Origin of the sequence: Clostridium sp. MSJ-8, assembly GCF_018918325.1 — a bacterium.
GTDB lineage: Bacteria > Bacillota > Clostridia > Clostridiales > Clostridiaceae > Clostridium.
On sequence record NZ_JAHLQH010000019.1, the window covers coordinates 56,215 to 106,780 of the forward strand.

Here is a 50,566-nt window from a genome sequence, read left to right on the forward strand (position 1 = left end):
GAGCTAAATAGTTTTTAGATTTTATCTAAAATCAATATAACAAGGAGGGTTAGCTATGAAAGTAAGACCATCAGTTAAGCCTATTTGCGAAAAGTGCAAGATAATAAGAAGAAAAGGAAGAGTAATGGTAATCTGTGAAAATCCTAAGCACAAGCAAAAACAAGGCTAAAAAATCAAAAAAAATGTAGAAATCTTGAAATTTTATTTGACTTTTTTGCAAAAGTCAAATAAAATTATATAGTCAATGTTTTAATAATTAGGTTTTAGGTGCGGCTGAATGTTATAATAACATGCCTAGAATTTTATTATAAATAATATTACTTTTAAGGCATTTTAATTACCAGGAGGTGTAAATTTTAATGGCAAGAATAGCAGGTGTTGACCTACCAAGAGAAAAAAGAGTTGAAATAGGTCTAACATATATATATGGAATAGGGCTTCCAACTTCACAAAAAATATTAGCTGAATGCGGAATAAACCCTGATACTAGAGTTAAAGACTTAACTGAAGAAGAAGTTAACGATATAAGAACTTACATCAAGAATATTAACGTTGAAGGTGACTTAAGAAGAGAAGTTGCTTTAAACATTAAGAGACTTCAAGAAATTGGATGTTATAGAGGTATTAGACATAGAAGAGGTCTTCCAGTTAGAGGACAAAAAACTAAGACTAATGCTAGAACTAGAAAAGGTCCTAAGAAGACTATAGCTAATAAGAAGAAGTAATAAGGAGGTAAAGTAATGGCAGCTCAAAAAGTTAAGAAGACTAGAAGAAAAAAAGAAAGAAAAAATGTTGAGCATGGTGCAGCACACATCAAATCAACTTTTAATAACTCAATAGTTACTTTAACAGATGCAGCAGGTAATGCTTTATCATGGTCTAGTGCTGGAGCTTTAGGATTCAGAGGATCAAGAAAGAGCACTCCTTATGCTGCACAAATGGCAGCAGAAACTGCAGCTAAAGCAGCTATGGAACATGGATTAAAGAGCATTGAAGTATATGTTAAAGGTCCAGGTTCAGGAAGAGAAGCAGCTATAAGATCATTACAAGCTGCTGGTTTAGAAGTAACTTTAATAAAAGATGTTACTCCAATACCACACAATGGATGTAGACCACCAAAAAGAAGAAGAGTTTAGTACAGTCGTTTAGGAGGTGTAAATTTAATGGCAAGATATACTGGAGCTACATGTAAGTTATGTAGAAGAGAAGGTATGAAATTATTCCTTAAAGGGGATAGATGTTATACAGATAAATGTGCTTTTGCTAGAAGAAGCTATGCACCGGGACAACATGGCGCTAACAAGAAAAAGGTGTCAGGTTACGGATTACAACTTAGAGAAAAGCAAAAAGCTAAGAGAATATATGGCGTATTAGAAAGCCAATTTAGAAAATATTATGAAAAAGCTGAACATATGAAGGGCATCACAGGTGAAAACTTACTTAAGTTATTGGAATTAAGACTTGATAACGTAGTATACAAATTAGGATTTGGTTCATCTAGAAATGAAGCTAGACAATTAGTTACTCATGGTCATTTCTTAGTAAATGGTAAGAAAGTAGATATTCCATCATTTAAAGTTTCTGTTGGTGATGTTATTTCTGTATGTGAAAAGAGCAGAGGTACTGAAAAGTTCAAGACTTTCGCTGAAAATCCAAAGGCTATGCCAAAATGGATAGAAGCAAATATCGAAAATTTCGAAGGTAAAGTTGTAGCTGAACCTGAAAGAGATGATATAGAAGTACCAATTAATGAAACTCTTATCGTCGAATTATACAGCAAATAATAGGTATGCCCTCAGAAGCAAGTTGCCATTTTTTAAAAACAAGGAGGGTTTGTGTGTATGTTAGAAATCGAAAAGCCAGTAATTGAATGCGTTGAATCTAATGAAAATGGTACTTATGGTAAGTATGTTGTTGAACCATTAGAAAGAGGATATGGTATTACTTTAGGTAATGCACTTAGAAGAATATTATTATCATCTTTACCTGGTGCAGCAGTAACTTCTGTTAAGATAGATGGAGTACTTCATGAGTTCTCAACTGTTCAAGGCGTTAAAGAAGATGTTACAGAATTGATTCTTAACATTAAAGCTTTAGCATTAAAGATGGAAGGCGAAGGTCCAAAGACTATCTATATAGATGCTAAAGGTCCTGGAGAAGTTACAGGAGGAGATATAAAGACTGATGGTGATGTGGAAGTTGTAAACAAAGACTTGCATATTGCAACATTAGATGAAGATGGAAGACTTTATATTGAGTTAACTGTTAATAGAGGAAGAGGTTATGTAACTCAAAATAGAAACAAAAGTGACGAATTACCAATATCAGCAATAGCTGTTGATTCGATTTACACACCAGTAAAGAGAGTTAATTTTGTTGTAGAAAATACAAGAGTAGGTCAAATAACAGACTATGACAAACTGACTTTAGAAATATGGACAGATGGAACTATTGAGATAGATGAAGCGATAAGTTTATCAGCAAAGATTCTTATAGAACATTTTAAATTATTTATGTCATTAACTGATAATACTAATGATGTAGAGATTATGATAGAAAAAGAAGAAGATAAAAAAGAGAAAGTCTTAGAAATGACAGTTGAAGAATTAGATTTATCTGTTAGATCATACAACTGTTTAAAGAGAGCTGGAATCAATACTGTTCAAGAACTTGCAACAAGATCTATGGATGATATGATGAAAGTTAGAAATCTAGGAAAGAAATCTTTAGAAGAAGTTGAAAGAAAACTTAAAGAGTTAGGCTTAGGTCTAAAGCTAAACGATGAGTAAGGAGGTAAATCCATGGCAGGTTATCGTAAGTTAGGTCTTCCTACTGACCAAAGAAAGGCTATGCTAAGAAATCTTGTAACAAGTTTCTTAAAGTATGGTAAAATTGAAACAACTGAAACTAGAGCTAAGGAAACAAGAAAGATTGCAGAAAAGATGATTACTCTTGCTAAAAGAGGAGACTTACATGCAAGAAGACAAGTTTTATCTTACGTTCAAGAAGAAGCAGTAGTTAAAAACCTATTTGATAATATAGCTTCACAATACACTGAGAGAAACGGTGGTTATACAAGAATGTATAAAAAAGGCCCTAGAAGAGGGGATGGAGCTGAAGTAGTTATACTTGAATTAGTATAATTGATTGGGGATTAAGTAATACTTAGTCCCTATTTTTTTAATATTTAATATTATGTATATTTTTTATTAATAGCTAGAAAAAGTAATTTTATATATTATAGAGAAGAATAGTAGTTGAGTTATAGTAGTATTCTTTTGTATAATATATAGAAATGAATTGAAAATTAGGAGGATTTATATCTTGGAAACTATTGTGAATTTTAATAAAGTTTCATATGAATATAAAGACAATATGGATAGCTCTAATACTGGAGTAAAAGTATTAAAAGATATTAATTTAAATATAGAAGAAGGCGAATTTTTAGTTGTTTTAGGACATAATGGTTCAGGAAAATCAACTTTAGCTAAACATATTAATGCATTAGCATTACCTACCAGTGGAACTGTGTATGTTAATGGATATAATACATCAGATGATGAACATATATGGGATATACGTAGTAGTGCGGGAATGGTATTTCAGAATCCAGATAATCAATTAGTTGCTACTATAGTTGAAGAAGATGTGGCTTTTGGACCTGAGAATTTAGGAGTACCACCTGAAGAAATTAGAAAGAGAGTGGATGATAGTCTTAAAAAGGTTGGAATGTATGAGTATAGGAGACATGCACCACATTTATTGTCTGGTGGACAAAAGCAGAGAGTTGCTATTGCAGGAATATTAGCAATGGAACCTAAATGCATAGTTTTTGATGAACCTACTGCTATGTTAGATCCACAAGGTAGAAAAAGTGTAATGGAGATAATACACGACATTAATAAAAAACATGGTATTACGGTTGTTTTAATAACTCACTATATGGATGAAGCTGTTCAGGGAGATAGAGTAGTTGTTATTGATGATGGTGAGGTAATTATGAATGGAACTCCTAAGGAAGTTTTTTCTGACGTAAATAAGATGAATAAAGTTGGCTTAGATGTTCCACAAGTAACTCAAATTGCTTATGAATTACAAAAAGAAGGAATAGATATTAGTACAAAAATATTAAATGTAGATGAGATGGTGGATGCATTATGTCAATTAAAGTAGAAAATTTAACTCATATATATATGCCAGGAGGTCCATTTGAAAAAGTGGCATTAGATAACATTAATATAGAAATAAATGATGGTGAATTTGTTGCAATAATAGGCCATACTGGATCAGGTAAGTCAACATTAATTCAGCACTTAAATGGATTACTTAAACCTACTTCTGGAAGTATATACATTGATGAAATGGATATTACAGACAAGGATGTGAACTTGATAGATATAAGAAAGAAAGTAGGGCTTGTGTTTCAATATTCTGAATATCAATTATTTGAAGAAACTATAGAAAAAGATATAGCATATGGACCCAAAAACTTAGGATTTTCAGAAGAAGAAGTGTTAGAACAAGTTAAGAAATCTATGAAGATGGTAGGGCTAGATTACAATACGTATAAGGACGTTTCTCCTTTTGATTTAAGTGGTGGACAAAAAAGGCGTGTTGCTATAGCTGGCGTTATCGCTATGAATCCGAAAGTGTTAATTTTAGATGAACCGACAGCAGGGTTAGATCCTAAAGGACGAGAGGAAATATTAGCTCAAATAAGAGAATTTAATAGTAAATATGGCATGACAGTTATATTAGTAAGCCATAGTATGGAAGATGTAGTAAGGGTAGCTCAAAAGGTAATTGTAATGAATAAAGGTAAAGTTGAGTTATCAGGAGAAATTAAAGATGTTTTTAAAGAAGTTGATAAACTAGAATCTATTGGCTTGGGTGTTCCTCAGGTTACTTATTTAATGAAGAGGCTTAGAGAAGCAGGATATAATATATCTGATGATATATATACAGTTGAACAGGCAAAAAAAGAAATTTTAAGAGTATTTTATGATAAATAGAAAGGAGTTATTATGATAAGTGATATAACAATAGGACAATATTTGCCAGGGTCTTCATTTACTCATAAATTAGATCCAAGAACTAAAATTATTATTTCAATCTTATATGTAATTTCTCTCTTTTGCATAAACAAGTTTTATGGATACATATTTCCAATTATATTTTTATTTGTAGTTATAAAAAATGCTAAAATACCTTTTAAGTTTGTTGTTAGAGGCTTGAAACCAATAATCTTTTTGATAATTATAACAGCACTTTTCAACGTTTTTATGACTAGAGGCACATCAGATACTCTTTTGCTTAAATTTGGAATAGTAAAGATATATTCTGAGGGTGTACGCTTAGCAGTGTTTATGGCTCTAAGATTAATTCTTTTGATTATAGGTACATCGCTTTTAACATATACAACATCTCCAATACAATTAACAGATGGGATAGAAAAACTTTTAAGATTTATTGGTAAGGAATTAGCACATGAATTAGCTATGATGATGACTATTGCACTTAGATTTATTCCAACTTTGATTGAAGAAACAGATAAGATTATGAAAGCACAGAAAGCTAGAGGGGCAGATTTTGAACAAGGAAATATAATTCAGAAGGCCAAGAGTCTTATACCTCTATTGATACCTTTGTTTGTTAGTGCATTTAGAAGAGCTGATGAATTAGCTTTAGCAATGGAATCTAGATGCTATAGAGGTGGAATAGGTAGAACACGAATGAATGAAATAAGATTTAAACAAAAGGATTTTGTTGCATTTATTATAGCAGGTGTATATTTAGCAATAGCTATTTCAGTTAGATTTGTAGATGTGGGATTGATGTAGGTATGAGAAATATAAAATTAACAATTGAATATGATGGCACTAATTATAATGGTTGGCAGAAGCAAAAGAATGGTGTTACTATTCAAGAAGAATTAGAAAAGGCTATAAAAAAAATAACAAATGAAGATGTTGAAGTTATAGGAAGCTCTAGGACGGATTCTGGAGTTCATGCAAGAGGTATGGTATGTAACTTTAAAACTAGTAGTAGAATACCAGCAGAAAGGTTTAGAGAGGCAATAAATACAAAATTACCTGATGATATAGCAGTGCTATTGTCAGAAGAGGTAGATGAATTATTTCATGCTAGATATAATAGTAAAGGAAAAAGATATTCTTACACTATTATTAATAGATTTGAGAAAGTAGCTATAGATAGAAATTTTTCTTATCATGTTAAAGATGAGCTAAATATTGAAAAAATGAAAAAAACATGTGAGTATTTTATTGGTACTCATGATTTCTCAGCATTCAAGTCTACAGGAAGCTCTGTTAAAACATCAATAAGAACAATATATGATATGCATATAGATGTTAGTGGACAAGAAATAAAATTAATTGTTCATGGAAATGGTTTTTTGTATAATATGGTAAGGATTATTGTGGGAACACTTATAGAAGTAGGAAGAGGAAAAATTAGTTGTAAAGAGGTGGAATCAGCTATAGAAAGTGGAGATAGAAAGGTTACAGGACCTTGTGCTCCACCTAATGGACTAGTATTAGAAGAAGTATATTACTAGACAAAAGTTCAAAAAAATAGTTGACACACCCGTAAGCGTGTATTATAATAATTTTGTTTGTTAGAATAGTTTATGTGTATAAGATCCATTAGCCCCGGGTCTTGACATAAAAGCGGATACAAAAATGTAAAGCAAAATAAAGTAAGTTCAGGGAGGGAAATAGATGAAATCATATATTGCGAAAGCACAAGAAGTTGAAAGAAAATGGTACATCGTAGACGCTGCTGGTAAGCCACTAGGAAGAGTTGCTAGCCAAGTTGCATCAATATTAAGAGGTAAGAATAAACCAACATTTACACCAAATGTTGACTGCGGAGATTACGTAATAGTTATTAATGCAGAACAAGTTGTTTTAACTGGTAAGAAGTTAGATCAAAAATTATTAAGAAAGCACAGTCTTTATCCAGGCGGATTAAAAGAAACTCCATACAGAGAAGTATTAGCTAAGAAGCCTGAATTCGCTTTTGAAGAAGCAGTAAGAAGAATGCTTCCAAAGGGTGTTTTAGGAAGACAAATGTTAAAGAAATTAAAAGTATATAGAGGAGCTGAACATGATCATGCAGCTCAAAAACCAGAAGTACTTGAATTAAAGTACTAATACAATCTCGGGAGGAGGAATTTAAAAATGGCAAAAGTTCAATACATGGGAACTGGTAGAAGAAAAAAATCAATAGCAAGAGTAAGACTTGTACCTGGAAATGGTAATGTAATAGTTAATAACAGAGAAATAGAAAACTATTTTGGTTTAGAAACTTTAAGAGTTATAGTTAACCAACCTTTAGTTTTAACTGGAACTAAAGACAAGTTTGACGTATTAGTAAATGTTCACGGTGGTGGATTTACAGGTCAAGCTGGTGCAATAAGACATGGTGTAACTAGAGCTTTAGTTAAAGCTGATGAAGCATTAAAACCAGAATTAAAGAAAGCTGGATTCTTAACAAGAGATCCAAGAATGAAAGAAAGAAAGAAATACGGTCTTAAGAAAGCGAGAAGAGCTCCACAATTCTCAAAGAGATAGTTTTTCGAGTTTATTCAAGAAAGTATATATCCCACAATCAAGCATGGTTGTGGGATTTCTTTTTGTATGAAATTATATTAAATTCTATGTTTTTTTAGCGATAACATACAAGTAAAATACAAAATTAATCTTGGTTATTACTAAGCACATCTGCTACTTCGCTTATAGTAATATATGCGTTAGAATCAAGTCTTTTAACAATATTTTTCATTCTACCTACTTGAAATCTATTTACAACAAAATATATAACTGTTTTTTCTGAATCAGAGAAGTATCCTTTTGCGTCAATTAGAGTTAAACCACAGCCAAAAGTATCGGAAAGAGCCTTGCATATTTTGTCAGGATAAGCGGTTATTATCATTGCTGATTTAGAACGGTCGATACCATCAACAATAAAATCGATAGTTTGTATAGCTGCATAATAAGTAACAATTGAATACAATGGCAATATCCAACTCTTTAGGACTATTCCACAGAATATGTATAGTATTACATTGTAAATCATAACGAAAGTACCAACGCTTAGGCCTAAGGGTTTAGCGAGAATAACTGATAAGACTTCTATTCCATCCATAGCTCCACCATATCTTATAGATAGTCCACTACCTAATCCAGATATTAACCCGCCAAATACAGCACATAATAGAAGATCTGAACCTGCAAGAGGAGAAACCATACTAACATCTATTGGAAGAATATCAGTGATAAGCCAAGCACCTAATGAATAGATAAGTACAGTATATGAAGCGTATATAGTAAATGTAATTCCTTGTTTACGAAGTCCAAATAGGAATAGTGGTGCATTTAATACAATAAGTAGTAAGGGTAGAGAAATGTAAGAAGGCGTAATTTGTGCAATTAACATAGATGTACCTGATATTCCACTATCATATAATTTTACAGGTGTTAGAAACATAGTTATACCAAATGCATTAATCAAACCTGCTATAGTTAGCCAAATAATGTTTTTAAGTTCTAATTTTTTAAGTTCTGATTTAATAGTCATATTTTTAATCTCCTTTCTATATAAATTCCACTATTGTAAAAAATAATCTTTGACAAAAGTATAACATAATACGAATGTCAAAATAAGGGGATATATGTAATGAGAAGATTAAAAGAAAGTTACATAAATAAAATTAGTTTATAAAATAGCAATAATTCTTAAGGGAATTTTAATAAATTCATAAGTGTTTAAAAAGATTATGGTGGTATTATATATATTGAGTAAAAGGATAATAAATAAGTGTGCATAAATTAGGGGTGATGTTTTATGAAAATATCTATTGTTGTTCCTTGTTATAATGAACAAGAAGTGTTAATGCTACATTATGAAGAAATGAAAAAAGTTATGAAGATTATGAAGGATGTTTCATTTGAAATAATATATATAGATGATGGTTCATCAGATAATACTTTAAATATATTAAAGGATCTACATAGAATAGATACTAGATGTAAGTATATTTCTTTTTCTAGGAATTATGGAAAGGAAAGTGCAATGTATGCAGGTCTTGAACATAGTCAAGGAGACTATGTAGCTATAATGGATGCTGATTTACAGGATCCACCAACTTTATTACCTAAGATGTATAAAATATTAGAAGAAGAAGATTATGATTGTGTTGCAACAAGGAGAGCTGATAGAAAAGGAGAAGCAAGAATTCGTTCTTATTTATCAGAAAAATTTTATAAGATTATAAATAAAGTATCTGAAACAGAAATAGTTGATGGTGCTAGGGACTTTAGGTTAATGAATAGAAAAATGGTTAATGCAGTATTGCAAATGAGTGAATATAATAGATTTTCTAAAGGAATATTTAGTTGGGTTGGATTTAAAACTAAGTGGATAGAATTTAATAATGTGGAAAGGGCTGCAGGAGAAACAAAGTGGTCGATGAAGAAGCTTTTATTATATTCTATAGATGGAATCACAGGATTTTCAATAGTACCATTATCAATAGCTTCAATTGTTGGGGGATTATTTTGCGTAATATCATTTATATTAGTTTTGTTAGTAGTATTTAGGACATTATTATTTGGAGATCCTGTTAGTGGTTGGCCTTCCCTTGTATGTATTATATTTTTTGTAACAGGAATACAATTATTTTGCACAGGAATATCAGGTCAATATTTAGCAAAAACTTACTTAGAGGTTAAACATAGACCTATATATATTGAAAGAGAATCTAGTGATGAAGAGGATATGTTGAAGAAATCATTATATAAATATAGAGCAAAATAACAACATTTTAGTAAGGAGTAGTTTATGAAAAATTCAATATGTAAGTACAAATTTGAAATATTAATTACTATAGTTGTTATGGTTACTATAGGAATAGTTATATTAAGGTATGGTGGTTTTGTTTCTTGTGGTGATTATTTAAGTCAACATACTGTTTTCCCAGAATATTTTAGAAATTTATTTTATAAAACAGGAAAGTTAATTCCACATTTTGCTTCAAACATTGGTGCTGGACAAAATATATATTATTTTTCTTATTATGGATTACTTAATCCTCTTATTTTACCTTCTTATTTAATGCCTTTCTTGTCTATGAATAAATACATGGTTATTATGAGTATACTATGTATTTATTTATCTACAATTAGCATTTATAAGTGGCTTAAGAGAAGCTTTAATAGTAGGATTAGTTTATTTGTTTCAATTATGTATTTATTTGCAACCCCTATCATATATCAATCTCATAATCAAATTATGTTTGTTGATTATATGCTTTTCTTGATTTTGGCATTGTTGGGTGTTGATATATATTATTCTAGAAGAAGCTCATGTTTAATGATAGTATCTATATTTTTGATGATAATGACTAGTTTTTACTTTAGTATTGGAGGAATGTTAGTAGTTTGGTTATATTCATTTTACAAGCAAGTAGGTAGAGATAAAAACAAATTTAAGGATATTCTAAAAGAACAAGTATATTTATTGTTAAGAATGCTAGTAAGTGTGCTAATGAGCTTGGTTTTATTAGTACCAACTTTTTTTACTTTAATAGGAAGGCAATCTAATAGCAGTAATTTACTAAGTATTGTGGATTTAATTATTCCGAAAGTATCAAGTTCAAGATTTCTATATTCTCCATATGGATTAGGATTTACATCTATAATAATTATTGCAATATTTGTTGGACTTACGTACAAAAAAATATCTGAAAAAATATTATATTTTGGAACAGTAATTATATTTTTATTTCCTATATTTGGTTATGCGTTAAATGGAGGATTATATATAAGAGATAAAGCTTTTATTCCTTTTCTTCCGTTGATGTTGTTCTTTATTGCACAAATCATGCAAAAATTAGAATGCAAACAGATAAAATTCAATATAATTTTAGTTGCTGTAGTCTGTACATTTATATTTATTATATTTTCAGATTATAAGATGCAATATATAAAATTATTTGCAATTATTGATGTAATTGTTATGTTTATTTGTTTTTTAATATATTATAAGAAAAGAAGAATTTCCATCATTGCATATCCTATAATTATAATGATGATTTTTAGTAATATAATGATTGCTGAAAGTGATTATACTGAAGATAATAGAGAACATTATAATATAGTAAATAATAATAATATAGCTAAAGAATGTGATAGTTTAATGAAAAATAACGAATTAGGTTATAGATTTGAAAAAGATTATTTATATGATGGCAATGGAAATTCAGCAGATATAAATAGAATAGATTCAAAGAATATGTATACTACAAGCTTTTATTCTTCAGCATATAATAAATACTATTATGAATTTAGAAATAAAATATTTTGTGTAGAACAACCATATCGTAATTACTTAATGCAAGGAGTTAGTGAAAATCCTATTTTCTTAAAGCTAATGGGAGTTAAATATACTTTTAGTAATAAGAAGATTAGAGGTAGAGAAGTTAAAGAGGAAATTGATAATAATAAGATATATGATAATGGTAGTGTTTATCCATTAGGATATGTGAGTACAAGTTATATATCAGAAAAAGAATATGATAAATTGGAGTTCCCATATAATCAGTTAGCATTATTGAAATATTCTGTTGTAACAGACGAAGCTGTAAGAAGAAATGTTAAAAGTACAGATGTGACATCTAATATAAATAAAAGTTTAGAAAATATACAGATTAGTATTCCACAAATAGAAAATAAAAATTTATCTGTGAAAAAATTAGATGGAAATAATGGATATGAGATTAATGCAAGAGAAAAAGAAAGAATTTCTGTAAAATTAGATAAGAAAAATAGTAAAAAGCAGTTATTGTTTATAGAGTTTAATATTGAAAATTATAAAAAAAATAATGATGTTAAGGTAATAATTAATGGAACTAAAAATAAGTTGTCAGCAAGAAATAGTGTATATTATAATAGTAATACCAAATTTAGGTTTGTGTGTTATTTAAATAAAGGTGATAAAAAGATAAATGTATCATTTGGAAGTGGTAAATATAGAATATATGATATTAAAGCTTATACTTATGCTAGCAATGAGGTTGAAGTAGGTACATCATTATGTAAGGATTCTTTTATAATTACAGATTATTGGAGCGATGGAGAAAATCTTAAGGGAAAGATTAAAAATAATAATGAAAATGACATATTTATAACATCAATACCTTATGATAAAGGGTTTACTGTATTTGTTGATGGAAAGAAGACAGACATAAAAAAAGTAAATAAAGCATTTTTAGGATTTGATTTAGAAGAGGGAGATCATAATATAATTATTAACTATAATCCACCAGGGTTAAAGTGTGGACAGATAGGCAGTGGAATTGGAGTTATTTGTTTTTTATTTATCATATATACTGAGAGAAAAAGTAATAGAAAAATATAAAAGAGGTATTTAATAAATGCATAAGGTTTTAGCAAAAAATATTCTTTCAAGTAAGAATGGTATGAATATATATAGAGGATGTACACATGGGTGTATATATTGTGATGCAAGGAGTTTATGCTACAATATGCATCATTTATTTGAAGATATAGAAGTGAAGGAGAATGCAGTTATATTATTAGAGGAGGCACTGAGAAGAAAAAAGAAAAAGTGTATGATAGGAACAGGAGCAATGACAGATCCATATATACCGCTAGAACTAGAGCTTAAGAATACTAGAAGATGTATAGAGATTGTTGATAAATATGGATTTGGATTTACTGTTCAGACTAAGTCTAACAGAATACTTAGAGATATTGATTTATTAAAGCATATAAATGACAGATCAAAGTGCGTTGTTCAGATGACCTTGACAACTTATGATGAAGAATTATGTAAGGTTATAGAACCTAATGTGTGTACTACCAAGGAAAGGTTTAAAGTATTAAAACAATTAAAAGATAAAGGAATACCAACAATAGTATGGTTATCTCCTATTCTGCCATTTATTAATGATACAGAAGAAAATATAAATGGAATTCTAGATTATTGTATAGAGGCAGGCGTTAAAGGAATTATATGTTTTGGAATGGGTGTTACTTTAAGAGACGGAAACAGAGAGTACTTTTATAAGAAATTAGATGAAAAATTTCCTGGTATGAAACAAAGATATATAAAGAATTATGGAAATACATATATTCTAAATAGTGCTAATAATGATAAGTTAATGAGTCTTTTTAAGCATAGATGCATAGAAAATGGAATTATGCATGATATAGATGATATATTTAAGTATTTATGGACTTATGAAGAAAGATTTGAACAAGTTAAGTTTGATATATTCTAAAGATTGAAATACATAAATCTATTATTATGAACGTGATAAATAGATAAACTAAAAGTCCCCATAATGATTAGATAAGAAAAATAAAACATATCTTATGAAAAATTATGCCTTATAATTGAAATATAATAATTTTAAGTAAGGAAGAAAAGAATATGAATAATAATATTAAAGCAGTTGTTTTTGATATGGATGGCTTGATGTTTGATACAGAGAGAGTATATGTTGAAGCAATGGATTATATAGGAGAAAAAATAGGGCTTGGTAAGTTAGGATATATAGTTAAGAAGACATTAGGAATGAATAAAACTTCATCAAGGAAAGTATGGCTAGAAGAATTAGGAGAAAACTATGATGAAGAGATAATAAATAGAGAAATAATTATATATTATACGGAATACTATAAAAATAATACTGTCCCTGTTAAAGAGGGATTATATGAGTTGTTAGAATTCTTATCTGAAAATAGATATAAGGTGGCAGTTGCATCTTCATCAAATAGAGAAACTATAATGAAACATTTAAGGGAAACTAACATAGACAAGTATTTTAGTGTAATAGTTAGTGGAGAAGATTTTGAAGTGTCAAAACCTAATCCAGATATTTATATAAAAGCTTGTGAACTATTAGAAGAGGAGCCTATAAATTGTATTGCATTAGAAGATTCTAAGAATGGATTATTAGCAGCATATAGTGCTGGATGTAAGCCTGTAATGATCCCGGATTTGTATGAAGCTGAAGATGAAATAAAAAAAATTCTATACAAAAAATTTGATTCGCTAAAAGATGTAGTTAATTTATTAAAACATTGATAAAAAAAGGAAAATAAAATATAATATTTTTAGGTAGTTTATTAGGAAAATAGTAATAGATAAATTTTTTGTATATGTAAAAAGGAAATTGGTAGAGGGATATGAAAAAAATAATAAGTGTTCTTGCGTTAATTTTGGGTTTTGTTCTTATTTTTACCGGGATAAAAGGAGTAAATTTATATGCAAAAGCAAGTGCAGATGAAAAAGTATATAATATTGAACAGGCAAATTTCAACGTTGAGCTAGATGAAAATGGTGATGCATATGTTACAGAAACATGGACTATTAACTTTAAAAAAGGTGAATTTACTCGATTTTATGTTGATAGGCTTACAGATGTAAGTCCAGTTGAAAAATTTGATGCTATTGAATTTTTAGGTTTTTATATAAATGGAGAAGAATGTGAACAGACAAAAGATATAGAGGGAAGACCTAAGGGGAAATATAGCATACAAAACTTTGGAGATAAAGAGGAATATTCGTGGTATTTTAGAGCAAAAAATGAAACTGTTATATTAGAAACTCAATATAAATTAACAAATGTTGTTAAATACAATGATTTAGGATATGCATTATTTTTCTATAGATTTGTAGGAAAGAATTTTAGTAAAACAATAGATGATATGTATATAAATATTAGTGCACCTAACAATTGTGATATAGAAGTAAGAAATAATGTTAAATTAACTGAAGAATCTAGTGATGAAGGAATAAGCTTTAGTGGTTCTAATGTTAATGGTATGGTGAAGATAGGGGTAGCAACAGATAAAGCTGCATTTAGCAATAATATTAAATATCTTAGTCAAGAAGAGATAGATGCAGCAACTACTGATGAAGAAGATTCTTCTATGAGTACAGGAGAATTTTTGTTTTGGTTAGCAATAGCTATAGGTATTATATTTGTTGTAATTAAATCTGTTATAATTAATCCAATAGTTAATATTAGGATTTCAATTTTAGCTAAAAGAGAAAAGTATATTGAGGAAGTATTTGGTGAACTAAGTGACTCAGGTATTACACCAGTTGAAATTTCTAGATTAGCATCTGTTAATAAAATTAGTATGAATGAAGTTAAATTAATCTTTTTAGATTTAGTAAGAAGAGATATTTTATCTATAAGAGATAAAAAAATATATGTTAATACAACAGATAATTTAAAGGAATATGAAAAAATATTGGTTAGTACCATTCTCCAAAAAGCAACTAGAGAAGAGGGCTTAGATTGTTTTGAATTGTCAGGATTCTCAGAAATTATACAAGATAAGGAATTGATAAATTCTATAAGTCAGGCTGTTAGTAGTACTGATATAAGAAAATATAAAAAAGAGTTTAAATTTAAAGTGAAGGTGCTAAAAAAATATTTTAAAAATAATTCTCATGAATATACTCACAATATTATAGAGATATTAGATAAGTATTTAACAGATAATTATATAGATATAAAGAATCTTTACAATATGGCAGTGTGTCAAGGAAGAACTATTATGACAGAAGCAGAATACATGTCTGATATACAAAAAGATTCTGAATACGATTCTAAATATGATTCATTATATTATATGGATTATTATTCAAACTATTATTATAAAAATACAAGTTCTTCTGGATGTTCAAGCTGTTCTAGTTGTTCAAGTTGCTCTAGTTGTTCGAGCTGCGGTGGAGGCGGTGCTGATTAATGAAAGAAAAGCATGTATTACAATGGCATATAACACATAAATGTAATTTAAGATGTTTACATTGTTATCAAGAAGATTACAAGAAAGATCTTGCCATTGAAGAAATGAAAAAGATATTTTATCAATATATTGATTTTCTGCAGGAATGTAATTATAGAGGGCATATAAATATTACGGGTGGAGAACCATTTCTTCATCCGAATTTTTTTGAAATAATAGATCTTTTTGAAAAAAATAATATTACATTTGGAATTTTAACTAATGGGACTTTATTAAATGAAGATATTGTACAAAGACTATCAATTTATAAAAAATTATCTTTTGTTCAAATAAGTATAGATGGAACTAAAAAAATGCATGATTTAATAAGAGGCAAGGGGAATTTCGAAAAATCGTTAAAAGGAATAAAGTTACTACATAAATATAATATTAAATCCATGGTTGCATTTACTGTGCATAAGAAAAATTATAAAAAGCTAAAGTCGGTAATAAGATTTGTGAAGAGAGAAAAAGTAAAGGTTTTTTGGATAGATAGATTAATACCTACTGAAACATATGATGAAATCTTAACTTCAAATGAGTTCTTGAAGGTAGCTAGAATTATGAATAAGGAATCTGAAAAAGCTAAGAGAGAAAAAAATTGTGTTACAGATATAAGAGTTAATAGAGCTCTTATGTTCTTAGGAGGATCTAATACAATATATCATTGTTCAGCAGGAATTACACTTCTTACTATATTAGCAAATGGAGATTTGTTGCCTTGTAGAAGATTACCTATAGTTATTGGGAATACATTAGATAATAATATAATTGATTTATATAAAAATAGTGATACTATAAAATATTTGCAGCAAAATGAGATTCCTAATGATTGTAGAAAATGTTATAAGTCAAGTAAATGTAGAGGCGGATTAAAATGTCTTTCATATGCAGTTAATGGTAAGCTTGGGGAAAAGGATATTAATTGTGAATTATTTAAGTAAAATTTATCGTTAAATCTATGTTAAAAATGTAAAATGTATCTTAACAAAAGAATAAAAATAAAGTAAACTAAATAAGGAAAAAAATTTTTGAATCTGGAGGAGATAGAACTTGGAAGCAACGATATCAACGATCCTTTTATTAATGGGTGGTTTAGGTTTATTCATATATGGAATGAAATTAATGGGTGATGGATTAGAGAATGCAGCAGGAGAAAGCTTAAAGAAGATATTAGAAAAAGTAACAGGTAATCCTATAAAAGGTGTTATAGTAGGAGCAGCAGTAACAGCTATTATACAGAGTAGTAGTGCTACAACTGTTATGGTAGTTGGGTTTGTTAATGCTGGACTTATGAATTTAACGCAAGCTGCAGGAATTATTATGGGAGCTAATATAGGAACAACTATCACAGCTCAAATGGTATCATTTAAATTAACAGATATTGCTCCATTATTTATATTTATTGGTGCAGCCATAGTTATGTTTGCAAAGGGTAAAAGAAGAAAAGAAATTGGACATATAATTTTAGGATTCGGTATATTATTTACTGGTATGGATATGATGAGTTCATCATTAGCTCCATTAGGTGAATCAAAAGTATTTAGACAATTAATAATAGCTATAGGTGATAATTGGTTTATAGGAATAATAGTAGGAGCAGCAGTAACAGCAATATTGCAGAGTTCTTCAGCTACAACAGGAATATTGGTAGCATTAGCTACATCAGGTGCTATAGATATTCATGCAGCACTACCTATTATATTTGGTTGTAATATAGGTACTTGTGTAACAGCTATTATTGCTTCAATCGGAGCCAATAAGACTGCTCATAAAGCAGCGGCTTTACATCTAATATTTAATATAGTGGGAACTATATTGTTCTTACCATTTTTAGGTGTGATGGAAAAGGTTGTTCTTGCTATGGGTGGAAATGTTAAAAGACAAATAGCAAATGCACATACTGTATTTAATGTAGTTAATACAATAGTATTGTTACCATTCTCAGGTTATATAATTAAGCTTATTAACAAGATTATTCCAGGGGAAGATGAGATAGAAAAAGTAGGACCTAAATATATAGATGATAGATTGCTAGAAACTCCTGTAATAGCTGCAGGACAGGTAATGAAAGAAACTATAAGAATGGCAAATAAAGCAAAAAAGAATTTGGAATTATCAATGAATGCTTTTATAAATAATGATATATCTTTAGTTGAGAAAGTATATGAAAATGAAAAGATTATTAACACATTAGAAGAAGCAATAACTACTTATTTGGTACAGCTATCTAAAAAAGAAATTTCTGAGGAAGAAGCAGGTATTATAGCGGCTACTTTCCATGTTGTTAATGATATAGAGAGAATTGGAGATCATGATGAAAATGTAGCTGATTTAGCTGCTGAAAAGATAAATAAAAATGTAGCATATACTGATGAAGCTATAGAAGATTTATATGAAATATATAATTATACAACAACAGCATTAGAGATAGCTATAGAAAGTTATAGATATCATGATGTAGAAAAAGCAAGAAGTATAAGACCTATAGAAGCAAGGATAGATGCTTCAGAAAAGAATTTTAGAGAAAAGCATATAAAGAGATTATATGAAAATAGATGTAGTGCATATTCAGGTGCCATATTCTTAGATTTAATTAGTAATTTTGAAAGAATAGGAGATCATGCTACTAACATATCTGAAAGTGTTATAGAAACATATTCAGAACAATAAATTTTTAATAATGTTAATTTTAAACCTAGTAGATAGAATTAAGATACTATCTATTAGGTTTTTTACTTTATAGGAAGTTGTATGAAATTTAAATTTGTAGATAAATATTTTAAAAATAGTGGTTATGTATTATCAGAATAAGAAAGTAATTTATAAGGAATACTATATATATAATTTGTTTATTAAAGGATGGTGATTGATGTTTGAATATAAAAAAATTACTAATTATATCATTTGCTATAGCATTATTATTACCGTGTTCAGATATAGCTTATGCAAAAAAAGCTAAAGAGAAGACTAATAAAGGGATTATTCTTATAGATCCAGGGCATGGCGGAATAGATGGTGGTGCGAAGTCTGATAATGGAACAATAGAGAAAGACATTAATTTAATTATAAGTAAAAAACTAAAAAAAGAATTACAGCAAGAAGGTTATAAGGTATATCTAACAAGAGAAAAAGATAAAGAAATATCAACTAGAAAAGTTGAAGATTTAGATGCAAGATGTAAGATGAAAACAGAAACTAATTGTGATGTGTTTATTTCTATTCATCAGAATAAATTCCCTAAACCATCTTGTTATGGTGCACAAGTATGGTATGCAAGTAATGATAAGAGCAGCTCTCTTGCAACAAGTATACAAGAATCTTTAAAACAATCAATTAATGATGGAAATAGAAGATTAGCAAAAGAAGCTAAGGATCAATATAGGATACTTAGAGATAATTATGATGGAGCCTGTGTCATAGTAGAATGTGGCTTTTTATCCAATTACGAGGAAGAACAGAGGTTAAAAGATTCTGCACATCAAGATAAAATTGTAGAAGGAATAAAAAATGGTGTTAACCAATATTTTAAAACGAGATCTAAATAAAGATCTCGTTTATTTGAGTGTATAATATAAAATACCTTAAGTATATAAGTTTTCCTGGGAAATATAATGCTTAATATAAAGTATATTAGGGAAAAAGAATAAATTTAGGTATATTTTAGATAAAAGCAATAAAAAAACTTGTAAAACTTAATGAAACAACATAAACTTATTTATGGAGGTGCTATTTTAATGAGGGAAATAAACACAAAAATAATTGAAGATACTATAAGAGATTTATGTATAGAAGCTAATTACTATTTAGGAGACGATATAAAAGAGAGCTTAAAGGATTCTAGAGATAAAGAAAGTTATCCTATAGCTCAAAATGTTTTAGATAAAATAATTATTAATGCAGACATAGCAGCAACACAGGATGTTCCAATGTGTCAAGATACTGGAATGGCATGTGTGTTTTTAGATATAGGACAAGATGTACATTTTGTTGGAGGACTTTTAGAAGATGCAATCAATAATGGAGTTAGAAGAGGATATGTAGAAGGCTACTTGAGAAAGTCAGTAGTTAAGGATCCTATTGATAGAGTTAATACTAAAGATAATACTCCAGCACTTATTTATTACAATATAGTTGAAGGAGATAAAGTTAAGATTACTGTTGCACCTAAAGGATTTGGCTCAGAAAATATGAGTAGAGTAGGTATGCTTAAACCTGCTGATGGGCTTGAAGGAGTTAAGGAGTTTATATTGGAGACAGTAAGGTTAGCAGGACCTAATCCATGTCCACCAATGGTGATTGGAGTAGGAATTGGAGGAAGCTTTGATAAAGTAGCATATTTAGCTAAAAAAGCGTTAATACGACCTATTAATATAAGAAATGATAATAAGTTTTATGCAGATTTAGAGGAAGAGTTACTTCAGAAAATTAACGATATGGGAATAGGACCTCAAGGATTTGGTGGTAGAACAACAGCTTTAGGTTTAAATATAGAAACTTATCCTACACATATTGCAGGACTTCCAGTAGCAGTTAATGTAAATTGTCATGCAACAAGACATAAAGAAAAAACTATATAGGGGGCTTAAAGATATGGAGATAAAGATAGAAACACCATTAACTAAGGAAAAACTACAAGACTTGAAGGCAGGAGATTCGGTATTATTATCAGGAGTAATATATACAGGAAGAGATGCAGCACATAAAAGACTTATAGAATTGTTAGATAAAAATGAAAAGCTACCTATTGATATAGAAAATGAAACTATATATTATGTTGGACCTAGTCCAGCAAAAGAAGGACAAGTCATAGGCGCAGCTGGACCAACAACAAGCTATAGAATGGATCCATATGCACCAAGATTATTAGATCTTGGATTAAAAGGAATGATAGGAAAAGGTGCTAGAAATCAAGAAGTAATAGATGCTATGAAGAGAAATGGAGCTGTTTATTTTGGAGCGATAGGTGGAGCAGCAGCATTGATAAGTAAGAGTATAGTTAAATCAGATATAGTATGTTATGAAGATTTAGGTTCAGAAGCTATAAGAAGATTAGAAGTAAAAGATATGCCATTAGTTGTTATAATTGATAGCAAAGGTAACAACTTGTATGAAATAGGTAAAAATGATTATTTAGATAATTATAAGAAGTAAGTTATTTATTCTGATTAATAACTACAAACAAAATATAATTTCCGAAAGAGTAAAAAAATAAGTTAGCTCAATGTTGTAAATTTACAATAGTTCAAACAGTACAACATTTTAAATGCTAACTTATTTTTTGCTTTATAAGTTTGTAAAGCCTTTTCCTTTTACTTCAGAAACATCTAAAACACTTATAAATGTTTTGGGATCTATATTCAATATAGCTGTTCTTAGTTCTACGTATTGTCTGTTAGTAACTAGGCAATAAAGCATTCTTCTATCACAATTGGTGAATTCACCATGAGCTTTAAGTGTTGTAACACCTCTATGTAAATCTTTAATTATATAAGAGATAACTTGGTCTTCTTTCTCAGTTAAAATAAGCATTAGTTTTTTGCTAGTGAAACCTTTTATTACATAGTTTAAAACCATTCCTTGTATTAAGATACATATAAGTGTATAAAGTGCTTTAGGCAGGTCTAGGAAAAAAGCTCCTAATAGTACCACTATTGCATTAATACCTAAACTAATAGTTCCAATATTAAGATTAGGATATTTTTGTCTAATAATTATATTTACAATATCAATGCCACCAGTAGAACCATTTCTTAAAAAAACAATTCCAAAGCCAAGTCCTGTTAGCATTCCACCAAAGATACAATATAAAAGAACATCATTTATGTTTAGAATGTAAGAAATATTACTAGTAAGCACCAATGTAATAGATAAAGAAGTAGCACCAATAATAGAATATAGTGTAAATCGCTTTGATAACTTTTTGTAGCTTAATATAAACAGGGGAATATTGATTAAGAATGTAGTGTATCCTGTTTGAAAGCCAGTAAGATATTCAATGATAAGGGCAATACCAGCTACACCACCACTTAGAAGTTTTGCATTTGCAAGGAAAAAATTAATACCTATAGAGGCTATTAAACATCCTATAAAAATGATTACAATGTCTAAAATAAATTCTTTTTTGTTTAGTTTTAAATTTTCCATAATTGTACCTCGCGTTGTCTTAATAAGTTGTCAACAATATTATATATTATTAAACATTTAAGTAAAGGTGTTTTTGTTAAATGAATTAAAATGTTATACTATATTTAACTGAAAGGTGGAGATATATAGAATGTTTAGAATAAAATTGCCAGGGAATAATAAAACAAAAGTTATTTTATTAATAATTATGATTGCTTTAGCAATTGGAATAATAGTTAAAGTAGGAATTGATAATAATAAGAAGAGAGATGTAAATAATTCTAATGAAAATAAAATAAATGCAAGCATTAATGAAGATTTAAATCATGAACAAAAAGATAATAAAGAAGAAAAGTTAGAAGAGGAAGAAAAAATAAGTGAAAGGGAAGAAGCATTATATCAAGAAGCTTTTTCTATATTTCATTCAGGTGATTATGCATTAGCTATAAATAAAGCAGATGCACTAATAGCTGAATATCCTAATAGTTATAAAGGATACAATATTAGAGGTATAGCTAAAGCATATAATGGTAATTTTCAAGAAGGAATGGCAGATATAGATAAATCATTATCAATAAATAATAATTATGCATATGCGTTGTTCAATAAAGGACTTAATTATGAATTGTATGGTTATTATGAAGATGCATTATCATGGTATGAAAGAGAATTAGTAATAGAAGAATATTCTTGGGGATATTATGGTATGGCATCAATATATGGTAGATATGGTAATGTAGATAAAACAGTTGAATATTTATCTAAAGCACTAGATACTGCTGATAAAGAAGGCATAAAAGATAACATGATAGAAGAAGCTAAGATTGAAGCTGATTTTGATTCTGTAAGAAACAGTGAAAAGTTTAATAATTTATTATTAAACTAAGAGTTTTAGCATAATTAATTAAATTGTTATAATAATGTATTAAATTTATGATTTAATTAAAATAGAGATATTATAAAAATGATAATGGAGGATAATTATGTATAATATACTAGTTGTAGATGATGAAAAAGAAATCAGAGATGCTGTTGAAATATATTTAAGAGGAGAACAATTAAATGTAATAAAGGCGGAAGATGGGTTAGAAGCCTTAGATATATTAGAAGTTAATCAAATACATTTAATAATATTAGATGTTATGATGCCAAAATTAGATGGAATAAAAACATGTTTAAAGATAAGAGAAAGCAAAAATATACCTATAATTATGTTATCAGCAAAGGGTGAAGATTCTGATAAGATATTAGGTCTTAATGTTGGTGCAGATGATTATATGACTAAACCATTTAACAATTTAGAGTTAGTTGCTAGAGTTAAATCTCAGCTTAGAAGATATGAGAAACCCCTAGATATAGAGAATAATGAAGTGATACGAGTTAGAGATTTAGAGTTAAACACTGTATCAAAGAAAGTTACTGTAAGAGGAGAAGATATAAAGGTTACAGCAACAGAATATAAGATATTATATTTATTAGCATCTAACTTAGGAAGAATATTCTCTATTAAAGAAATATATGAAAAGGTATGGGAAGAACCATTTTATAAAAGTGAAAATACAGTAACCGTGCATATAAGAAGAATAAGAGAGAAAATAGAGATAAATACTAAGGAACCAGAATATATCAAGGTGGTGTGGGGGATTGGCTACAAGATTGAAAAGTAAAATAAAAAGTTATCTGAACAATATTTGGTTAATAGAACTAGTTATGATTTTATGTTCTCTTATGTATTTTAGTGTTGATTTTTATAGAAGCAAGATTGAAGCTAAAGAGTCTGTATTATCAAAAACTATTGAAAGAGTTACCATTCCAGAAAGATATTATGAAAAACAATTTGAAAAAGATATTTATAATATTGGTGAAAAAATATTCAATAACTATACAGTAGTTCAAATATTAACATATGGAGATTTTTATTATTGGAGTGATTCTAAGAATTATCTATATATAGATAATGTGAAAGAAAATGGAGTTAAATTTATAATAAGAAACACTGAAACAGGACAGATAATGACCAATGATGAAAACTTTAAAGAAATAGATGAAAAAGATAATTATATAATACCAACAAAGATAGAATTAGAGGAATATATTAACAGTAAATATAAAAAGGGGATATCTAAATTTTATAGTGATGAAACTGTTGAAGATCTTAATCCTTATTTAGTTAATAGAATAAGGACATTCAGACCTGCATTAGGTCAAGAACTTACTGAAAAATATGATGAATATTACTATACAACAACAGATAATTATTCTAAGTCTGAAATAAAATTATATTATTTATTAGCAATATATATAATAATAAATTTAGCTATAACATTAAAGGTTGTTATGGTATTTATACATAAAAGAGGAAAGGTAAAATTAAGAGGAAATTTTGTATATACAATTTATTATGTATTAAGATATGGATTCTTATATCATAATTCTAGAAGAGGGCTTATTATAACTATTAGTTCTTTGGTAGCATTTTTTGTTTTGTATTTATATTTTTTAGCTTTAGGAGGGTATAAGAACAACATAATTGTAAAAGTGTTTACTTTATATCCATTTAAAGCAGGAATAGTAATAACAACAATTCCTTTTATAGGTATGTTATATTCTATGAAAAAGACTATTGAAATATCTAGATTAGATGAGAAAATTAAAAAAATTAATAATGGAGAAACAGATTATTTTATAGCTCCAGAAGGAAGTCATGAAATTAAGGCACTTATTGAAGATATGCTAAAAATGAAAGAAAAATATAATGGAGTTATGGAAGAAATAATAAAAAATGAAAAGTTAAAAACAGAATTAATATCTAATGTATCTCATGATTTGAGGACACCTTTAACTTCTATAATAAATTACGTAAACATAATAAAAGATAGTGAGTTATCTGAAGAAGAGAGGAAAGAATATATAGAGATTTTAGATGTTAAGTCACACAAGCTTAAGGTATTAATAGATGATTTATTTGAAATGTCTAAAATTAATAGTGGAAAAATACAAATTGAGAGACAAAGAATAGAAGTAATGTCTTTAATTCACCAAGTTATAGGAGAGTATTCATATATGTATGAAGATAAAAATGTTGAATTTGTTGTAGATAGTACTTCTGAAGATATATTTATGGAATTAGATGGAAAGATGATGTCTAGAGTTGTAGAGAATATAGTTATTAACGCATTAAAATATTCATTAGAGCAAACAAGAATATATGTAGATGTTATAGAAAAAGAAGATAGAATTGAAATTTCGTTTAAAAATATTGCTAATTATAATATGAAATTTGATAATGCAGAAATATTTGAGAGGTTTGTAAGGGGAGATAAATCAAGAAATTCTGATATAGAAGGATCTGGGCTTGGGTTAGCTATTACAAAAAGTTTAGTTGAACTTCAAGGTGGAAAGTGTGAAGTAAAAACTGAAGGTGATATGTTTAAGATATATGTTGTTTTACCTAAACCTAATTGTATATTATAATTTTTCAAAATGTTAATAAATCATATCTATAATATATAAAATAATAAAAAATGATCTTTGAGATGACTGTTACGCCAAAAAAAGACAAAAAAATATGAAAAATGTTCAAAATGCACAAAAAGTATTAAAAATAAACGAAATAAGTAGAAATAAAAAGAAAATATGTTATACTAATTATAGTTAAATAATGCATGCTTTAATAAAAAAGGAGGAAAGATTATGAAAAAAGGTGTAGCAGCTTCAAAAGGATATGCAATAGGAAAGGTATTTCTACAAGAAGAAGTAGAGATAAATATAACAGATGAAAAAGTAAGTAACGTAGAGGCAGAAAAAGAAAAATTACAAAAAGCCTTAGACGATGCAAGAATACAATTAGAAAAAATAAAAGAAAAAGCAAAAGTAGAAATGGGAGAAGAGAAAGCAGCTGTTTTTGAAGCTCATATTACATTATTAGATGATCCGGAATTTACAGGAGCAATGACATTAGAGATAGATAACAACAGCATAAATGCTATGAAAGCTGTTGATAATGTAACAAATACTTTCGTTGCAATATTTGAATCAATGGAAGACGATTACATGAGAGAGAGAGCAGCAGATATTAAGGATGTTTCTTCAAGAATTATATCAAACCTAGCAGGAAAAGGTGGAGATGCATTTGCTATAACAGAAGGTAACACAGTAGTTGTAGCACATGATTTAACACCATCAGATACAGCACAATTAGATAGAAGCAAGGTTATAGGATTTATAACTGACATTGGAGGAAGAACATCTCATGCAGCTATTATGGCTAGAACATTAGAGATTCCTGCAGTATTAGGATTAGGGGATATTACAACATCAGTTAAGAATGGGGATTCGATAATAGTTGATGGTATAGAAGGAGATGTAATAATTAATCCTACAGAGGAACAAATAGCTGAATATACTGCCAAGTTAGAACAATTTAAAAAAGAACAAGAAGAATTAAAGAAATTAATAGATATAAAGACTGTAACTAAGTCTGGCAGAAGAGTGGAAGTATGTGGAAACATAGGTAAGCCAGAAGATGTTGAAGGAGTTATAGCAAATGGTGGAGATGGTGTAGGATTATTCAGAACAGAATTCTTATATATGGATAGAGATTCTGCTCCAACAGAAGAAGAACAATTTGAGAGCTATAAGCACGTATTAGAGAGAATGTCTAAACAAGTTGTAATAAGAACTCTTGATATTGGTGGAGATAAGACATTACCTTACTTACCATTACCACAAGAAATGAACCCATTCTTAGGATATAGAGCTATAAGATTATGCTTAGATAGAAAAGAATTATTTAAGGTTCAATTAAGAGCATTATTAAGAGCTTCTGTATATGGTAAGTTATGCGTTATGTTCCCTATGATATCAGGATTAGAAGAATTCTTACAAGCTAAAGAAGTAGTAGAAGAATGTAAACAAGAATTAAAAGCAGAAGGAAAAGAATATTCAGAAGATATTCAATGGGGTATAATGGTTGAAATACCTGCAGCAGCAGTTATGGCTGATGAATTAGCTAAACATGTTGATTTCTTCTCAATTGGAACTAATGATTTGATTCAATATACATTAGCAGCAGATAGAATGAGTGAAAAAGTATCTTATTTATATAATCCAATGCACCCAGCTGTATTAAGATTAATAAAAATGACTATTGATGGTGCACATTCTCAAGGTAAATGGGTAGGAATGTGTGGAGAAATGGCAGGAGATGAAAATGCAATTCCAACATTGGTTGAATATGGATTAGATGAATTCTCTATGAGCGCAACATCAATATTAAATGCAAAGAAAGTAATATTAGAACAAGAATAATTATAATAAAAGAAAATCCAATGTTATTTATGTTAACAAATAACATTGGATTTTTAGTATTTTTGATGTGATATTTGATGCTTGCATACAGAATAAGGATATGCAAGACAATATATATAAATTTAATTGTGGATGATTGTAGTAATGTATTATAATATTGTAAGGTGGAGGGGAATATGGTCATGAAGAAGCAAAATAAACAATATTATAAAGCAACAAAGTACTTTCAAGAAGGTAAAATTGATAAAGCTATAAAAGCTTGTGATCAAGAAATAAGTAATAATTTAAAAAATTCAGCAATGTTGAATCTAAAAGGATTATTATTGTATCTAAAAGGTGACTTAAAAGGTGCAATTACCACATGGAAGATAAATTCAGATTACAATGATGATACAACAGCCAAGAATTATCTTGCGGATAGTAAAGATGATAAAGAAAAAGTAAAATTATTCAATCAAGGACAAGCTTTTTTAGAACAATTAAAGATTGAAGAAGCTTTGAGATTGTTTAATAAATGTGCGAAAAGTGATTTTAACAAATTGAATGTAAGTATTTCAATTGCAAAGTGCTACATAAAAAAGGGAATGTATGATAATGCAGTTGTATATTTAACAAAGGCCTTTGAGATAGATAGAAATAATAAGACAGCTTTAGTTTTAGCTAAGCAATTAAAAGATGTTATGGGAATTAAGCTAGAAATAAATAATAGAAGAAGACCTACATTAAGGTACATAATATTAACTTTTATGATACTTATTTTATGTAGCGGAAGTATTGCTTTGTATAATAATATTAATAAAAAAGATAATAAAAGCAATAAAGTTGAAGACAAAAAGGAAGAAGTAAAAGAAACAAATGAAATATCTAAAAAGGATGTTATAGAAAGTGAACAATCTGGGGAAAATAAAGAAGAAGTTCTAGTAGACAGTAATGAGATAAGGGGCTATATAGAGAATAAGCAATATATGGAGCTATATAATGCCATATTTGAAGTAGATATAAACAAACTTACAGGAGAAGAGAAAGCAATATGTTTAGAAGGAAAGCAAGTGCTTTCAAGTAATGAAGCTCTGAATTATTTCTATGAACAAGGTAATGTTAAGTATAAATCTGAAGATTATAGTGGTTGTATAGATTACTATATGCCAATATATACATATGGTAAAGAAAATTATCTATATGAGCATGCTTTGTTTTTTTTAGGAGTATGCAATGAGAAGAATAGAAATATAGATTCTGCGAAAAGATATTATGAAGAATATTATAATAATTATCCAGAGGGTAGTTATGCAGAAGAGGTATTAAGTATTCTTATAAGTATATATAAGAGTAGGGATTTGGATAAATGTAAATATTATATACAAGAATTACAATCCAGATATCCAAATTCAAAATATAACAACTCATCTATTACTGATCTTTTAGAACAAATAGGATAAGGTCAGGACGTGATTGAGTGATTACAATTATAAAAGGCATTAAAGTTTATTCACCTGAGTACTTAGGTGTGAAAGACTTGGTAATAGCAGGTGGAAAATTCGAAGGAATCTATAGTAATATAGATATTTCTTCGAATTTTCTAGATATAGAAATTATTGATGGTAGAGGAAAGATAGTGTTTCCAGGGTTTATAGACGGTCATGTGCATATATTAGGTGGTGGGGGTGAAGAAGGCTATAATTCTAGAACTCCAGAAATTAAATTTAGTGATTTAGTTGAGGCTGGAATAACTACAGTAGTAGGGTGCTTAGGAACAGATAATATATGCAGAGGATTAGCAGAATTATTAGCGAAGGCTAAGCAATTAGAAATCTGTGGAATAACAACTTATTGTTATACTGGAAGTTATGATATTCCTACAAAAACATTAACATCAAGTATAAAATCAGACTTAATGCTTGTGGATAAATTTATAGGAGTTGGAGAAATTGCACTATCTGATCATAGAAGTTCACAGCCTACGTATACTAGCTTTACAGATGTGTTAGCAAGTGCGAGAGTTGGTGGATTATTATCTGGAAAAGCTGGAATTGTAAATGTACATATAGGAAATGGTAGAAATAGACTTAAATATTTATTTGATGTTATGAAAAAAACAGAAATACCTAGTAATCAGATATTACCTACTCATTTAAATAGAAATAACATATTGTTTAAACAAGGTTTAGAATATGTAAAAAAAGGTGGACTTATGGATTTGACAACAAGCTCGGACCCAGATCATTTAGAAATAGGTGAATTGCAAGCTAGTAGAGGATTAAAAATATATCTAGATAAAAAACTTCCTATAGAGAACTTAACTTTTACATCAGATGGAAATGGCAGTATGCCTATATTTGATGAAGATGGTGAGATAGTTGGAGTGGGTATATGTAAAGTACAATCTCTATATGAAGAAGTAAAAAAAGCGATAATTGAAGAGGATATAGATATAGAAACAGCAATAAAAGTTATAACATCCAATCCAGCAAGAATTTTAAAACTTAGAGATAAAGGAACAATAAGAGAAGGAAATAGTGCTGACTTTGTTATTGTGGATGAGAGAAGCTTAGATATAATCTCTGTATATGCAAATGGTTTAAAGTTGGTTCATGATGGAAAGTGTGTCCGAAAAGAATATTATTAGTATTAAGAAGGAGCATATCCCCTATATTTTAAGAAATAATAATATAGCGAATATGCTCCGTTATTTTGATTAAATTTTAAAAAATACATGTTGACCTATTGGGGTTATATCGTGTTTTTGAACATTTAACATCCAACTACAAGTAGTTATGGATGGATTATAGTAAAATACAGCTTTGTTGGTTGGGTCATTACCTCTAAGTGCTAAATATACTGCATCATAGCAATTCTGATCTGGGTAAGCTATGATTGTATTATTCTTCACACAAGAAAATGCATTAGGTTGAAGAATTACTTCAGATATAGTATTTGGGAAACTACTACTAAATACTCTGTTAAGAACGACAGATGCAACTGCAATTTTCCCTTCAAAAGGTTCGCCTCTACTTTCTGCATATACTAAATCTGCCATGAGATCAATATCGTGTTGAGAAACAGATAATGTATTATTATTAATACAAAAATATTCTAAGGTTTCATCTGTATCTAATATGTCTGATGACTGACTCGTGACACTTTCCTCGTCATGTGTACTTTCTATAATATTGTTCTCTGAATTGCTATCACCTGCTCTTGCTATTGTAGGATTAAAGCAGATACATGAAAGGGCTAAGCAAAGCATAATGTTACATAGAATTTTTTTCATAAAATACCTCCTTAATTAAACCCAGTCAAGACTAGTATTACCTAAGAAAAAATATATATACTATATATTTAAAAAAATTTATAATATACCCTGCATAATTATTGATGGTGAATAATTTATATAAGTACTTTATGAAAAGAAAATGACATAATAATGGAATATAATTTCTAGAAAAGAAGAAAAATAATTTATATGTATAAAACATGAACAGAAAATTAATAAATGAATATATGATATTTATATTCTGATATAAGAAATTAGTGTATAATTTTAGTATGAAGATTTATAAGAGGTGGTTAAGGTGCAAGAGCTATACGAATTAATAATTAATGCAATAAAAAATATATCTGTATGGTCTGTAGTTGATATAGCCGTAGTATCTTGTATTTTTTATAAAATATATATATTAATGAAAGAAACTAGGGCAGAGCAATTGCTTAAGGGAGTTGCTTTAGTTATATTATGTATTCCAATAAGTTATATACTTAAGTTAGATATGCTTTATTTTATTTTAAGTAAGGCATTAACAATAGGAGTTTTATCTGTTATTATCATATTTCAACCAGAAGTGCGAAGAGCGTTGGAGCATTTGGGAAGAAGTGCATTTGATGAGAAACATTTATTAATAACAGATCAAGAAGATAGGGATAACATTATAAACGAAATAGTGAATGCTGTTGAGGCATTAGCTAGTACTAAAACTGGAGCTCTTATTGTTATAGAACAGAGTACAGGATTAGGAGATATGTTTAATTCAGGAACAATTATAGATGCTAGAGTTTCATCTGCATTATTAGAAAATATATTCGTTGTAAATACACCTTTGCATGATGGAGCTACTATTATACGTAAGGGCAAGATATATGCTTCAGGGTGTGTGTTACCTTTGACTAGTAATAATAGTATAAGTAAGAAATTAGGAACAAGACATAGAGCAGCACTAGGGTTATCAGAAGTATCAGATGCATTAGTTATAATTGTGTCAGAAGAAACTGGAGTTATATCTCTTGCAGTAAATGGGAAGCTTACTAGAAACTTCGATAAAGAAAAACTAAAAAATATAATTATAAAAATAATGGATAATAGAGAAGCTAAGAAAACAAAGACATTAGGAGAGAAGGTGAAGCTATGGATGAAAGAAAAGATAATAAAATAATACCTAAGATAGTATGTGTCGTTTTAGCATTTGCCTTGTGGCTATATGTAACTAATGTTGAAAATCCTACCAGAACTAGCACTATAAATAATGTATCAGTAACTGTAAGAAATAAAGATGTTTTAGCAGATTCTGATTTGGTTTTAAGTCCTAATCAAACTTTTACAGTGAATGTGAAAGTTGAGGGTCCAGCTAATGATGTTTATTCATTAGATAAGAATGATTTTGATATTGAAGTTGATCTTAAAAATTATGCTTTAAAAGAAGGAACTAATACAATTCCTGTTACAGTTGTAAGTTATCCAAGTAGTGTAAAGATAAAAAATAAGGACGTATTGTCTTTAAATGTTCAAATAGAAAAATTAGAAACTAGAGAATTTAATATTACTAATAAAGTAAACAATGTATATTCAAAGGGATATAGTTTAGCATATATGAAGGTTGTACCTTCATCAGTTAAAGTATCAGGGGCAGAGAGTTTGATAAAGCAAATAAGTGAAGTTGCAATAGAAGGTGATATAAAGGATGTATCTAGAAGTTATTCAAAAGACTTTGAGATAGTTGCTTATGACGAGCTAGGTAATAAAATAGAAGGATTAACTTTTAGTGATAATATTGCTACATTAAAGGTATCAGTTAACAAGTCAAAAGAAGTACACATAAAAACATCATATAGTAATGCTCTGCAAGACGGGATTACGTTAACTCAAGAGACGTTGTCTAAAAACTCAGTATGTATTCGTGGAAACGAAAACTTAATATCTAATATAGACTATGTAGAATTAGAACCTATAAATTTGGCTAATATAACTTCATCTCAAGACATATCTTGTAAGATAATTCTTCCAGAAGGTGTGACTTGTGAAGATGATAGTATAGTAGTGTCATTGAGTATTTCAGATAATAGAACTGTTACAAAAACATTTGATGGAGTAGAGATAAATTATACTGATAAAATATCAGAATTTGATTATGAAACTCCTAGTACAGGAGTAAGCATAACAGTATCTGGAAAGCAAGAAGATATAGATAGTATTACAGCATCAGATATAAAAGTTACAGCTTCATGTAGTGATTTACAATCAGTAGGAGATAATCAAAGTGTAACATGGAATGCAACTATAGATAAGTCTTCTGTATCAATAGTTAATAGTTCTGGGAAAGTAACCATAAATGTAAAAAATAAATAATTACCGAGGAAGGAATAGCATGGCAATAAGAATAAACAATATATCTACAAGCATTGATGAAGGATTAGAAGTAATAAAAGTAAAAGCATCTAAAAAATTAAAAATAAATCAAGATAAAATAAAAGATATTAAGATATTAAGAGAGAGTATAGATGCAAGGAGAAAGGACAATATAAGATTCAATTATACAGTAGAAATACATTGTAATGATGAAAAGAAAATAATATCTAAGATTAGAGATAAAGATGTTATATTGGAAAAAGAATCACAAGAAGGACCATTAAAACAAGGAGATAAGAAATTAGAACATAGACCTATAGTTATAGGGTTTGGTCCAGCAGGAATATATTCTGCATTAGTATTAGCACAAAATGGATATAGACCAATTGTATTTGAGCGTGGAGAAGATGTAGATACTAGAACAAAGACAGTAGAAGAATTTTGGAATGGCAATACATCTTTGAATTTAGAATCTAATGTACAGTTTGGAGAAGGAGGTGCTGGTGCATTTTCAGATGGTAAACTTACCACTAGAATAAAGGATACTAGAGGATCAAAGGTGTTAGAAGAATTGGTGAAGCATGGGGCGCCAGAAGAAATAATGTATGAGGGTAAACCGCATGTTGGTACAGATCTTCTAAAAGGTATAGTAAAAGGCATAAGAGAAGAAATTAAGAAATTAGGTGGAGAAGTTCATTTTAATTCCAAACTAACAAAGATAAAAATAAAAAATGGTAAAGTTAATAGTATTGTTGTAAATGATTCAGAGATACCATGTGAGGCGTTAGTACTTGCAATAGGACATAGTTCTAGAGATACATATGAAATGTTATATGAGCAAGGTATATTTATGGAACAGAAAGCATTTGCAATTGGTGTTAGAATAGAACATCCTCAAGAGCTTATAAATGTTAGTCAATATGGTAAATATGCACACCACCCTAGATTAAAGGCAGCAGATTATAGACTTACTCATCAGAGTCACAAGACAGGAAGAGGAGTATATTCATTCTGTATGTGTCCTGGAGGAGTAGTAGTAGCTGCTGCATCTGAAGAAGAAAGATTAGTTTCTAATGGTATGAGCTATCATGCAAGAGATTTAGATAATGCAAATTCTGCTTTGGTAGTAACTGTAGGACCTAAAGATTTTAATGGTGATAATCCGTTAAGTGGTATGGAATATCAGAGGCACTATGAAGGATTAGCATATAAATTAGGTGGAGAAAATTATCATGCACCTGTTCAATTATTGGGAGATTTTATGCAAGATAAAGTTTCTACTAAATTAGGTTCAGTAAATCCAACATATAGACCAGGATATGAGTTTAGAGATTTAAGAGAAACTCTTCCAAGTTATGTTGTGGATACACTGAAGGATGGTATAGTATCCTTTGATAGGAAAATAAAAGGTTATGGAATGGATGATGCTATACTTACAGGAATAGAAACAAGGACTTCTGCACCAGTTAGGATAGCTAGAAATGAAAAATTACAGAGTATTAGTGCGGAAGGATTATATCCAACTGGAGAAGGTGCAGGATTTGCAGGAGGAATAGTATCAGCAGCTGTAGATGGAATTAAGGTTGCAGAGAAGATAATAACTGAATATAGAAATATATAAATCTAAATATTCTGAAAATTTGCGTTTTCAGAATATTTTTTGTTACAATAAAAAGAGGTGTATTGGAATAATAAGATTACATTTGTTATTATTTTAACATTTATATATATTTGACAGTTACAATTTTAAAAGAGGTGTACTAATATGAGTAAAAGTTTTGAAGAATTATTATTAAAGGTAAAAGAGTGCAGAAGAAAGAAAGTTGCTGTAGCAGTAGCTCAAGATGAACCAGTATTAGAAGCTGTTAGAGAAGCAAAAGAAAGAGGAATAGCAGATGCTATATTAGTAGGGGATGAAGCTAAAATAAAAGAAGTAGCAGCTTCAATAGGAATGGATATAAGCAAGTATGAAATAGTAAATGAACCAGATGTTAAGAAAGCAGCATTAAAGGCTGTTGAGTTAGTTCATGATAGAAAAGCAGATATGTTAATGAAAGGATTAGTTGATACTGCTACTTTCTTAAGAAGTGTATTAAATAAAGAAGTAGGTTTAAGAACTGGAAAGGTTATGTCACACGTTGCAGTATTTAGTATAGATAAAATAGATAGATTACTATTCTTAACAGATGTTGCATTTAATACTTATCCAGAAGTAAAAGATAAAGTACAAATAATAAATAACGCAGCAACAGTTGCAAGAGCTTGTGGAATAGAATGTCCAAAGGTTGCTCCAGTGTGTGCTGTAGAAGTTGTAAATTTAAATATGCCAGCAACTATAGATGCTGCAATATTATCTAAGATGTCAGATAGAGGACAAATAAAAGGTTGCGTTGTAGATGGACCATTCTCATTAGATATAGCTATATCAGAAGAAGCAGCTATGCATAAAGGTATAAAGAATAGTGAAGTTGCAGGTAAAGCTGATATTATATTATTACCTAATATAGAAACAGGAAATGTAATGTACAAAACATTAACTAAAGCTGCACATACTCAAAATGGTTGTGTATTAGTTGGTACATCAGCACCAGTTATCTTAACTTCTAGAGCAGATAGCTTTGAAACAAAAGTAAATTCTTTAGCATTAGCAGCAGTTGTTGCAGAAGGCGTTAAATAATATAATTTTAGGGAGGAAATACAATGTCACATAAAGTATTAATTATCAATCCAGGTTCAACTTCAACAAAAATTGGAGTTTATGAAGATGAAAATGAATTATTTGAAGAAACACTAAGACATTCAACAGAAGAAATAGCTAAATATGCTACTATATATGAACAAAAAGATTTTAGAAAAGAAGTTATTCTTTCTGTATTAAAAGAAAAGAATTTTGATATGAAGTCATTATCTGCTGTAGTAGGTAGAGGTGGTATAGTAAAGCCAATGGTAAGTGGTACTTATTCAGTTTCAGATGAATTAATAGAAGACTTAAAGACAGCTAAATATGGGCAACATGCTTCTAATTTAGGTGGAATATTAGCAAGAGAAATAGGAGATAGCTTAGGTGTACCTTCATTTATAGTTGATCCAGTTGTAGTTGATGAGTTAACAGATGTTGCTAGAATATCAGGAGTACCTGAAATTCCAAGAAAGAGTATTTTCCATGCATTAAATCAAAAAGCTGTAGCTAAAAGATATGCAAAAGAAGTTGGAAAAGCATATGAAGATTTAAATCTTATAGTTGTTCATATGGGTGGTGGAGTATCAGTAGGAGCACACCAAGATGGAAAAGTTATAGATGTTAACAATGCATTAGATGGAGAAGGTGCATTCTCACCAGAAAGAGCTGGAGGAGTTCCTACTGGAGATTTAGTTAAATTATGCTTTAGCGGAAAATATACAGAAAAAGAAGTATATAGCAAATTAGTTGGTAATGGTGGATTAAATGCATATGCCAATACAAATGATATGAGAGATATCTTAAAGATGATGGAAGAAGGAGATAGTAAAGCTCAATTATTATTTGATGCATTTATATATCAAGTATGTAAAGATGTTGGAGCTATGTCTACTGTATTAAAAGGAAAAGTTGATAGAATAATATTAACAGGTGGTATAGCATATTCACCAGTAGTTGTAAAAGCTATTACAGAAAGAGTTTCTTGGATATCAGAAATGACAGTATATGGTGGAGAAGATGAATTATTAGCTTTAACTCAAGGTACATTAAGAGTTCTAAATGGAGAAGAAGAAGCTAAAGTATATTAATAATATTATAGTAAGAAGTAAGCAATAGTATTTGTATTTAAGCAAGTACTATTGCTTTTTTTACGTATAGGAAAATATAAAATTTTCTTGAGAGTCAGTACTGATTATTGCTGGCTTTCTGATATGTAAATTGATAAAAAAGAAAAAATAGTGCCATGATAGGTTAACCCAAAAAAGTTTTGGAATTTGTTATAATGGCTAAACAAAGTCCAATGTTATTAGATAGAGAAAAGAATGAAATGCTATGGTAAAATAATAATATAAAGGGAGTGAGAAATATGAGGACATCTATAAAATTTGAAAATAAATTGACTATGATATCTCAAATGGAAAATGATTCGACATTTCAGATATTAGAATACAATAAGTTAGGTGGAATTAATAACTTTGAAACAGCAATTGCAATAAATGCATTAAATAAAACTAATACAAAATTAAGACAACCTAGAATTATGTTAGATAATTCTAATATAATAATAGAACCTGGAGCAATAAGCTACATGAAAGGAGATATTAATAGGATATCATCAGGAAATAGAGCTATTAATATAGGGAAAAAAATATTAAATGGTAAATTTAAGCAACAGGATATAGAAGAAGAAAAACCTATATTAGGTGGATATGGCGAGATATTTTTAGAACCTTCTTTTAGTAATTATGTATTAGTAGAATTAGAAGATGAAGAAATAATAGTAAATGATAATATATTTTTAGCTTGTGAGGATAGTATAATTGTGAAGGATAGAGTAGAAGGAGGAGTCTGTGAAACTATTTTAACAGGTAGTGGTATTGTATTATTAGAATTATCTGTTCCTGAGGAAGAAATATTTAAGTGTAAGTTATATAATGATATACTTAAAACAGATGGCGAACTTGTTGTACTTAGAGGTGGTAAGGTTCATCATGAAGTAGAAGCATTGCCATCAGTAACAGGAAATGGACTTATAAATATATATTCAGGTATAGGGGATGTATGGATATTGCCTACAAAAAATATATATAAAGATATAAAAAGTTATGATGGAATAGAAGAATATTATGATGAATGATATGGTCACTTTAATGATATAGAGTTGTGAATTGATAAAGTTTTAGTTATAATGTTATTTATTAGAGATATAAGGAGTTGAAGAAAGTGGCTGGTAAAGATTCAAAGCTAAAAAGTGAAGAAATGGATTTGTTTTTTAGAGCAGTTTTAACATTACAGAGTATCGATGAATGCTATGATTTTTTTGAAGATGTAGCAACTATTAATGAAGTTAAATCATTAGCACAGAGAATGTATGTTGCAAAACTCCTTAATGAAAAGAGAACTTATTCAGAAATAGCTGATATAACAGGAGCTAGTACAGCGACAATAAGTAGAGTTAATAAATGCTTGAATTATGGTAGTGAAGGATATACTACTGTTTTAGATAGATTAAAGAATATTACAGAAACGAGGTAATTTTAAATGACTAGAATATTTGGAACAGATGGGGTTAGAGGAATTGCAAATACTGAATTAACAGCTGAATTGGCGTATAACTTAGGAAGAGCAGGGGCATATGTACTTACAGAAGGATCACATAAGCCTAAGATTTTAGTTGGAAAAGATACAAGAATATCAGGAGATATGCTAGAATCAGCATTAGTTGCTGGAATTTTATCTGTAGGTGCAGAAGCAATTGTTTTAGGTGTAATTCCAACTCCAGCAGTTGCACATCTTACTAGAAAGTATAATGCAGACGCAGGGGTAATGATATCAGCATCTCATAATCCTGTAGAGGATAATGGAATAAAGTTCTTTGATAATAAGGGGTATAAACTTCCAGATGCTCTAGAAGATGAAATACAAAGAATTATAGAAGAGGGATTTAAGGATGTTCCAACACCTATTGGAGTAGAAGTTGGTAGACGTAGTGAAAAGAAAGATGCAAGTGAAGAATATATAAGATTTGCAAAGAGTACTATAGTGGGAGATTTAAAAGGATTAAAGGTAGCCTTAGATTGTGCTAATGGAGCTTCATATAAGACATCAGTAGCTGCTTTTACAGAATTAGGAGCAGAAGTTCATGTTATTAATGATAAGCCAGATGGTACTAATATAAACAAAGATTGTGGTTCTACTCATATAGAAAAGTTAAAAGAATATGTTGTTTCGGAAGGCTGTGATGTAGGATTTGCATTTGATGGAGATGCAGATAGATGTTTAGCGGTTGATGAAAAAGGAAACAATATAAGTGGAGATTTTATATTGGTTTTATGTGCAAAACATCTAAAAGAAATTAATAAATTAAAAGATGATACTATGGTAGTTACTGTTATGAGTAACTTGGGATTAGATATAGCATGTAAAAAACTTGGAATAAAAACTTTGAAAACAAAAGTTGGAGATAGATATGTGCTTGAACAAATGGTTAAAGAAAAATATGCTTTAGGTGGAGAACAATCAGGACATATAATTTTCTTAGAACACAATACTACAGGTGATGGTTTGGTTACTGCTTTACAAGTTGCATCTATTCTAAAGCAAGAACAAAAGGCATTAAGTGAATTATGTTCTGTTATGAAAGAACTACCTCAAGTATTGGTAAATGCAAGAGTACCAAGCGATAAAAAGAATTTATATCTTGAGGATGAAGAGATAATAAATGAGATTAACAGAATAGAGGAACTTATGGATGGCAGAGGTAGAGTGCTTATTAGACCTTCTGGAACAGAACCCTTAATAAGAGTTATGTTAGAGGGAGAAGATCAAGAAGAAATAGATAAACTAGCTCATAGTTTAGTTGATCTTATTTTAAGTAAGTGCTAGAACAATAATTAAATTAAGAATATATATATATAAAATTAAGTTAGTTAAATGTTGTAAGCTCCGAAAGCTTACATGATACAACATTTTAAATGCTAACTTAATTTTTTTATCAATAAGCTATTTACAGAAAACAAGTTTATTGATAAAATTATTTAATGAAAAATTAATATAATTTTAAAAAACACGATAAAAATAAAAATATCTAACAGTAAACGTTGACAAAATAAGTCGCAAATGATAAAATTAAGTCAACAAGCGGATAATTATTTGATTGTAATTACTAACACATATAAGAACGTTTTTGTATATGCATATTAAGAGTATGCATATAGTTATTTTTTAGGAGTTGGTTGGTATAATGTATGAGATAAAAAAAGTTATAAACAATAACATTGTATCTTCCATAGATTCCAATGGCAACGAAGTTATTTTGCGTGGATTAGGGATAGGATTTCAGAAGAAAACTAAAGACCTAATAGAAGAAGATAAGATAGAGAAGATTTATGCTAATCTTAATAAGAATATGCTAGGTATGTTTCAATCTTTACTACAAGAAATTCCACCAGAATACGAAGAAGTATGTAGTGATATTATTGATAATATTAAGAATAAGCTTGATGTCAAGGTTAACGATAATATATATATTTCACTCATAAATCACATTAGTTTTGCCATTAAGAGAAAACATGAGAAACTTGAGTATAAGAATGCTCTTCTGTGGGAGATAAAGAAGTTTTATCCTAGAGAATATGAGTTAGGAGTTGAAGCTGTTAGTATTATAAAAGATAGACTTAATGAAGAGTTTTCTTTAGACGAAGCAGGTTTTATTGCACTTCATATAGTTAATGCAGAATTAGGTAGTAAGATTGATGATACAGTTACTATAACAGAAATTTTGCATAAGATATTGCAGATTGTGAAATACTATTATGGAATAGAATTTGATGAAGATAGCTTACATTATGAAAGGTTTATAACTCATCTGAAGTTCTTCTGTAATAGAGTTATGAGTGATGCAGAATATGTAGTAGATGATGCAGAGTTGAATCAAGTAATTAGAGATAAGTACAAGAAAGATTATAAATGTGCTGAGAAGATAAGACAATTCATTAAGACTGAATATAATAAGGACATTACAGAAGAAGAGATGACTTATTTAACAATACATTTTAAAAGAATATCACAAGGCAGATAATAATATTTGGATTGTGACTGGTAGTGCAGGCAAGACCAAGGTTAGTATTGATTTCATATGTTTAATGTGGGGCTATACTGATTTTGGTCTTTTTTATATTTAAAAATTGAAATTTTAACTTTATCAAGGAATATTCCTTGTGAGAGATTAGAATTCGATACTCAAAATAATAATAAAAAGGAGATGTAAAATCATGAAAGATAAGATTTTTAGCGTTTTACAACGTGTTGGAAGATCATTTATGTTACCAATAGCTATTCTTCCGGTAGCTGGGCTTCTTCTAGGATTAGGCCAATCATTAACTAATGCTGATTTCCTTAAAACTTATGGCTTAAATGGTGTAATGGGTGAAGGAACTGTACCATATGCTATATTTACAGTAATGGGTGATGCAGGTAATATAATTTTTGGAAACCTACCACTTATATTTGCAATAGGTGTTGCGATAGGTATGGCCAAGAAAGAAAAGCATGTTGCAGCATTATCATCAGTTATTGCTTTCTTAATAATGCATGCAACAATAGGATCATTAATAACTATTAATGGTGGAGCTGAAGCTATGCTTGCTAACTCAACTACTTCAGTTTTAGGTATAACATCACTTCAACTAGGAGTTTTTGGTGGTATTATTGTTGGATTAGGAGTTGCTGCTCTTCATAATAAATTCTATAAGATTGAATTGCCACAAGTAATTTCATTCTTTGGTGGAGAGAGATTTGTTCCTATAATTAGTGGAGTTGTTTACTTATTAGTTGGTATGTTACTATTCTTTATATGGCCACCAATTCAAAATGTTATCTATAAGGCTGGAGAGTTAATAATGCAGTCTGGATATGCAGGAACATGGTTATATGGATTTATCGAGAGATTATTGATACCTTTTGGATTACATCATGTATTCTATTTACCTATATGGCAAACAGCACTTGGTGGTACTGCTGTTATAGGAGGACAAATAATAGAAGGAGCTCAAAATATATTCTTTGCAGAACTTGCTCAAGGTGGTAGTGCACACTTTAGTGTAGCTGCAACTAGATTTATGTCAGGTAAGTTCCCATTAATGATATTTGGTTTACCTGGAGCTGCACTTGCAATGTATAAATGTGCAAAACCTAGCAAGAAGAAGGTAGTAGGAGGATTATTATTATCTGCTGCATTAACTTCTATGGTAACTGGTATTACAGAACCTCTAGAATTTACATTCTTATTTGTTGCACCATTATTATATGGAATTCATTGTGTATTTGCAGGTCTTGCATATATGTTAATGCACATATTAAATGTTGGAGTTGGTATGACTTTCTCTGGAGGACTTATTGACTTAACTTTATTTGGTATATTACAAGGAAATGCTAAAACAAGTTGGATTAACATTATATTTGTAGGAATTATATACTTTATAGTTTATTACTTCTTATTTACATTCCTTATCAAGAAACTTAACTTAAAGACTCCTGGTCGTGAAGAAGATGATGAAGAGACTAAGTTATATACAAGAGCAGATGTTAATGCTAAGAATGCATCTAATGAAGGTGGAGCATCTTCACATGACGAGTTATCAGCTATGATTACTAAGGGACTTGGTGGAAAAGCTAATATAAGTGATGTTGATTGTTGTGCAACAAGACTTAGAGTTACAGTATATGATTCTTCTAAGGTAGATAAGGGCATATTACAAGCAAGTGGAGCATCTGGAGTAATAGTAAAAGGTGAAGGTGTTCAAGTAATATATGGACCTAAGGTTACAGTTATAAAGGCGAACTTAGAAGAGTATTTAGCTAGTGAAGCAAGTAATCACGTAGAAGAAGTTGTTGTGGAAGCAAAACAAGAAGTTAAAGAAGAAGTTAAATCTACAAAAGAAGCTTCAATTATAGCTTCGCCAATGGATGGAGAAGTTGTATCATTATCTGAAGTAGGAGATGGTGTTTTCTCTGAAGAAATGTGTGGAAAAGGATTTGCTATAAAACCAGCAAATGGTAAAGTAGTATCTCCTGTAGATGGTACTGTTACATTAGTATTTGATACTAAGCATGCAATAGGATTCACAACAGAAGATGGATTAGAATTATTACTTCATATGGGTATAGATACTGTTAAGCTTGATGGAAAATGTTTTGATGTACATGTAAAACAAGGAGACACTGTTAAAAAAGGTGACTTATTAGCAGATGTTGATTTTGATGGAATAATAGAAGCAGGATATAAGAGCATTACACCAGTAGTTGTTACTAATACTGATGATTATTCAGAATTCAATAACTTAAAACAAGGCGAAGTAAAACAAGGAGATAATGTCTTAGAAGTAAGATAATTATTTGTTAAAGAGAGATTATAAAGTTCTATTTTAAAAACTATAAAAATAGAATTTATAGTCTCTTTTTATTCTTATTAAACTATAAAGCAAATTTGATAAATTATTGACAATGCGTAAAAAAAATAGTAAAATCATTACTAAAAGTAGAGAAAAACTAAATAGTACCTTAGATTTCAAAAAAATGCTAAGATGGAGACGTTATTTAACAAATGGGAATTATAGAGAGTCGGTTATTGGTGGAAGATTGACATTTCTAGTTATATAATTATCACTCCTGAGCAGAATCCAGAAAACTATTATTATTTATAGTAGTGAGTAAGCGATGTCCGGTGTGCATCCGTTATATGCAAGAGTTTGTTAGAACTTAGTGATATTCTATTTAGGCGGAGTGATATCTCTCACCATATATGATGTTTATCATAGGGTGAGATTTTTTTTCATAGTTAATAAATATATTTAATTGTTAGGGGTGGAATATATGGAACAAAAGCATGTTTTATCAGTTCTAGTTAAGAATTCATCAGGAGTACTTAGTAGAGTCGCTGGGTTATTTTCTAGAAGAGGATACAACATCGACAGTCTTACAGTAGGTAGAACAGAGGATCAAACTATTTCAAGAATGACTATTACATTAAAAGGTGATAATGATGTTTTAGAACAAGTAAAAAAACAACTAGATAAGCTTGAAGATGTAATAAAGGTAATAGATATTAAGCCAGACAAATCAATGGTTCGTGAATTAGTCCTTATTAAAGTAAAGGCTGATGCTGAAAAGAGATCAGCAATTAATGAGATAGTTAAGATATTTAGATGCAAGATTATAGACGTAAGTATTGATACATTAACTATAGAATTAACAGGTGATAACAACAAGATATCAGCTCTTATCAACCTTATGAAAGAGTACGGTATAAAGGAATTAGTTAGAACAGGGGTTACAGCGCTTGAAAGAGGCGATAAGACCATAAATGAATATTAAAAAAGCAAACAAGAGATATTAGGAAAAAAGAACTTATTTTTTTAGGGAGATGATTTAAACATGGGAATGACAATGACTCAAAAGATTCTAGCAGCACATGCAGGATTAGAAAGCGTTAAGGCAGGACAATTAATAGAAGCTAATCTAGATTTAGTTTTAGGTAATGATATTACTACACCGGTTGCAGTAAATGAATTTAAAAAATTTGGTATAGATAATGTGTTTAGCAAAAGCAAAATTGCTATAGTACCAGATCATTTTACTCCAAATAAAGATATAAAAGCAGCTGAACAAGTAAAATATATAAGAGAATTTGCTAAAAAACAAGAAATAGAAAATTTCTTTGAAGTTGGTGAAATGGGTATAGAACATTGTTTAGTACCAGAAAAGGGACTTGCAGTTGCAGGAGATGTAGTAATAGGTGCTGACTCACATACATGTACTTATGGAGCTTTAGGTGCATTCTCAACAGGAATAGGATCAACAGATATGGCAGCAGGTATGGCTACAGGACAATGTTGGTTTAAGGTTCCTTCAGCTATAAAATTTGTACTTACAGGAAAACCAGCAAAATGGGTAAGTGGTAAAGATGTAATTCTTCATATTATTGGAATGATAGGTGTTGATGGAGCATTATATAAGTCAATGGAATTTGTAGGAGATGGATTACAATACCTTTCAATGGATGATAGATTTACTATGGCTAATATGGCTATAGAAGCAGGTGGAAAGAATGGAATATTCCCAGTAGATGAGAAGACTGAAGAATATTTAAAAGAACATGCTCATAGAGAATGGAAGAAGTATGAAGCAGATGAAGATGCTGAATATGATCAAGTTATAGAGATAGATTTATCAACATTAAGACCAACAGTTTCATTCCCACATTTACCTGATAATACAAGAACTATAGATAATGTTGGAGATGTCAAGATAGATCAAGTAGTTATAGGCTCATGTACTAATGGTAGAATTTCAGACCTTAGAGTTGCAAGAGACATTTTAAAAGGTAAAAAGGTAAATAAAGAAATAAGATGTATAGTTATTCCAGGAACTCAAAAAGTATATCTTCAAGCACTAGAAGAAGGAATAATAAAAGATTTAATAGAAGCAGGTGCAGTAGTATCTACTCCAACATGTGGACCATGTTTAGGAGGTTATATGGGTATACTTGCTGCAGGAGAAAGATGTGTGTCAACTACTAACAGAAACTTTGTAGGAAGAATGGGACATGTTGATTCAGAAGTATACTTAGCTAGTCCAGCAGTAGCAGCAGCATCAGCAATAACTGGTAAGATAACTGATCCAGAATTAGTGTAGGAGGAATCATAGAGATGAAAGTAACAGGAAGAGTTTTTAAATATGGTGATAATGTAGATACAGATGTAATAATTCCAGCAAGATATTTAAATACATCAGATCACAAGGAATTAGCAGCACACTGTATGGAAGATATAGATAAGGATTTTGTTAAAAATGTAAAGAAAGGTGACTTTATAGTTGCTAATAAGAATTTTGGATGTGGTTCTTCAAGAGAACATGCACCTATAGCTATAAAGGCTTCAGGAGTAAGTTGTGTTATTGCATCAACATTTGCTAGAATATTCTATAGAAATGCAATTAATATAGGATTACCAATATTAGAATGTGATGAAGCTGTAAAGTCTATAAATGACGGAGATGAATTAGAAGTAGATTTTTCAACAGGAGTTATAAAGAACTTAACTAAGAATGAAAGCTATCAAGGGGAAGCGTTCCCAGAATTTATGCAAAAGATTATAGATAATGATGGTTTAATAGGATACATTAGAAATAAATAAATTGGGGGTAAAAAAATGAAATATAATATAGCAGTTATACCTGGAGATGGAATAGGTCCAGAAGTAGTAGATTCAACAGTAAAGGTACTTAATGCAGTAGGAGAAAAATTTGGACATAGATTTGATTATCACTATGTTCTTGCAGGTGGATGTGCAATAGATAAATTTGGAATACCACTTCCAGATGAAACATTAGAAGTATGTAAGAAGAGTGATGCAGTTCTATTAGGAGCTGTTGGTGGATATAAGTGGGATGTTCCAGGAGCTAAGGTAAGACCAGAACAAGCATTATTAGGTTTAAGAGCAGGATTAGGATTATATTGTAATTTAAGACCAGCAGTATTATATGCACCATTAAAGGAGGCTTCACCATTAAAGGATAGCATAATTGGGGATGGAATAGACATACAAGTAGTAAGAGAATTAACTGGTGGTATTTACTTCGGTGAAAGAGGACAATTTGAAGAAGAAGGAGTTAAGGCTGCTTACGATACAGAAAAGTATAATGAAAATGAAGTAAGAAGAATAGCTAAGATTGCTTTTGAAGCTGCAATGAAGAGAAATAAAAAGGTAACTTCAGTAGATAAAGCTAATGTACTTGAAAGTTCAAGATTATGGAGAAGAATAATAGAAGAAGTAGGTAAAGATTATCCTGAAGTAACTATAAATCATTTATATATAGATAATGCAACTATGCAATTAGTAAGAGATCCAAGACAATTCGATGTTATAGTTACATCAAATATGTTCGGAGATATATTATCAGACGAAGCTAGTATGATAACTGGTTCTATAGGAATGTTACCTTCAGCATCATTAGGAGAAGGAAACTTTGGTATGTATGAACCAATTCATGGTAGTGCTCCTGATATTGCAGGACAAGGAATAGCTAATCCATCAGCAACTATTCTTTCAGCAGCAATGATGTTAAGATATACATTTGGATTAGAAGACGAAGCAAAAGTTATAGAAAATGCAGTTATTTCAGTATTAGAAGATGGATATAGAACTGCAGATATAATGAGTGAAGGAATGAAGAAAATAGGTACTGATGAAATGACTAAATTAGTATTAAATAAGATTGAGAAGGAGATGTAATAAGACATGAGAAGTGACGTAGTAAAAAAAGGACCTGGATGCGCTCCACATAGATCATTATTTAAGGCAGCAGGACTTACAGATGAAGAATTAGAAAGACCATTAATTGGAGTAGTATCATCTCAAAATGATATTATTCCTGGACATATTAACTTAAATCAGGTAGCGGAAGCTGTAAAAAAAGGTGTAGAATTTGCAGGAGGAACTCCTTTGGTATTCCCAACAATTGGAGTTTGTGATGGTATTGCAATGGGACATGAAGGAATGAAATATTCGCTAGTAACAAGAGAGCTTATTGCAGATTCAATTGAATGTATGGTTAAGGCTCATGGTTTTGATGCTTTAGTATTAATTCCAAACTGCGATAAAATTGTTCCAGGAATGTTAATGGCCGCAATGAGATTAAATATTCCTGCTATAGTTGTTAGTGGAGGTCCAATGCTTCCAGGTAAATTTAATGGTACTGATGTATCATTAACTACAGTTTTTGAAGGAGTAGGAGCTCATCAAAATGGAACATTATCAGATGAAGGATTATTAGAATTAGAAAATAACGCATGTCCTACTTGTGGATCATGTTCAGGTATGTTTACAGCTAACTCAATGAACTGTTTAGCAGAAGCTATTGGAATGGCTCTACCAGGAAATGGAACAATACCAGCAGTATATTCTGAAAGAATAAGACTTGCAAAACATGCAGGTATGGCTATTATGGAATTATTAAAGAAAGATATAAAACCAAGAGATATAGTAACAGCTAAATCAATAGAAAATGCTTTAACTTGTGAAATGGCTTTAGGATGTTCTTCTAATACAGTACTTCATTTAACTGCTATTGCTCATGAAGCAAAAGTTCCATTAAACTTGGATATTATTAATGAAGTATCAGCAAGAGTACCTAACCTTTGCCACTTAGCACCAGCATCACAAACTCATATTATTGATTTATACTATGCAGGTGGTATTGGAGCAGTAATGAATGAGTTAAGTAAAAAAGATTTACTTCATTTAGATTGCATTACTGTTACAGGAAAAACTCAAGGTGAAAATATTAAAGGAAAACATGTTTTAAATTACGATATTGTAAGACCAATTGATAATCCATATAGCCAAACAGGTGGAATTGCTATATTAAGAGGTAACTTAGCACCAGATGGAGCTGTTGTTAAGAGATCAGCAGTAGCTCCAGAAATGTTAAAACACGAAGGACCTGCAAGGGTATTTGATTCTGAAGAAGAATCTATAAAAGCTATCTTAGGAAAAGAAATTAATCCTGGAGATGTAGTAGTAATAAGATATGAAGGACCAAAGGGTGGCCCAGGTATGAGAGAAATGTTATCACCTACATCAGCTATTGCAGGTATGGGACTTGATAAAGAAGTTGCATTAATAACAGATGGTAGATTTAGTGGAGCAACAAAGGGCGCTTCAATAGGACATGTTTCTCCAGAAGCAGCAGAAGGTGGTTTAATAGCTTTAGTTGAAGAAGGAGATACTATTTCTATAGATATTAATGCAGGTAAACTTGAATTAAAGGTTTCAGATGATGTTTTAGAAGAAAGAAGAAAGAATTTAAAGCCAGTTGAACCAAAAGTAACAGAAGGATATTTAGCTAGATATGCTAAATTAGTTACTTCAGCTAGTACTGGAGCAGTATTTAAATAAATTAAAGAGAGGGGGCAGCTAAATGTTATTAACTGGGGCAGAAATACTTATAAGATCATTAGTTGATCAAGGAGTGGATACTATATTTGGTTATCCAGGTGGAGCTGTATTAAACATATATGATGCATTATATAAACATAAGGATGAAATAAAACATGTTCTTACATGTCATGAGCAAAATGCAGCACATGCGGCTGATGGATATGCAAGAGTAACAGGAAAAGTTGGAGTATGTTTAGCTACATCTGGACCAGGAGCTACAAATCTTGTAACAGGTATTGCAACTGCTTATATGGATTCGGTACCAATGGTTGCTATAACAGGAAATGTAACTATTCCGCTATTAGGAAAAGATAGTTTTCAGGAAGTTGATATTACAGGAATAACAATGCCTATAACAAAACATAATTTTATAGTTAAGGATATTAATAAGTTACAAGAAGTAATTCAAAAGGCATTTTATATTGCACAAGAAGGTAGACCAGGTCCTGTATTAATAGATATACCTAAGGATATTACAGCAGCTAAAACTGAATATCATAAATGTGAACCTCTAGAAATAAATAGAGAAACTAAATTAGATCCTGATAATTTACAAGAGGTTATACAATTAATAAATGAATCAGAAAAACCTTTTATATATGCAGGTGGTGGAGTTAAGATATCTAAGGCTTGCAAGGAATTAAAAGAGTTTGCAGAAAAGATAGGTGCACCAGTGGCAACTACATTGATGGCTATGGATTCAGTAAGAAATGAGTATCCATTATATACTGGTATGATAGGTATGCATGGAACAAAAGCTTCTAACTTGGCTGCAACTAAGTGTGATTTATTAATAGCATTAGGTGCAAGATTCTCTGATAGAGTAATAAGTAATTCAGAGCATATACAAAATGCAAAGGTAATTCATATAGACATAGATCCAGCAGAGATAAATAAAAATGTAAAAGTTGATGCTTATCTTGTTGCTGATATAAAGAGTGCACTAAATGCTATAATTCCTAAAGTTAAGGAAAAACGTAATGAGGAATGGTTAGAAAAGATAAAGCAATTAAAAGAAGCAGGCAAGGTTACAAAAGATGATGGTGTATCATTAACACCTGAGTATTTATTCAAGAGATTGAATGAAGAAAATAAAGGAAACTTAATAATTTCTACAGAAGTAGGACAACATCAAATGTGGGCTGCACAATATTTTAACTTTACAGCATCTAGAACATTTGTAACTTCTGGAGGCCTTGGAACAATGGGATATGGTCTTGGAGCTGCAATAGGAGCACAAGTAGGAAGACCAGATTGTAAGGTTATTAATATAGCTGGTGATGGAAGCTTTGGAATGAATAATATGGAAATAGCAACAGCTGTTTCACAAAATATTCCGTTAGTCATGATTATTGTTAATAATGGTGTTTTAGGAATGGTAAGACAGTGGCAAGATTTATTCTATGAGGGAAGATATTCAGAAACTACTCTTAATAGACAAACAGATTTTGTTAAGTTAGCAGAAGCTCATGGTGCAAAAGCATTTAGAGCTACTACTAGAGATGAATTTAATGAAGCATTAAAAGTTGCATTAGAGAGTAAGACACCAGTTCTTATAGACTATATAATAGATTGTGATAAAAAGGTATTCCCAATGGTTGCACCAGGAGCACCTATTAATCAAATTATGACAGAAGAAGATTTTGAATAAACTATACAATAATTAATATCAATATTATATGTTTTCATAAATAGCATAATTTCATTAAGTATTTCTAAATATAAAAAAATTAAGTTAGCTAAATGTTGTAAACTCACTAAAGTTCAAACAGTACAACATTTTAAATGCTAACTTAATTTTTTATAATAAGAAATCCTAAAATTCATTATGAAAATTTATTCAAAGCAATAATATTAATACTAATTGAGGATATTTCATAATAGAAATATCCCAATCTGTGGATAACTTTTTAAATTTTTTCTAAAAAAGCCGATAGCAAAGCTAGGTAACTGAAATTACCTTTTTTTGATATTTATTTTTATG

48 protein-coding genes (1 of these 48 cut by a window edge) are annotated in these 50,566 nt (G+C 29.7%); 45 read left to right on the top strand and 3 right to left on the bottom strand.

Features of this window, described 5'->3' with window-relative positions:
• The 13 genes from infA to rpsI form a co-directional block, all read left to right on the top strand.
• Positions 1–11, top strand: partial view of a translation initiation factor IF-1 gene (infA, locus tag KQI77_RS03705; RefSeq protein WP_216388499.1) — the 3' portion only. It extends 208 nt beyond the left edge of the window; 11 of the gene's 219 nt are visible here — the last part of the coding sequence; its start codon lies off the left edge, out of view; the stop codon is at positions 9–11.
• A 44-nt stretch (positions 12–55) separates the two neighbouring features.
• Entirely contained in the window at positions 56–169 is a 114-nt protein-coding gene (gene rpmJ / locus KQI77_RS03710; protein WP_003448032.1) for a 50S ribosomal protein L36, read from the top strand.
• Between the two features lie 190 nt (positions 170–359).
• Positions 360–725 (top strand): 30S ribosomal protein S13, encoded by a 366-nt coding sequence (gene rpsM / locus KQI77_RS03715; protein WP_216388501.1) that lies wholly within the window; start codon positions 360–362, stop codon positions 723–725.
• 15 nt (positions 726–740) lie between these two features.
• Complete coding sequence (rpsK, locus tag KQI77_RS03720) at positions 741–1,136, top strand: 30S ribosomal protein S11 (protein WP_216388502.1); 396 nt, start codon at positions 741–743, stop codon at positions 1,134–1,136.
• Positions 1,137–1,163: 27 nt separating this feature from the next.
• Positions 1,164–1,784: a 30S ribosomal protein S4 gene (gene rpsD / locus KQI77_RS03725; protein WP_216388504.1), complete on the top strand. Its 621-nt coding sequence runs from the start codon at positions 1,164–1,166 to the stop codon at positions 1,782–1,784.
• 57 nt (positions 1,785–1,841) lie between these two features.
• Complete coding sequence (locus tag KQI77_RS03730) at positions 1,842–2,789, top strand: DNA-directed RNA polymerase subunit alpha (protein ID WP_216388506.1); 948 nt, start codon at positions 1,842–1,844, stop codon at positions 2,787–2,789.
• Between the two features lie 12 nt (positions 2,790–2,801).
• A complete protein-coding gene (gene rplQ, locus KQI77_RS03735) occupies positions 2,802–3,143 on the top strand; it encodes a 50S ribosomal protein L17 (RefSeq protein ID WP_216388508.1) in 342 nt (113 codons plus the stop codon).
• 178 nt (positions 3,144–3,321) lie between these two features.
• Positions 3,322–4,173, top strand: coding sequence for an energy-coupling factor transporter ATPase (locus KQI77_RS03740; protein WP_216388597.1), 852 nt, complete (start codon positions 3,322–3,324; stop codon positions 4,171–4,173).
• Entirely contained in the window at positions 4,158–5,012 is an 855-nt protein-coding gene (locus tag KQI77_RS03745; protein WP_216388510.1) for an energy-coupling factor transporter ATPase, read from the top strand. Before KQI77_RS03740 ends, KQI77_RS03745 begins: the two co-directional genes overlap by 16 nt.
• Positions 5,013–5,024: 12 nt before the next feature.
• The gene (locus KQI77_RS03750) at positions 5,025–5,840 is read left to right on the top strand and encodes an energy-coupling factor transporter transmembrane protein EcfT (protein ID WP_216388512.1); all 816 of its coding nucleotides are present in this window, start codon (positions 5,025–5,027) and stop codon (positions 5,838–5,840) included.
• 2 nt (positions 5,841–5,842) lie between these two features.
• Positions 5,843–6,577: a tRNA pseudouridine(38-40) synthase TruA gene (gene truA, locus KQI77_RS03755; RefSeq protein ID WP_216388514.1), complete on the top strand. Its 735-nt coding sequence runs from the start codon at positions 5,843–5,845 to the stop codon at positions 6,575–6,577.
• Positions 6,578–6,740: 163 nt separating this feature from the next.
• Positions 6,741–7,175: a 50S ribosomal protein L13 gene (gene rplM, locus KQI77_RS03760; RefSeq protein ID WP_216388515.1), complete on the top strand. Its 435-nt coding sequence runs from the start codon at positions 6,741–6,743 to the stop codon at positions 7,173–7,175.
• Positions 7,176–7,202: 27 nt separating this feature from the next.
• Positions 7,203–7,595 (top strand): 30S ribosomal protein S9, encoded by a 393-nt coding sequence (gene rpsI, locus KQI77_RS03765; RefSeq protein ID WP_216388517.1) that lies wholly within the window; start codon positions 7,203–7,205, stop codon positions 7,593–7,595.
• A gap of 124 nt (positions 7,596–7,719) precedes the next feature.
• Here rpsI and KQI77_RS03770 read toward each other — a convergent pair whose 3' ends face one another.
• Complete coding sequence (locus KQI77_RS03770) at positions 7,720–8,601, bottom strand: YitT family protein (RefSeq protein WP_216388519.1); 882 nt, start codon at positions 8,599–8,601, stop codon at positions 7,720–7,722.
• Positions 8,602–8,868: 267 nt separating this feature from the next.
• Between KQI77_RS03770 and KQI77_RS03775 the strand changes: the two genes are divergently transcribed.
• The 10 genes from KQI77_RS03775 to KQI77_RS03820 all read left to right on the top strand — a co-directional run bounded on the left by KQI77_RS03775 (position 8,869) and on the right by KQI77_RS03820 (position 21,005).
• Positions 8,869–9,840, top strand: a complete 972-nt coding sequence (locus tag KQI77_RS03775) for a glycosyltransferase family 2 protein (RefSeq protein ID WP_216388520.1) — start codon at positions 8,869–8,871, stop codon at positions 9,838–9,840.
• Between the two features lie 24 nt (positions 9,841–9,864).
• Positions 9,865–12,441 carry a YfhO family protein gene (locus KQI77_RS03780; protein ID WP_216388522.1) on the top strand — a complete coding sequence of 859 codons (2,577 nt, stop codon included), beginning with the start codon at positions 9,865–9,867 and terminating at the stop codon, positions 12,439–12,441.
• A 16-nt stretch (positions 12,442–12,457) separates the two neighbouring features.
• Entirely contained in the window at positions 12,458–13,327 is an 870-nt protein-coding gene (locus tag KQI77_RS03785; RefSeq protein WP_216388523.1) for a radical SAM protein, read from the top strand.
• Positions 13,328–13,479: 152 nt separating this feature from the next.
• Positions 13,480–14,136, top strand: a complete 657-nt coding sequence (locus tag KQI77_RS03790; protein WP_216388524.1) for an HAD family phosphatase — start codon at positions 13,480–13,482, stop codon at positions 14,134–14,136.
• Positions 14,137–14,237: 101 nt separating this feature from the next.
• Entirely contained in the window at positions 14,238–15,812 is a 1,575-nt protein-coding gene (locus tag KQI77_RS03795) for a DUF2207 domain-containing protein (protein WP_216388525.1), read from the top strand.
• The gene (locus KQI77_RS03800) at positions 15,812–16,795 is read left to right on the top strand and encodes a radical SAM protein (protein ID WP_216388526.1); all 984 of its coding nucleotides are present in this window, start codon (positions 15,812–15,814) and stop codon (positions 16,793–16,795) included. The genes KQI77_RS03795 and KQI77_RS03800 overlap by 1 nt, the downstream gene beginning before the upstream one ends.
• A 109-nt stretch (positions 16,796–16,904) precedes the next feature.
• Positions 16,905–18,524 carry a Na/Pi cotransporter family protein gene (locus KQI77_RS03805; RefSeq protein ID WP_253289325.1) on the top strand — a complete coding sequence of 540 codons (1,620 nt, stop codon included), beginning with the start codon at positions 16,905–16,907 and terminating at the stop codon, positions 18,522–18,524.
• Positions 18,525–18,727: 203 nt separating this feature from the next.
• Complete coding sequence (cwlD, locus tag KQI77_RS03810) at positions 18,728–19,399, top strand: N-acetylmuramoyl-L-alanine amidase CwlD (RefSeq protein WP_216388528.1); 672 nt, start codon at positions 18,728–18,730, stop codon at positions 19,397–19,399.
• 189 nt (positions 19,400–19,588) lie between these two features.
• Positions 19,589–20,431, top strand: coding sequence for a fumarate hydratase (locus KQI77_RS03815; RefSeq protein ID WP_216388530.1), 843 nt, complete (start codon positions 19,589–19,591; stop codon positions 20,429–20,431).
• 13 nt (positions 20,432–20,444) lie between these two features.
• On the top strand, positions 20,445–21,005 hold the full coding sequence (locus KQI77_RS03820) for a Fe-S-containing hydro-lyase (RefSeq protein WP_216388532.1): 561 nt from the start codon (positions 20,445–20,447) through the stop codon (positions 21,003–21,005).
• Positions 21,006–21,137: 132 nt separating this feature from the next.
• Here the strand turns inward: KQI77_RS03820 and KQI77_RS03825 are convergent, their stop codons facing one another.
• Entirely contained in the window at positions 21,138–21,998 is an 861-nt protein-coding gene (locus tag KQI77_RS03825) for a YitT family protein (protein ID WP_216388534.1), read from the bottom strand.
• 130 nt (positions 21,999–22,128) lie between these two features.
• Here KQI77_RS03825 and KQI77_RS03830 point away from each other — a divergent pair, with 130 nt between their 5' ends.
• From KQI77_RS03830 to iadA, 6 genes are all read left to right on the top strand, one after another.
• Complete coding sequence (locus KQI77_RS03830; RefSeq protein ID WP_216388536.1) at positions 22,129–22,863, top strand: hypothetical protein; 735 nt, start codon at positions 22,129–22,131, stop codon at positions 22,861–22,863.
• Positions 22,864–22,960: 97 nt separating this feature from the next.
• Positions 22,961–23,644, top strand: a complete 684-nt coding sequence (locus KQI77_RS03835; protein ID WP_216388538.1) for a response regulator transcription factor — start codon at positions 22,961–22,963, stop codon at positions 23,642–23,644.
• Positions 23,622–25,451, top strand: coding sequence for a HAMP domain-containing sensor histidine kinase (locus tag KQI77_RS03840; protein ID WP_216388540.1), 1,830 nt, complete (start codon positions 23,622–23,624; stop codon positions 25,449–25,451). The genes KQI77_RS03835 and KQI77_RS03840 overlap by 23 nt, the downstream gene beginning before the upstream one ends.
• Positions 25,452–25,670: 219 nt before the next feature.
• Entirely contained in the window at positions 25,671–27,287 is a 1,617-nt protein-coding gene (gene ptsP, locus KQI77_RS03845; protein WP_216388542.1) for a phosphoenolpyruvate--protein phosphotransferase, read from the top strand.
• A gap of 182 nt (positions 27,288–27,469) precedes the next feature.
• Positions 27,470–28,726 carry a tetratricopeptide repeat protein gene (locus KQI77_RS03850; protein WP_216388544.1) on the top strand — a complete coding sequence of 419 codons (1,257 nt, stop codon included), beginning with the start codon at positions 27,470–27,472 and terminating at the stop codon, positions 28,724–28,726.
• A 17-nt stretch (positions 28,727–28,743) separates the two neighbouring features.
• A complete protein-coding gene (iadA, locus tag KQI77_RS03855; protein ID WP_216388545.1) occupies positions 28,744–29,913 on the top strand; it encodes a beta-aspartyl-peptidase in 1,170 nt (389 codons plus the stop codon).
• Positions 29,914–29,982: 69 nt separating this feature from the next.
• Here iadA and KQI77_RS03860 read toward each other — a convergent pair whose 3' ends face one another.
• Positions 29,983–30,558: a cell wall hydrolase gene (locus KQI77_RS03860; RefSeq protein WP_216388553.1), complete on the bottom strand. Its 576-nt coding sequence runs from the start codon at positions 30,556–30,558 to the stop codon at positions 29,983–29,985.
• A gap of 301 nt (positions 30,559–30,859) precedes the next feature.
• On the opposite strand from KQI77_RS03860, the gene cdaA reads away from it, so the two are divergent.
• The 16 genes from cdaA to ilvB all read left to right on the top strand — a co-directional run bounded on the left by cdaA (position 30,860) and on the right by ilvB (position 50,233).
• A complete protein-coding gene (gene cdaA, locus KQI77_RS03865; protein ID WP_216388555.1) occupies positions 30,860–31,714 on the top strand; it encodes a diadenylate cyclase CdaA in 855 nt (284 codons plus the stop codon).
• The gene (locus KQI77_RS03870) at positions 31,687–32,904 is read left to right on the top strand and encodes a YbbR-like domain-containing protein (protein ID WP_216388557.1); all 1,218 of its coding nucleotides are present in this window, start codon (positions 31,687–31,689) and stop codon (positions 32,902–32,904) included. The genes cdaA and KQI77_RS03870 overlap by 28 nt, the downstream gene beginning before the upstream one ends.
• Before the next feature lie 19 nt (positions 32,905–32,923).
• Positions 32,924–34,525: an NAD(P)/FAD-dependent oxidoreductase gene (locus KQI77_RS03875; RefSeq protein ID WP_216388560.1), complete on the top strand. Its 1,602-nt coding sequence runs from the start codon at positions 32,924–32,926 to the stop codon at positions 34,523–34,525.
• Between the two features lie 144 nt (positions 34,526–34,669).
• Positions 34,670–35,581, top strand: a complete 912-nt coding sequence (gene ptb, locus KQI77_RS03880; RefSeq protein WP_216388566.1) for a phosphate butyryltransferase — start codon at positions 34,670–34,672, stop codon at positions 35,579–35,581.
• A 23-nt stretch (positions 35,582–35,604) separates the two neighbouring features.
• Positions 35,605–36,672 carry a butyrate kinase gene (gene buk, locus KQI77_RS03885; protein WP_216388572.1) on the top strand — a complete coding sequence of 356 codons (1,068 nt, stop codon included), beginning with the start codon at positions 35,605–35,607 and terminating at the stop codon, positions 36,670–36,672.
• Positions 36,673–36,950: 278 nt separating this feature from the next.
• Positions 36,951–37,721: an AIM24 family protein gene (locus KQI77_RS03890; RefSeq protein ID WP_216388574.1), complete on the top strand. Its 771-nt coding sequence runs from the start codon at positions 36,951–36,953 to the stop codon at positions 37,719–37,721.
• An 86-nt stretch (positions 37,722–37,807) separates the two neighbouring features.
• Positions 37,808–38,119 (top strand): YerC/YecD family TrpR-related protein, encoded by a 312-nt coding sequence (locus KQI77_RS03895; protein WP_216388576.1) that lies wholly within the window; start codon positions 37,808–37,810, stop codon positions 38,117–38,119.
• Positions 38,120–38,125: 6 nt separating this feature from the next.
• The gene (glmM, locus tag KQI77_RS03900; protein ID WP_216388577.1) at positions 38,126–39,469 is read left to right on the top strand and encodes a phosphoglucosamine mutase; all 1,344 of its coding nucleotides are present in this window, start codon (positions 38,126–38,128) and stop codon (positions 39,467–39,469) included.
• A 358-nt stretch (positions 39,470–39,827) separates the two neighbouring features.
• Positions 39,828–40,664 (top strand): BglG family transcription antiterminator LicT, encoded by an 837-nt coding sequence (licT, locus tag KQI77_RS03905; RefSeq protein WP_253289326.1) that lies wholly within the window; start codon positions 39,828–39,830, stop codon positions 40,662–40,664.
• 193 nt (positions 40,665–40,857) lie between these two features.
• Positions 40,858–42,975 carry a PTS transporter subunit IIABC gene (locus tag KQI77_RS03910; RefSeq protein WP_216388579.1) on the top strand — a complete coding sequence of 706 codons (2,118 nt, stop codon included), beginning with the start codon at positions 40,858–40,860 and terminating at the stop codon, positions 42,973–42,975.
• A gap of 481 nt (positions 42,976–43,456) precedes the next feature.
• Positions 43,457–43,957, top strand: a complete 501-nt coding sequence (gene ilvN / locus KQI77_RS03915; RefSeq protein WP_216388581.1) for an acetolactate synthase small subunit — start codon at positions 43,457–43,459, stop codon at positions 43,955–43,957.
• Between the two features lie 60 nt (positions 43,958–44,017).
• Complete coding sequence (gene leuC, locus KQI77_RS03920; RefSeq protein ID WP_216388583.1) at positions 44,018–45,277, top strand: 3-isopropylmalate dehydratase large subunit; 1,260 nt, start codon at positions 44,018–44,020, stop codon at positions 45,275–45,277.
• Positions 45,278–45,291: 14 nt separating this feature from the next.
• Entirely contained in the window at positions 45,292–45,777 is a 486-nt protein-coding gene (leuD, locus tag KQI77_RS03925; protein ID WP_216388585.1) for a 3-isopropylmalate dehydratase small subunit, read from the top strand.
• Positions 45,778–45,792: 15 nt separating this feature from the next.
• A complete protein-coding gene (leuB, locus tag KQI77_RS03930) occupies positions 45,793–46,875 on the top strand; it encodes a 3-isopropylmalate dehydrogenase (RefSeq protein WP_216388587.1) in 1,083 nt (360 codons plus the stop codon).
• Positions 46,876–46,881: 6 nt separating this feature from the next.
• Positions 46,882–48,540 (top strand): dihydroxy-acid dehydratase, encoded by a 1,659-nt coding sequence (gene ilvD / locus KQI77_RS03935; protein WP_216388589.1) that lies wholly within the window; start codon positions 46,882–46,884, stop codon positions 48,538–48,540.
• A gap of 22 nt (positions 48,541–48,562) precedes the next feature.
• The gene (gene ilvB / locus KQI77_RS03940) at positions 48,563–50,233 is read left to right on the top strand and encodes a biosynthetic-type acetolactate synthase large subunit (protein ID WP_216388591.1); all 1,671 of its coding nucleotides are present in this window, start codon (positions 48,563–48,565) and stop codon (positions 50,231–50,233) included.
• The last annotated feature ends 333 nt before the right edge of the window (positions 50,234–50,566 follow it).

Coding starts and splice junctions, on each gene's coding strand:
- KQI77_RS03750 (WP_216388512.1), top strand. CDS start 5,025: ATGATAAGTGATATAACAATAGGACAATATTTGCCAGGGTCTTCATTT.
- rpmJ (WP_003448032.1), top strand. CDS start 56: ATGAAAGTAAGACCATCAGTTAAGCCTATTTGCGAAAAGTGCAAGATA.
- glmM (WP_216388577.1), top strand. CDS start 38,126: ATGACTAGAATATTTGGAACAGATGGGGTTAGAGGAATTGCAAATACT.
- KQI77_RS03770 (WP_216388519.1), bottom strand. CDS start 8,601: ATGACTATTAAATCAGAACTTAAAAAATTAGAACTTAAAAACATTATT.
- KQI77_RS03850 (WP_216388544.1), top strand. CDS start 27,470: ATGAAGAAGCAAAATAAACAATATTATAAAGCAACAAAGTACTTTCAA.
- KQI77_RS03910 (WP_216388579.1), top strand. CDS start 40,858: ATGAAAGATAAGATTTTTAGCGTTTTACAACGTGTTGGAAGATCATTT.
- KQI77_RS03795 (WP_216388525.1), top strand. CDS start 14,238: ATGAAAAAAATAATAAGTGTTCTTGCGTTAATTTTGGGTTTTGTTCTT.
- KQI77_RS03860 (WP_216388553.1), bottom strand. CDS start 30,558: ATGAAAAAAATTCTATGTAACATTATGCTTTGCTTAGCCCTTTCATGT.
- leuC (WP_216388583.1), top strand. CDS start 44,018: ATGGGAATGACAATGACTCAAAAGATTCTAGCAGCACATGCAGGATTA.
- KQI77_RS03775 (WP_216388520.1), top strand. CDS start 8,869: ATGAAAATATCTATTGTTGTTCCTTGTTATAATGAACAAGAAGTGTTA.
- KQI77_RS03790 (WP_216388524.1), top strand. CDS start 13,480: ATGAATAATAATATTAAAGCAGTTGTTTTTGATATGGATGGCTTGATG.
- KQI77_RS03890 (WP_216388574.1), top strand. CDS start 36,951: ATGAGGACATCTATAAAATTTGAAAATAAATTGACTATGATATCTCAA.
- ptb (WP_216388566.1), top strand. CDS start 34,670: ATGAGTAAAAGTTTTGAAGAATTATTATTAAAGGTAAAAGAGTGCAGA.
- KQI77_RS03830 (WP_216388536.1), top strand. CDS start 22,129: ATGTTTAGAATAAAATTGCCAGGGAATAATAAAACAAAAGTTATTTTA.
- leuD (WP_216388585.1), top strand. CDS start 45,292: ATGAAAGTAACAGGAAGAGTTTTTAAATATGGTGATAATGTAGATACA.
- rpsD (WP_216388504.1), top strand. CDS start 1,164: ATGGCAAGATATACTGGAGCTACATGTAAGTTATGTAGAAGAGAAGGT.
- rplM (WP_216388515.1), top strand. CDS start 6,741: ATGAAATCATATATTGCGAAAGCACAAGAAGTTGAAAGAAAATGGTAC.
- truA (WP_216388514.1), top strand. CDS start 5,843: ATGAGAAATATAAAATTAACAATTGAATATGATGGCACTAATTATAAT.
- KQI77_RS03870 (WP_216388557.1), top strand. CDS start 31,687: ATGGATGAAAGAAAAGATAATAAAATAATACCTAAGATAGTATGTGTC.
- KQI77_RS03780 (WP_216388522.1), top strand. CDS start 9,865: ATGAAAAATTCAATATGTAAGTACAAATTTGAAATATTAATTACTATA.
- ilvB (WP_216388591.1), top strand. CDS start 48,563: ATGTTATTAACTGGGGCAGAAATACTTATAAGATCATTAGTTGATCAA.
- rpsM (WP_216388501.1), top strand. CDS start 360: ATGGCAAGAATAGCAGGTGTTGACCTACCAAGAGAAAAAAGAGTTGAA.
- ilvD (WP_216388589.1), top strand. CDS start 46,882: ATGAGAAGTGACGTAGTAAAAAAAGGACCTGGATGCGCTCCACATAGA.
- ptsP (WP_216388542.1), top strand. CDS start 25,671: ATGAAAAAAGGTGTAGCAGCTTCAAAAGGATATGCAATAGGAAAGGTA.
- ilvN (WP_216388581.1), top strand. CDS start 43,457: ATGGAACAAAAGCATGTTTTATCAGTTCTAGTTAAGAATTCATCAGGA.
- rplQ (WP_216388508.1), top strand. CDS start 2,802: ATGGCAGGTTATCGTAAGTTAGGTCTTCCTACTGACCAAAGAAAGGCT.
- buk (WP_216388572.1), top strand. CDS start 35,605: ATGTCACATAAAGTATTAATTATCAATCCAGGTTCAACTTCAACAAAA.
- KQI77_RS03825 (WP_216388534.1), bottom strand. CDS start 21,998: ATGGAAAATTTAAAACTAAACAAAAAAGAATTTATTTTAGACATTGTA.
- KQI77_RS03820 (WP_216388532.1), top strand. CDS start 20,445: ATGGAGATAAAGATAGAAACACCATTAACTAAGGAAAAACTACAAGAC.
- licT (WP_253289326.1), top strand. CDS start 39,828: ATGTATGAGATAAAAAAAGTTATAAACAATAACATTGTATCTTCCATA.
- KQI77_RS03815 (WP_216388530.1), top strand. CDS start 19,589: ATGAGGGAAATAAACACAAAAATAATTGAAGATACTATAAGAGATTTA.
- KQI77_RS03800 (WP_216388526.1), top strand. CDS start 15,812: ATGAAAGAAAAGCATGTATTACAATGGCATATAACACATAAATGTAAT.
- KQI77_RS03785 (WP_216388523.1), top strand. CDS start 12,458: ATGCATAAGGTTTTAGCAAAAAATATTCTTTCAAGTAAGAATGGTATG.
- KQI77_RS03875 (WP_216388560.1), top strand. CDS start 32,924: ATGGCAATAAGAATAAACAATATATCTACAAGCATTGATGAAGGATTA.
- KQI77_RS03745 (WP_216388510.1), top strand. CDS start 4,158: ATGTCAATTAAAGTAGAAAATTTAACTCATATATATATGCCAGGAGGT.
- rpsI (WP_216388517.1), top strand. CDS start 7,203: ATGGCAAAAGTTCAATACATGGGAACTGGTAGAAGAAAAAAATCAATA.
- rpsK (WP_216388502.1), top strand. CDS start 741: ATGGCAGCTCAAAAAGTTAAGAAGACTAGAAGAAAAAAAGAAAGAAAA.
- KQI77_RS03730 (WP_216388506.1), top strand. CDS start 1,842: ATGTTAGAAATCGAAAAGCCAGTAATTGAATGCGTTGAATCTAATGAA.
- KQI77_RS03835 (WP_216388538.1), top strand. CDS start 22,961: ATGTATAATATACTAGTTGTAGATGATGAAAAAGAAATCAGAGATGCT.
- leuB (WP_216388587.1), top strand. CDS start 45,793: ATGAAATATAATATAGCAGTTATACCTGGAGATGGAATAGGTCCAGAA.